At 34.6% G+C, this 57,671-nt stretch carries 61 protein-coding genes (2 of these 61 cut by a window edge); 15 read left to right on the top strand and 46 right to left on the bottom strand.

Annotated elements, in window-relative coordinates; all coding sequences use genetic code 11:
• The 17 genes from AVFI_RS15970 to AVFI_RS15890 all read right to left on the bottom strand — a co-directional run.
• Positions 1 to 1,416, bottom strand: partial view of a methyl-accepting chemotaxis protein gene (locus AVFI_RS15970; RefSeq protein ID WP_188863160.1) — the 5' portion only. It extends 441 nt beyond the left edge of the window; the window shows 1,416 of its 1,857 coding nt (coding positions 1-1,416); it begins with the start codon at positions 1,414 to 1,416; its stop codon lies beyond the left edge, outside the window.
• A 132-nt stretch (positions 1,417 to 1,548) separates the two neighbouring features.
• The gene (locus AVFI_RS15965) at positions 1,549 to 2,478 is read right to left on the bottom strand and encodes an EscU/YscU/HrcU family type III secretion system export apparatus switch protein (RefSeq protein ID WP_188863161.1); all 930 of its coding nucleotides are present in this window, start codon (positions 2,476 to 2,478) and stop codon (positions 1,549 to 1,551) included.
• Positions 2,478 to 3,134: a flagellar biosynthetic protein FliR gene (locus tag AVFI_RS15960; RefSeq protein ID WP_054776145.1), complete on the bottom strand. Its 657-nt coding sequence runs from the start codon at positions 3,132 to 3,134 to the stop codon at positions 2,478 to 2,480. Before AVFI_RS15960 ends, AVFI_RS15965 begins: the two co-directional genes overlap by 1 nt.
• Before the next feature lie 196 nt (positions 3,135 to 3,330).
• Positions 3,331 to 3,975, bottom strand: a complete 645-nt coding sequence (locus tag AVFI_RS15955; RefSeq protein WP_188863162.1) for an EscR/YscR/HrcR family type III secretion system export apparatus protein — start codon at positions 3,973 to 3,975, stop codon at positions 3,331 to 3,333.
• A 33-nt stretch (positions 3,976 to 4,008) separates the two neighbouring features.
• Positions 4,009 to 4,899 (bottom strand): hypothetical protein, encoded by an 891-nt coding sequence (locus AVFI_RS15950; RefSeq protein ID WP_188863163.1) that lies wholly within the window; start codon positions 4,897 to 4,899, stop codon positions 4,009 to 4,011.
• Positions 4,900 to 4,901: 2 nt separating this feature from the next.
• Positions 4,902 to 5,402 (bottom strand): type III secretion system translocon subunit SctE, encoded by a 501-nt coding sequence (gene sctE, locus AVFI_RS15945; RefSeq protein WP_054776150.1) that lies wholly within the window; start codon positions 5,400 to 5,402, stop codon positions 4,902 to 4,904.
• Between the two features lie 8 nt (positions 5,403 to 5,410).
• Positions 5,411 to 7,318, bottom strand: a complete 1,908-nt coding sequence (locus AVFI_RS15940) for a flagellar biosynthesis protein FlhA (protein ID WP_188863164.1) — start codon at positions 7,316 to 7,318, stop codon at positions 5,411 to 5,413.
• Positions 7,315 to 7,851 (bottom strand): hypothetical protein, encoded by a 537-nt coding sequence (locus AVFI_RS15935; protein ID WP_054776154.1) that lies wholly within the window; start codon positions 7,849 to 7,851, stop codon positions 7,315 to 7,317. Before AVFI_RS15935 ends, AVFI_RS15940 begins: the two co-directional genes overlap by 4 nt.
• A complete protein-coding gene (locus tag AVFI_RS15930; RefSeq protein ID WP_188863165.1) occupies positions 7,848 to 8,366 on the bottom strand; it encodes a hypothetical protein in 519 nt (172 codons plus the stop codon). Before AVFI_RS15930 ends, AVFI_RS15935 begins: the two co-directional genes overlap by 4 nt.
• Positions 8,323 to 9,675, bottom strand: coding sequence for a hypothetical protein (locus AVFI_RS15925; RefSeq protein ID WP_188863166.1), 1,353 nt, complete (start codon positions 9,673 to 9,675; stop codon positions 8,323 to 8,325). The genes AVFI_RS15930 and AVFI_RS15925 overlap by 44 nt, the downstream gene beginning before the upstream one ends.
• The gene (locus tag AVFI_RS15920; RefSeq protein ID WP_054776160.1) at positions 9,672 to 10,217 is read right to left on the bottom strand and encodes a hypothetical protein; all 546 of its coding nucleotides are present in this window, start codon (positions 10,215 to 10,217) and stop codon (positions 9,672 to 9,674) included. Before AVFI_RS15920 ends, AVFI_RS15925 begins: the two co-directional genes overlap by 4 nt.
• Before the next feature lie 54 nt (positions 10,218 to 10,271).
• A complete protein-coding gene (locus tag AVFI_RS15915; protein WP_252653965.1) occupies positions 10,272 to 11,336 on the bottom strand; it encodes a hypothetical protein in 1,065 nt (354 codons plus the stop codon).
• A gap of 1 nt (position 11,337) precedes the next feature.
• Positions 11,338 to 13,974, bottom strand: a complete 2,637-nt coding sequence (locus AVFI_RS15910) for an Ig-like domain-containing protein (RefSeq protein WP_188863168.1) — start codon at positions 13,972 to 13,974, stop codon at positions 11,338 to 11,340.
• On the bottom strand, positions 13,974 to 14,969 hold the full coding sequence (locus AVFI_RS15905) for an OmpA family protein (RefSeq protein ID WP_188863169.1): 996 nt from the start codon (positions 14,967 to 14,969) through the stop codon (positions 13,974 to 13,976). Before AVFI_RS15905 ends, AVFI_RS15910 begins: the two co-directional genes overlap by 1 nt.
• Position 14,970: 1 nt before the next feature.
• Positions 14,971 to 15,192 carry a hypothetical protein gene (locus AVFI_RS15900; protein WP_188863170.1) on the bottom strand — a complete coding sequence of 74 codons (222 nt, stop codon included), beginning with the start codon at positions 15,190 to 15,192 and terminating at the stop codon, positions 14,971 to 14,973.
• A 1-nt stretch (position 15,193) separates the two neighbouring features.
• Complete coding sequence (locus tag AVFI_RS15895; RefSeq protein WP_188863171.1) at positions 15,194 to 15,406, bottom strand: EscF/YscF/HrpA family type III secretion system needle major subunit; 213 nt, start codon at positions 15,404 to 15,406, stop codon at positions 15,194 to 15,196.
• 3 nt (positions 15,407 to 15,409) lie between these two features.
• Positions 15,410 to 15,961 (bottom strand): hypothetical protein, encoded by a 552-nt coding sequence (locus AVFI_RS15890; protein WP_054775202.1) that lies wholly within the window; start codon positions 15,959 to 15,961, stop codon positions 15,410 to 15,412.
• 454 nt (positions 15,962 to 16,415) lie between these two features.
• On the opposite strand from AVFI_RS15890, the gene AVFI_RS15885 reads away from it, so the two are divergent.
• Positions 16,416 to 17,954: a hypothetical protein gene (locus AVFI_RS15885; protein ID WP_188863172.1), complete on the top strand. Its 1,539-nt coding sequence runs from the start codon at positions 16,416 to 16,418 to the stop codon at positions 17,952 to 17,954.
• Positions 17,955 to 18,019: 65 nt separating this feature from the next.
• Here AVFI_RS15885 and AVFI_RS15880 read toward each other — a convergent pair whose 3' ends face one another.
• Positions 18,020 to 18,934: a helix-turn-helix domain-containing protein gene (locus AVFI_RS15880; protein ID WP_188863173.1), complete on the bottom strand. Its 915-nt coding sequence runs from the start codon at positions 18,932 to 18,934 to the stop codon at positions 18,020 to 18,022.
• A 272-nt stretch (positions 18,935 to 19,206) separates the two neighbouring features.
• Here AVFI_RS15880 and AVFI_RS15875 point away from each other — a divergent pair, with 272 nt between their 5' ends.
• Positions 19,207 to 19,494 (top strand): hypothetical protein, encoded by a 288-nt coding sequence (locus AVFI_RS15875; RefSeq protein WP_188863174.1) that lies wholly within the window; start codon positions 19,207 to 19,209, stop codon positions 19,492 to 19,494.
• Between the two features lie 107 nt (positions 19,495 to 19,601).
• On the opposite strand, the gene AVFI_RS15870 is transcribed toward AVFI_RS15875, so the two are convergent.
• A complete protein-coding gene (locus AVFI_RS15870; protein ID WP_188863175.1) occupies positions 19,602 to 20,399 on the bottom strand; it encodes a RecX family transcriptional regulator in 798 nt (265 codons plus the stop codon).
• 696 nt (positions 20,400 to 21,095) lie between these two features.
• Between AVFI_RS15870 and AVFI_RS15865 the strand changes: the two genes are divergently transcribed.
• Positions 21,096 to 21,812 (top strand): ABC transporter ATP-binding protein, encoded by a 717-nt coding sequence (locus AVFI_RS15865; RefSeq protein ID WP_054775195.1) that lies wholly within the window; start codon positions 21,096 to 21,098, stop codon positions 21,810 to 21,812.
• A complete protein-coding gene (locus AVFI_RS15860) occupies positions 21,812 to 22,684 on the top strand; it encodes a hypothetical protein (protein ID WP_188863176.1) in 873 nt (290 codons plus the stop codon). Before AVFI_RS15865 ends, AVFI_RS15860 begins: the two co-directional genes overlap by 1 nt.
• A gap of 52 nt (positions 22,685 to 22,736) precedes the next feature.
• Here AVFI_RS15860 and AVFI_RS15855 read toward each other — a convergent pair whose 3' ends face one another.
• The 3 genes from AVFI_RS15855 to AVFI_RS15845 form a co-directional block, all read right to left on the bottom strand.
• Positions 22,737 to 24,032, bottom strand: a complete 1,296-nt coding sequence (locus AVFI_RS15855; protein WP_005423431.1) for a hemolysin family protein — start codon at positions 24,030 to 24,032, stop codon at positions 22,737 to 22,739.
• A gap of 191 nt (positions 24,033 to 24,223) precedes the next feature.
• The gene (locus tag AVFI_RS15850; protein ID WP_155653796.1) at positions 24,224 to 24,775 is read right to left on the bottom strand and encodes a sugar O-acetyltransferase; all 552 of its coding nucleotides are present in this window, start codon (positions 24,773 to 24,775) and stop codon (positions 24,224 to 24,226) included.
• Between the two features lie 108 nt (positions 24,776 to 24,883).
• Entirely contained in the window at positions 24,884 to 26,254 is a 1,371-nt protein-coding gene (locus AVFI_RS15845; protein WP_005423441.1) for an MATE family efflux transporter, read from the bottom strand.
• Between the two features lie 203 nt (positions 26,255 to 26,457).
• Between AVFI_RS15845 and AVFI_RS15840 the strand changes: the two genes are divergently transcribed.
• A complete protein-coding gene (locus tag AVFI_RS15840; protein WP_054775193.1) occupies positions 26,458 to 26,901 on the top strand; it encodes a dCMP deaminase family protein in 444 nt (147 codons plus the stop codon).
• Positions 26,902 to 26,941: 40 nt separating this feature from the next.
• On the opposite strand, the gene luxG is transcribed toward AVFI_RS15840, so the two are convergent.
• From luxG to AVFI_RS15805, 7 genes are all read right to left on the bottom strand, one after another.
• Entirely contained in the window at positions 26,942 to 27,652 is a 711-nt protein-coding gene (luxG, locus tag AVFI_RS15835; RefSeq protein ID WP_188863177.1) for a flavin mononucleotide reductase LuxG, read from the bottom strand.
• A gap of 3 nt (positions 27,653 to 27,655) precedes the next feature.
• Positions 27,656 to 28,792, bottom strand: a complete 1,137-nt coding sequence (gene luxE / locus AVFI_RS15830) for a long-chain-fatty-acid--protein ligase LuxE (protein ID WP_199414874.1) — start codon at positions 28,790 to 28,792, stop codon at positions 27,656 to 27,658.
• A gap of 80 nt (positions 28,793 to 28,872) precedes the next feature.
• Complete coding sequence (gene luxB, locus AVFI_RS15825) at positions 28,873 to 29,853, bottom strand: luciferase subunit beta (RefSeq protein WP_188863178.1); 981 nt, start codon at positions 29,851 to 29,853, stop codon at positions 28,873 to 28,875.
• A gap of 38 nt (positions 29,854 to 29,891) precedes the next feature.
• Complete coding sequence (gene luxA / locus AVFI_RS15820) at positions 29,892 to 30,956, bottom strand: luciferase subunit alpha (RefSeq protein WP_188863179.1); 1,065 nt, start codon at positions 30,954 to 30,956, stop codon at positions 29,892 to 29,894.
• A 30-nt stretch (positions 30,957 to 30,986) separates the two neighbouring features.
• Entirely contained in the window at positions 30,987 to 31,910 is a 924-nt protein-coding gene (locus AVFI_RS15815; RefSeq protein WP_188863180.1) for an acyl transferase, read from the bottom strand.
• 15 nt (positions 31,911 to 31,925) lie between these two features.
• Positions 31,926 to 33,365: a long-chain-fatty-acyl-CoA reductase LuxC gene (gene luxC, locus AVFI_RS15810; protein ID WP_188863181.1), complete on the bottom strand. Its 1,440-nt coding sequence runs from the start codon at positions 33,363 to 33,365 to the stop codon at positions 31,926 to 31,928.
• 53 nt (positions 33,366 to 33,418) lie between these two features.
• Positions 33,419 to 34,000 carry an acyl-homoserine-lactone synthase gene (locus tag AVFI_RS15805; protein ID WP_005423459.1) on the bottom strand — a complete coding sequence of 194 codons (582 nt, stop codon included), beginning with the start codon at positions 33,998 to 34,000 and terminating at the stop codon, positions 33,419 to 33,421.
• 218 nt (positions 34,001 to 34,218) lie between these two features.
• On the opposite strand from AVFI_RS15805, the gene luxR reads away from it, so the two are divergent.
• Positions 34,219 to 34,971 carry an autoinducer binding domain-containing protein gene (gene luxR, locus AVFI_RS15800; protein ID WP_215727936.1) on the top strand — a complete coding sequence of 251 codons (753 nt, stop codon included), beginning with the start codon at positions 34,219 to 34,221 and terminating at the stop codon, positions 34,969 to 34,971.
• Positions 34,972 to 35,012: 41 nt separating this feature from the next.
• Here the strand turns inward: luxR and AVFI_RS15795 are convergent, their stop codons facing one another.
• The gene (locus AVFI_RS15795; RefSeq protein ID WP_054775211.1) at positions 35,013 to 35,813 is read right to left on the bottom strand and encodes a mechanosensitive ion channel family protein; all 801 of its coding nucleotides are present in this window, start codon (positions 35,811 to 35,813) and stop codon (positions 35,013 to 35,015) included.
• A 181-nt stretch (positions 35,814 to 35,994) separates the two neighbouring features.
• Complete coding sequence (locus tag AVFI_RS15790) at positions 35,995 to 36,189, bottom strand: hypothetical protein (RefSeq protein WP_105056308.1); 195 nt, start codon at positions 36,187 to 36,189, stop codon at positions 35,995 to 35,997.
• 288 nt (positions 36,190 to 36,477) lie between these two features.
• On the opposite strand from AVFI_RS15790, the gene AVFI_RS15785 reads away from it, so the two are divergent.
• The 5 genes from AVFI_RS15785 (at position 36,478) to AVFI_RS15765 (ending at position 42,624) form a co-directional block, all read left to right on the top strand.
• Positions 36,478 to 37,020 carry a hypothetical protein gene (locus AVFI_RS15785; protein WP_188863183.1) on the top strand — a complete coding sequence of 181 codons (543 nt, stop codon included), beginning with the start codon at positions 36,478 to 36,480 and terminating at the stop codon, positions 37,018 to 37,020.
• A 320-nt stretch (positions 37,021 to 37,340) separates the two neighbouring features.
• Positions 37,341 to 39,893 carry a dermonecrotic toxin domain-containing protein gene (locus tag AVFI_RS15780; RefSeq protein WP_188863184.1) on the top strand — a complete coding sequence of 851 codons (2,553 nt, stop codon included), beginning with the start codon at positions 37,341 to 37,343 and terminating at the stop codon, positions 39,891 to 39,893.
• A 392-nt stretch (positions 39,894 to 40,285) separates the two neighbouring features.
• Positions 40,286 to 41,023 carry a nucleoside recognition domain-containing protein gene (locus AVFI_RS15775; protein ID WP_005423467.1) on the top strand — a complete coding sequence of 246 codons (738 nt, stop codon included), beginning with the start codon at positions 40,286 to 40,288 and terminating at the stop codon, positions 41,021 to 41,023.
• Positions 41,023 to 41,490, top strand: coding sequence for a YjiG family protein (locus AVFI_RS15770; RefSeq protein ID WP_005423470.1), 468 nt, complete (start codon positions 41,023 to 41,025; stop codon positions 41,488 to 41,490). Before AVFI_RS15775 ends, AVFI_RS15770 begins: the two co-directional genes overlap by 1 nt.
• 9 nt (positions 41,491 to 41,499) lie before the next feature.
• On the top strand, positions 41,500 to 42,624 hold the full coding sequence (locus tag AVFI_RS15765; protein ID WP_188863185.1) for a M20 family metallopeptidase: 1,125 nt from the start codon (positions 41,500 to 41,502) through the stop codon (positions 42,622 to 42,624).
• 104 nt (positions 42,625 to 42,728) lie between these two features.
• Here the strand turns inward: AVFI_RS15765 and AVFI_RS15760 are convergent, their stop codons facing one another.
• The 3 genes from AVFI_RS15760 to AVFI_RS15750 form a co-directional block, all read right to left on the bottom strand.
• Entirely contained in the window at positions 42,729 to 43,514 is a 786-nt protein-coding gene (locus tag AVFI_RS15760) for a helix-turn-helix transcriptional regulator (protein ID WP_054775190.1), read from the bottom strand.
• Between the two features lie 23 nt (positions 43,515 to 43,537).
• On the bottom strand, positions 43,538 to 44,056 hold the full coding sequence (locus tag AVFI_RS15755; protein WP_054775189.1) for a YbhB/YbcL family Raf kinase inhibitor-like protein: 519 nt from the start codon (positions 44,054 to 44,056) through the stop codon (positions 43,538 to 43,540).
• A 137-nt stretch (positions 44,057 to 44,193) separates the two neighbouring features.
• Positions 44,194 to 44,649 carry a hypothetical protein gene (locus AVFI_RS15750; protein ID WP_054775188.1) on the bottom strand — a complete coding sequence of 152 codons (456 nt, stop codon included), beginning with the start codon at positions 44,647 to 44,649 and terminating at the stop codon, positions 44,194 to 44,196.
• 235 nt (positions 44,650 to 44,884) lie between these two features.
• On the opposite strand from AVFI_RS15750, the gene AVFI_RS15745 reads away from it, so the two are divergent.
• Both AVFI_RS15745 and AVFI_RS15740 read left to right on the top strand, forming a co-directional pair.
• The gene (locus AVFI_RS15745) at positions 44,885 to 45,274 is read left to right on the top strand and encodes a nitrous oxide-stimulated promoter family protein (protein ID WP_054775187.1); all 390 of its coding nucleotides are present in this window, start codon (positions 44,885 to 44,887) and stop codon (positions 45,272 to 45,274) included.
• Positions 45,271 to 46,152, top strand: a complete 882-nt coding sequence (locus AVFI_RS15740; RefSeq protein ID WP_188863186.1) for a LysR family transcriptional regulator — start codon at positions 45,271 to 45,273, stop codon at positions 46,150 to 46,152. The genes AVFI_RS15745 and AVFI_RS15740 overlap by 4 nt, the downstream gene beginning before the upstream one ends.
• A gap of 71 nt (positions 46,153 to 46,223) precedes the next feature.
• Here the strand turns inward: AVFI_RS15740 and AVFI_RS15735 are convergent, their stop codons facing one another.
• From AVFI_RS15735 to AVFI_RS15720, 4 genes are all read right to left on the bottom strand, one after another.
• On the bottom strand, positions 46,224 to 46,397 hold the full coding sequence (locus AVFI_RS15735) for a hypothetical protein (RefSeq protein WP_188863187.1): 174 nt from the start codon (positions 46,395 to 46,397) through the stop codon (positions 46,224 to 46,226).
• An 8-nt stretch (positions 46,398 to 46,405) separates the two neighbouring features.
• Entirely contained in the window at positions 46,406 to 46,693 is a 288-nt protein-coding gene (locus AVFI_RS15730) for a hypothetical protein (protein ID WP_188863188.1), read from the bottom strand.
• 292 nt (positions 46,694 to 46,985) lie between these two features.
• Complete coding sequence (locus AVFI_RS15725; RefSeq protein WP_188863189.1) at positions 46,986 to 47,639, bottom strand: HAD family hydrolase; 654 nt, start codon at positions 47,637 to 47,639, stop codon at positions 46,986 to 46,988.
• A 151-nt stretch (positions 47,640 to 47,790) separates the two neighbouring features.
• Positions 47,791 to 48,405, bottom strand: coding sequence for a LysE family translocator (locus AVFI_RS15720; protein WP_065595235.1), 615 nt, complete (start codon positions 48,403 to 48,405; stop codon positions 47,791 to 47,793).
• 77 nt (positions 48,406 to 48,482) lie between these two features.
• On the opposite strand from AVFI_RS15720, the gene AVFI_RS15715 reads away from it, so the two are divergent.
• Positions 48,483 to 49,007 (top strand): outer membrane beta-barrel protein, encoded by a 525-nt coding sequence (locus AVFI_RS15715; RefSeq protein WP_011263758.1) that lies wholly within the window; start codon positions 48,483 to 48,485, stop codon positions 49,005 to 49,007.
• A gap of 75 nt (positions 49,008 to 49,082) precedes the next feature.
• Here AVFI_RS15715 and fruA read toward each other — a convergent pair whose 3' ends face one another.
• The 3 genes from fruA to fruB are packed head-to-tail and all read right to left on the bottom strand — an operon-like array spanning position 49,083 to position 52,967.
• On the bottom strand, positions 49,083 to 50,816 hold the full coding sequence (gene fruA / locus AVFI_RS15710) for a PTS fructose transporter subunit IIBC (RefSeq protein ID WP_069581514.1): 1,734 nt from the start codon (positions 50,814 to 50,816) through the stop codon (positions 49,083 to 49,085).
• A gap of 30 nt (positions 50,817 to 50,846) precedes the next feature.
• Complete coding sequence (pfkB, locus tag AVFI_RS15705; RefSeq protein WP_188863190.1) at positions 50,847 to 51,827, bottom strand: 1-phosphofructokinase; 981 nt, start codon at positions 51,825 to 51,827, stop codon at positions 50,847 to 50,849.
• A gap of 3 nt (positions 51,828 to 51,830) precedes the next feature.
• The gene (fruB, locus tag AVFI_RS15700) at positions 51,831 to 52,967 is read right to left on the bottom strand and encodes a fused PTS fructose transporter subunit IIA/HPr protein (protein WP_188863191.1); all 1,137 of its coding nucleotides are present in this window, start codon (positions 52,965 to 52,967) and stop codon (positions 51,831 to 51,833) included.
• 285 nt (positions 52,968 to 53,252) lie between these two features.
• Here fruB and cra point away from each other — a divergent pair, with 285 nt between their 5' ends.
• The gene (gene cra / locus AVFI_RS15695) at positions 53,253 to 54,230 is read left to right on the top strand and encodes a catabolite repressor/activator (protein WP_054775184.1); all 978 of its coding nucleotides are present in this window, start codon (positions 53,253 to 53,255) and stop codon (positions 54,228 to 54,230) included.
• 62 nt (positions 54,231 to 54,292) lie between these two features.
• Here cra and AVFI_RS15690 read toward each other — a convergent pair whose 3' ends face one another.
• The 5 genes from AVFI_RS15690 to AVFI_RS15670 all read right to left on the bottom strand — a co-directional run.
• Positions 54,293 to 54,685 (bottom strand): hypothetical protein, encoded by a 393-nt coding sequence (locus AVFI_RS15690; protein WP_188863192.1) that lies wholly within the window; start codon positions 54,683 to 54,685, stop codon positions 54,293 to 54,295.
• Positions 54,686 to 54,823: 138 nt separating this feature from the next.
• A complete protein-coding gene (locus AVFI_RS15685) occupies positions 54,824 to 55,234 on the bottom strand; it encodes a hypothetical protein (RefSeq protein WP_188863193.1) in 411 nt (136 codons plus the stop codon).
• Entirely contained in the window at positions 55,227 to 56,390 is a 1,164-nt protein-coding gene (locus AVFI_RS15680) for a hypothetical protein (protein ID WP_188863194.1), read from the bottom strand. Before AVFI_RS15680 ends, AVFI_RS15685 begins: the two co-directional genes overlap by 8 nt.
• Positions 56,387 to 57,238 (bottom strand): DUF4123 domain-containing protein, encoded by an 852-nt coding sequence (locus AVFI_RS15675; RefSeq protein ID WP_054775180.1) that lies wholly within the window; start codon positions 57,236 to 57,238, stop codon positions 56,387 to 56,389. Before AVFI_RS15675 ends, AVFI_RS15680 begins: the two co-directional genes overlap by 4 nt.
• A protein-coding gene (locus AVFI_RS15670; protein ID WP_188863195.1) for a type VI secretion system Vgr family protein crosses the window boundary here: on the bottom strand, positions 57,217 to 57,671 show its 3' portion. The gene runs 1,642 nt beyond the window's last position; only the last 455 of its 2,097 coding nucleotides appear in the window; the start codon falls outside the window, past its right edge; it ends in the stop codon at positions 57,217 to 57,219. The genes AVFI_RS15675 and AVFI_RS15670 overlap by 22 nt, the downstream gene beginning before the upstream one ends.

Genomic DNA, 57,671 nt, shown 5'->3' with positions numbered 1-57,671 from the left:
AATAGCGGCATTTAGAGCAAGTAAATTAGTCTGTTCTGATATTGAATTAATCACATCAACTATCGAACTAATATCATTTGAGAAATCCCTTAACTCATTGACGATAATAACAGATTCATTAATTGATGTATTGACTTGATTAGAAATATCTTGCGAACGATTTAAAGTGTTTGACCCCTGATTAACTACATCAACCATAACCGTTGTTAACGATTCAGCACTATCTGCATTTTTAGCAACATCTAAAGCTGTCGCTGATAATTCGGTTGCTGCTGCTGCTATCTGCTCCACTTCTGTCAGTTCAATCTCTACCTTATCAGAAACATTTTTTATCATTATTTCGATATCTTTTTGATTACTATCTAGCTCATTCATACTAGTTTCGGCAGATTTTGTAATCTTAGATATAGTAGACTGCAGGTGAGATAGTGAATCAGATATATTATCAAATTCATTATTTGATTTCGTTAAAGAAAACTCACTAAAGTCGCCACCTGACATTTTATCAATGATTGAAACCACCTCTGGCATCACCTTTAGTTCTTTATCAATCAAGAACTTGATGAGGAAAAACATGGTAAATCCGATAAATAACAACAAACCAACAATAAGAATAATAATTAAATTATTTGCTTTAATGATCTCAGTCAAAGGAATAAATGAAAAAAGCTTATATCCGTTAAAAATCGTATTTTGAGTAACACTATAATACTCATTATTGGCATTTTGATATTTTAATGGCGTTTCATTTGCATCTGCAAACCAAGGTCTTAGTTCAAATAAGTCTTTAGAAACCCACGACTGATTAATTTTATCTGTTAATAACACTTTATTGTCATTATCTGTTATTGCAAACTCAACGCCTAAATCAGGCAGTAATGCGGAAAGCATAATATCACTTGCTAGTACGCCTACTATTTCACCATTATCTCGTACTGGTACAGAAAGAGAAATGATAAAATCTCCAGATAAATTGGTTGTTGCTGTCGATATATTAAAGTCTTTTTTATCATCAACAATACGTGTAAACCACTCTTTATTTAACTTTCTTGCATTATACCCTGTGTTGATATATCCGCCTTCTTGTGCACTAAACACATATCCCTGCATGTCAGAAAAATAAATATCTTTGGTTGATTCCTCTTGACTAATTATTGAGTTAAACCTTTCTAAAAAATCATCTTCTGATGCAGCCAACTTATCAATAAAAAATAAGCTAGATAGCTTTTTTAATGCTACGATATCTTTCTTTAGATCTTCCTCAAATAAAGATGATACGCTTGACACAACAACTTTATCTGCCTTAATTGTTTCATTTTTTTGAACGTTATTCATACTGTAAAAGATGGAAACTGTTGATATTGCTAACAAAACTAAAAAAGCAATTATATAAATTTTATATATTTTCTTTATCATAATAAAAACCGAATTAAGTTAGTAGTTCACCTGTAATTAGCTATAGGTAAAGAATGTACAAGTAAAAGTAACGGGGGGGACCTTAAAAAGACACAGCATAATAATAATTAATATTAAAAAAGTGCCTAAGTATCATTTGTTGTGATAATACTCAACAAAGTCACTGTAGTACTTGCTTGGAAGATTCTCTCCCGCTTTTAACCTTTTAACTCCTTGAGCAAACTTAATGTTTATATGATATAAATAACGGTTATCAAAAATAATTTTTCGTGCATATTCAGCTTTAAGCTCTTTTGCTATGAATGAAATATAAGGTACTGGTGACTTTTCAATATCATATTTTATCGCTACCACAATATGTATAGGATTCAAAATAATAGCATCGGCTTCTTTTAACTCTTGAATCTCATCATAACTTAATAAGGAATTTTGTACCCCTTGAATATGGCTTTTCACTATCGCCTTCCCTTCTTGGTCTTCATGTTCTTTCTTAATATCATGCTTTGACATTCTATTATTTTTTTCAAAAATTGCTCTTTGAATGAAATAATCAAAAAATAATGAGATCAAAGATATTATGATAAATCCTAAAATAATAAAAAATAGGTATTCTTTACTATTTCCTTTAACTAAAAAAGTCGATATACATATAACATACATACTAAAAAAAATAGTTATAAAAAAAACATTCATCCACGGAAACATTTTTTTAAATGAAAGGTACTTCATATTTTCTATAGGGTTAGGCATTCTAAATATCTTAAAGTTTAACACCACCCCTCGATTTAATAAGGCGTCAGTCACAATATTGATAAATAATCCTAAAAATAACAACACTAGAATAAACTTTATAATAAACATTAAGTTATCATAAAAATCAGGATTAGTGATACTTAAGAACTCTATTTTAAAGCTATCAATAAATAAAAAAAACACGTAACATAAAAAACAAATCAAACAAGCCGCTACAATATTTTGCAATCCAAAGTTAACGCTAATTTTCTGCCCTTCTGAACGTGATTTTTTCTTCTTTCTCGGTGTTGCGTCTTCTGTTTTTTCCATTACATTCCTTTTGATACAAGAAGGTATAAAACTAAAATACTTTTAATTGGCATAGAAAAAGTCAACATATTTATATTACTGTTAAGCTTGGATATAAAGGCAATCGATACATCAACAAGAATTAAAGGAATAATAAAGTATAATGCTTCTTTCATATATAAATGATATATCGATAAAAAATCCTCAAATAGGTACTCAATAGGGTCAATTTTTAACTCAATTAAAATATTTACAATAGATTCTATATGTATAAAAAATGCATCTTTAAACATAATATGTGCGAGGTAATACATAAAAAAAAGCTTAGCGAGCGTTGATTCACCTTCATCACTTAACGAAGATATAGAGTCTACATAACCTTCCCCTCTCATTGTATCCAAAAGGTCACCAATACCCAGTAGAATATGTACTGGTAAAACAAATAGATAACCAAGAAAAAGAGAATATCCAATAATAATGATACGTGTCTCTAAGTTTAGAGAAACGGCTTCACCAGAGGTTCCAAATGAAATAAAGCATGAGACGCCTAGAACAGCCGCTATTGATATTTTATAAAGAAATGCTTTGCTATTATCAAAAAAGGGAACAAAAAATATAGCTGCTAAGAACACCAATATATAAAAAATAATACTCTCTAAGATTAAGTCATACGCCATAAACTCATTAAACCTTGAATGACAGCAACATAATTCTTATTTATATAAAAGACAGTGACAATGATCTTGTATAACAGTGCCAATGATTGATCTTGCACTTGAAATATAGATAATATTAGAGATATTAATACTGAACCTATTGCTATTAATAAAACATAATAAGTTAAATGCATTAATATTTCATAGAGTACTTCCTTCATAAGTATCCTTCAATCAAAATGTTTGAGACCCAATTCCAACCGTCTGCATAAAAGAAGAAAAATAATTTAATTGGTAAAGAAAAAGACGATGGTGGCATCATCATCATGCCTAATGCCAAAAGAATAACAGAAACTAAAAAATCGATAATAATAAATGGTATAAATATTTTATATGCCAGTTGAAATGCAATTGTTAACTCACTTATCGTATAAGATGGTAATATTTCATGCATTTTGCACTTCTTCTCATCATTAATACACTCTTCTGATTTAAACTTATTCATAATTTTCGACTCATTTGTTCTATTTTTAATAAACTCCTTATACGGAGTAAAAGAACGGTCAATTACTTCATATTTACTTAATATATTTTCGGTTGAGTACAAAATTTGAGAGCTACTATTTAAATTAGCTATGGATTCAGATACTGGATCTTGAATTATTAGCACTGTTAACGCAGCACTCAACCCATATAAAACAAAGTTCGGAGGTGTTTGCGGCGCACCTATTGCTGTTCTTAATATTGAAAAGCAAATGCTTACCAATAAAAAAGGTGTTCCTATAACAAACAAAAACGAAAAAAACATTAGTAAAATAACACTAAAAATTAATCCGCCATATTGTGCATCTACTGAAAACAATATTTCCTCCTTACTTTGTATTATGATTTTATACTATGAACGAACAATTGTTTTTAATGATTCATTATATGAGTCATTAATTGATTTCATTGCTGACATATAGCTTGATTTGGTATCCGAGAATGACTGCTTAATGTCTGTTGCTTTATCTTTATGATGTTGCTCAACAGTCGCTTCTCGTTCAGATTGATTAATTGAAGGTTCAAAACAACCAGAAATAACCTGAGTTGAACTTTGAGAGACAGCCATGAAAGCTCCAGCTTCTGCAACGCCTTTTAATGATTCAGCCTTTTTTAGATTGCCGTCAATAATGGACTTTTGCATAGTCGTTAGGTCTTCTGAGTGTTTAATCTCATTCAAAAAGCCATTTTTTTCGATAGCGTTTTTACTTTGACTTTCTTCTATCTTTTTCAGTACTTGAATTTTCTCATTATCAGCAAGCTTACTCCATTCTAGCTTACTTTCCTTATCCATATTATGATAAATCCTTTCTTGACCTTTTGTGATATGAGTATCTTTCATATCATATGGTTTAAACTTCATGCCTTCAAAAGAAATTTTATCTCCAGAGATAGAGAACTGCTCTTTGAATCCATTATGTTTATTATTTGAAATGAACGAATCTTTGACTTTTGTCATAACAGAGCTGTCTGTGATTTTTTTAACACCTTTAGTTAATAGCCCACCAGTCATGCTACTCATCGCACCACCAATAACTAAACCACCAACAGAAGACCATATAGCTTGAGACATACGTTTATGCGCTGCTTCTTTTTGTGCATCAAGTTGTTTATACATAGCTTCAACTTCTTTTTCAGAAGATGAGTTTCTTTTTTCATCAGCTTGAATCATCAGCTTACTAATGCTAGATGTTAATTCGCCAACACTTTGATTACTTGATGAAATTGTAATTGAATTTTCCATAATTAACCTTTAATAATTTGAGATAAATTTTGATCAATGCCTTCAACAATTGAAGAGGTATGTCCATACATCGAATCAGACTGACCAATAGTGTTTGATACCGTTTCTATCTGCTTTTGCATTAAATTATTATTCAATTTCATATTAGCCTGTTCAATCTCAATAGATTTATCTTTTTTAGAACATCTGATCTCTTGAGTCGCTTTTGACGTAGCAACCGCAGCGGTCAAACCTAATGAAGCACCACCAGAAAAAGGAGCGGCAACCACAGCAGCAATGCCTGCAACCCATCCAAATATTCTAGCAAAAGGGCCTCTTCTAATATCATTTTTCTCCATCTGTTCTTGAAGTACCTTATTATTAGACTCAATCACTTGTTTATTATAGCTATCAATTTGAGCTTTAGAAACTTCTGACGATTTATATGACTGCTCTACATTATTCACAGCTAACTGAGAAACGAGCTGTTCAATGGATAGATTATTTGTATCTATAGTAACCATAACTTACCTTAATCTTTTAATTTAATTGTTCCCATATTTTCTACTTTTATCTCTTTTACCAGTTCATGGAAAGATATTACTGGTATTTGTTTATAACTCTCTCTGTCTTTATTAATTGTGCTCCATACAAACCTCCTTATATCTGTATCTGCTAATATAACAAAGTTATTAACTTCTTGAGAAAGTCGGTCAACCTCGCTCGTTAACCAATAATCAAAAGAAGGATCCAACTCTAAATAAGCACCAGTAGCTGAATGCTTAATCGCATTATCAATTGCTTTCGATGTATCACTACATAATTGCATGGCTTTAATTGTATTATTGATAGCAATTTTTTTACAAATGCGCTCTTTAATTTCAATTCTTACTAACTCAGCTAGTAATAACTCATCTTCTTCTTTAGAGGACCATGAATGTAATGCTGTAAATATTTCTTTAATATTAAGTAGTGCTATATCTTCATTTAATAGCCTTTTTAGAACCGATGTTATTTTTTGAATTGCTATTTGCTGTTGTAAACTATTAACTAAATCAAAATTACTAATCGAAACAAAGTCAAGTAAAAATTTTGTTTCTTGAATGCCAAAGTTATTCTTAATGTTTTTAAAAATTTTATCTTTATACCAATCTAATATAACTTGCATACTTTTAGTTTTGCTTGTATCAGAGCTAATCTTTATATTTTGCCCTAATACATTAGCTACTGTATTATCATCCCCTTCATTATTATCACTTGAATAATTGTAAAAATGCATTGCACTAAATGGGCACTCTACATTGTAGCCTTGAAACATAAGTTCAAATTCATTATGTTGAGTGTGAGCAATCACAGGCTGAGTTATAATAATTCCAAACTTTTCATAAACAGCTGTCTCGATATCTTTCGCTATTTGTTTTTTTTCAGCCTGACTATAATATTTAGTGGGTAACTTTATTACGATATCAGACTTTAATAAATCTAAATCAGAGTATCCTGTCACTTTAGGTGTATTTCTAAAAAACCAGCCAACAATTAAAGGAATAACAGCAAGAATTAAGAAAATTACTGATGGCATTCCAGGAATACAAGCTAAAACGACACAACACACAGCTGACATTATAAGAATGTTTAAATTACCAAATAATTGTAATGATATTTGTTCTTCCAAAGATTCTGTCGTCTCATCCATTACTCTTGATACAATAATTGCAGCACCAATAGAGATAATAAGAGCAGGGATCTGACCCACTAAGCCATCTCCAATGGTTAATAATGTAAATGTGCTTACCGCTTCAGAGAGTGCCATATCGTGGTATAAATTGCCAACAGCCAAGCCTCCAAATATATTAACAAAAATAATAATCAAGCCAGCAACAGCATCACCTTTTACGAATTTCATTGTTCCATCTAAAGAACCAAAAATTTGCGCTTCTTTATCTAATAGTGAACGTTTATTTTTTGCTTCAGCTTCAGAGATTAATCCCGACTTTAAATCGCTGTCTATTGAGATCTGTTTACCAGGCAATGCATCTAGAAAAAAACGAGAAGACACCTCACCAATACGTTCACTACCTTTAGTTATTACAACAAAATTAACAATCGTTACAATAGAGAAGACAACTCCCCCAATGACCATATTGCCTCGTGTTACAAACTCTCCAAACGTTTCAATAATATTACCAGCATTCGCTTCACTCAATATCAATCGAGTACTACTTACGGTTATCGCCAGCCTAAATAAGGTTGATATCAACAGTAAGGCAGGGAAAGACGAAAACTCAACCAATGATGATGTTGTTAAGGCCTTTAATAACAATAAAATAGCAAAAAATATGTTTATTCCGATTAATACATCTAATACGGTTGAATTTATTGGTATAATAAATAACATTATTATCATACAAATAAACCCAACAATTAATACCTGTTTTATCACATAGTCACCAATAAGTATTTAACTAGTTCTTTCTTTTTATTTATTACATTTGCATCTATCCTAATTATAAATTTAGCGACATCATTTTTTTCACTCAATTTCAACTTTGTGTAATCCTTACTTATTATTGTTTTCATTATCGCGAGATCACTTGCCTCTAATAGCTTATGAATAAGTGAGGTAACATTATGAGGTAGATCCACTTTATCTAACTCTCTCGTAATTCTATTTAAAGACGCTGACTTATGTCTATCAACTATCTGATTTCCATCATTTAAAGTATTGTTAATACCTGTTTTATGATTAGAGTTAGAAAATAAATTACGTATGCTTGTTATTTCTTTCTCTTTTTTTAAAAGTGAAATTAATCCTTCATTGTCTTTATGCTCATAATTTTTCTTTTTTTCACTTTCCCCCTTATTATTACTTGATATTTTTTTAACATGTGCTTGATTTTTTTTATTTTTATTTTCTATATCTTGTCGTGCTTCAATGTTTCTTTGAACATTGTTAACTCTATTATTAACTTTCAATATGTTAAAACCCTTGTCTTTCCATTTTTATATTTAATTTTAATCTTTCCTTTTATATAACCTAACTCATATTTAATCTTGTTTTTCTTTAAGCTTTCTTCAACATGTTTATTTTTTTCTAGCAGGATGATTTTTTCATTTAATATTTTATACTTAATATCTGGATTTAAAAAATCATAACAATTAAATTTAAAATTTATATTTGATTTATCATCAATAAAATCAACAACTTCCTTATTTGTTATAATACATATATTTTCTGAGTTTATTCTTGTGTTAGAAATAAATTCAACGATACCATGATTGTAAAGTATTGTTTTTATATAGTCATTTAAGTAAACAACATCTTTGACTTCTTGAAAAAAATCAATTGAATCTAAGGTATCTACCGCATTACCATCACTTATAATCAGCAACCCACTTTCTTTATTAAAAATGAAATCTGATTCGGCTTTAGCGATAAATGAAATATTAAATAGGAGAAATGTTAACATAATAGTAAATATATTGTTCATTATTTATCATCTCATATGAGTTAAATAACCCTCCAACCCAAGGTATATAACCTAAGATTGGAAATATCTTCTCTTGTTCGGTCTCTTTATTGGAGATGATAGAAAACAACTTCTTTTCTTCTTGATGTTTAACTATTGCATCTCCTGTATTCTTTATTCTATTTACAGCAATGACACCATCATTGAGTTGCTCGATATTCTGCTCACCATCTTGTAGTGAATAGCTCACTTTTGATCTATTTTTATTAAAGTAATTTATTTCCATATCTAATGAAAAACCACTTTCTATTGTATAAATATCTGATTGATAAACTGCCTCGTCATCACCTACATTGCTGCTATCTATGGTTCGGTTTATATTGTTTTCATTACCTTGCGCAATATTTAATATGTGTGATTCAATTAATTCAGCTTTAGTTTCTGCTATCGAGACATCTAACCCTTGCTTTCTTAAAGCAAATATTTTGTTTATATCTTTATGTGGGCTTAAGTTTTCTAGATAACTGATTACCTGTTCTTTCTCACATTGTTCTGCACATATATCTTTGAGCATTTTACTTTCTAAATTTGTGTTCGTATTATAAATAAACTTTGCAATTGAATCAGCATTTACAACAAGTTTAGTTAGCATCAATTTATAAAGTTTTTCCTCTTTATCCATGGCTAATAACTTTGAATTAATGTTTTTATTTAAGCTCCCCAATGAATAAAATAATGTTCTTTCTTTTTTATCATAAAATGCTGATTCTCCACCAGAATCTAAAATAAAGTTAATTAATGTATCTACATAAGCATCTGAAGGAGTTCGATTAACAAATTGAAAATGATGTAATTCAGAACTTTTACTTACCGTATTACTTTCAATTAGTTCTTTTTTATCTTTTGAACTGTTCTTATTAAACATATCCCACGCATCTTTTGGCATGGTTACATCTATATCACGGCTTAACAATGATCTCGAATGTAAAATTGGTGTTACTTTTCCTTCTAAAAAGTCTAGATTAGGTAGATTTTTAAATCGCTTCTGAATCAACTTTTCTTTACATGAAAATTTAATTTCTGATTGTGTTACTACGCTTGTTATCCCTTCGTTATAAAAAAGCTGCTGTAGAAAATCTTCATCAAAAAGCATCACTTGTTCATCGATTTCTTTCTCAATTAAACAACGGTCTAATTTTACATCTCGACCTCTATCTTTACCATATTGAGTTAATAATACTTGGATACCTGAATAATCTATTTTTTTATTTTCTTGTTTAGCAAAAGAAGATGTACTAAACATAAGCAGTAATAATATTAATACTTTCATTTCTCATCCTTCTTTTTGTTACTCAATATATATTCATAATTGTATTTAATAATACTTTTAACGGGATTATACTCCGATAATATAACTCTAAAGCTTTTTTTTGTTTTATCTCCAAGTAGTTTTTTTACTTCTTTTTCTAATTTGACTTTTTCTACTAATGGTGTGGTTATCACATTAACTAATATATCGTCTTCTAATTCAACAACTTTAGTTATATAGACTCCATTTATTGTAGACAAAAGATTAGATAACTCTGTGTACTTTTCACTCTCATGTTTATGTATCTTTTTTTTCTCTTCTTTATATTTGCTAAAAACGTAATTACTTCGAGCTAAATCTACCTTACTAACTCGAATTGTGTATACACTGTCATTATCTTCTAATTCATATTTTACATTTATATTATCGAGCAGAAAAATAGTTTCATTCACTTCATCAAATGTTATTCCTTTATTTAAAATAATACTTTGTTCTGTTTCACTTCCACATGCTATACAAATTGAACAAAGTAGAATCAAAATGATTTTTTTATAATAACTCATCTTATCCTACATATTGTTTAAATTTAGGGGCATTAATAATGCCCCATATTAATATTATGACTCTAAATCTTCTAAAAAATTATTAAGTTCATCAATATCTTCTTGTACTCCCGCTTTTTCCGGACTATCTGGTAATGCATCAAGCTCTGTTTGCATATCATCAAGCTCTGCTTGCATATCATCAATTTCACTTGGTGTTAACCCACCCTGAGAAATTTCTGATGCCATGTCATTCAAACTATCATTCATATCGTCAAGTATTGCACTTTCATCTGGCCCACTTGGACCTTCTGGACCCTGCGGACCTTCTGGACCCTGCGGACCTTCTGGACCCTGCGGACCTTCTGGACCCTGCGGACCTTCTGGACCCTGCGGACCTTCTGGACCCTGCGGACCTTCTGGACCCTGCGGACCTTCTGGACCCTGTGCTCCATCTTCTCCCTCTACACCATCCTGGCCGTCTACACCATCTTTAGTGGTTAATGCTACGCCTAAGGCACTCGCACCTAAAACTACAGCTGATGCAACTCCACCTCCCATAATAAGATTTTTTAACTTATTATTTTTTAAAGTATTATCTATCTTTTCATTTTGGCTATTAAGTGCATCCTGCTGTGCATCTTGTTTTTTAGTTAATCCATCTAACTTACTTTCATTAATATTAAGCTTATCTTTTTGCTTATTGAGTAAAGTATCTAAACTTTCTAATTTATTACCTTGCTGATTTATTGCACTTTTCAGTTCAGTATTTTTTGTATGTAGTTGAGTAATACTTTGATTAGAATCACCAATCTGCTTGCTAATTCTATTACTTTGTTTTTCAACCTGATTAACTAAATCACTAATTTTTTTTCCTTGCTCATTCTTTAAATTAGCGATTTCTTGTTTATCCGCTTTTTTAGCATCTAAATTTTTTATATCATTCTGGTTCTTCTCGATTTTATTTTTATTACATCTTTGAAGCCCCTCAGGAGAATGTTTTACACTATGGATACCATCATGTACTCCTCCTCTAGATTGCCTTTCTAATCTTGTGTTTTTCACCCCTCTAGGGGCTACATCACCATTATTTACGAATCGAGAGTTTCTATTCGCCGATGTTAAATTTATATTAGTCATTTTAATTTAAACCTTTTTTACAAATACTATAGTGATCATTTATATCACTACTTGTTGCATTACTATTATTACCCAGAATATCGATTAAATATGCACTATTACTTAAACCAGGACCTATTGTACCCTCCATAATCCAACCATATTCTAAAGGATCGTTAGGCCACATATTCTCATTAAAACCTATATTTAAACCTGCTAAATAAGCATTTAAGTCAACTAGAATATCATTATTATTTGTATATTCATCAATAGCACAGGACTCATCAGGATACATCAATTTATAAGTAATTTCTGAAACTTTTTTAAATTCAGTGTCTTTGTAAGCAATATAAACAACATCAAAACCATTATAGTAACCATTCGCTAATTTGGCTTTAAAACTTTGAGTTATTCCACCAAAGCTATAATTTAAAAATTCATTATAACTATCTCGCGCCCAAGGAGGGTTATCTGATGAGCTTGGCAATATAATCCTACTATGCTCGCTCTCACTATTTGTATATTTAATATCGGAACTACTATTAAATAATGGTTCAATATTTTTATACTCTTCAGAATAACTAGCACCATTAGTGGTATACTTAGCTTTTAAATCTACTTTGATATCTTTTGCTGCATATAAATCAATTTCATCGTTATCATTAATTTTAACATCATCTATATATATATTTAACTCCGTAAGCTTTCTTGAAGTAATATCTAAATCAATATCTTGACCTTGATAACTAGCTGTTAATGTTATTATCCCATATTTATCAGGAGTAACTGTCGCCCTGCTAGCATTTTGAGTTATGCTTGCAGGGCCACTACTTACTTCCCAGATCACATCTCTTAAAACTTCAACGCCATCATTTTTAAGCACATATACATATGAGTCATCAGTAGAATTTTCATAATAATCAATAGGATAAATTGTTTCATCTCCTGATTGTCTTTCAATAGTCAATGTACCAATCGCATCACTTACTTGAACGGTTACGGATTCTTCAATTTTATGTTGATCTACATCGTAATATGAAGTGGTTATGGTTCCTTGTGCACCTGATGTCCTTCCCGTAACTAGACCGTTATCACTCACCGCTATTTCTGGATTATTAGAGCTCCATGTATTTGTGATCATGATATTTTGTGAATCTGGATTATTCTTGTCTATCCTAACCAGCCTCAACTGATAGCCATCATCTTTAGTAATACTATAAGGTGTTGATGGCTCAAGTGGTCCTCCGTTATGCGATATAAAATAGTCATAATCTGGTTCACCATCTAAAACAGTGACTTGAGAGCTACTCTCAGTCAAATTCGCATAATTTGCATATACTTGTGTAGAGCTAGTTACATTAACGCCATAAATAACCCCCAAGTTTGAAACCATCACAGTGCTATTATCTTCTGAACTCCATTTGACTTCATCAGTAACATCAACAAGATTACTATTAAACATTACCTGTGCCTGCAACGAACCTGTGCCACCTTTATTTATACTGGTAGCGCCAGGAGTAACTGTTAAGTCGCCTTCTGGCTGTCCCGATAATACCTCTACAGGTATTAAGTTTGACCACTCTTGATAGTTAGCTTGGACCTCTGTGTTACCTTCTGCGATAGCTACAAATTCATTTGATTGAACTGGGCTTAATACTTCTAAATCATTCGATAGATATCGCGTAAACTTGGTTACATCTACGCTTTCTTTATCAAACTTTGCAATGGTATTTAGCTTAAGCTCTCTACCCACCCACATGCTTTTTTGGCTAGGTGTGGTTTCGATACTAACATCAATTTCATCTAATCCTTTCACATGCGCTGTTGATGATGAATTAACAGGACCAAACTCTGCAATTAGCTCTGCATCACCAATGGTCTTTGCCAGAAAGTGTGGCCCATACAAATACTCTACACTTCCAGAAGTGCTTCGCCATGAAGCAGAATCAGTCAAGTCGTACTCTAATCCATTAGAAAACAGGCCAGTAGCACTTAATGAGAACTGATAACTTAAAGGTACATTAAGCTCCTGAGGCTTCGTAACAATATTAAGGGGATAAGCATCAATTACATAAATGTCAGTTTGATCATTAATGCTCTTATAATTCGCCGTAATTGTCTCTGTACCTGCTTGAGTTGGCTTATATTCACCTTGCTCGCCGATAACCGTTCCCATATTTGAGCTAATATCACTTAATGCTGTAATATCAACAGCAACGTTGTTCTCTGTCGCTCCCATTACTTTTAAGTTTTGCTCTACATTAACTGGTACTGCAGGATACTCTACTTCTATCCATATAGAGGTTATTGCACCAGTAACATTTACAATAGCAACATATTTCTCACCTAGGTAAGAAGCCGTCACTCTTGCAAGCCCTTGTTCAATACCTGTCACTTCATTGTTATTTAAGGCAATGAAGGAGTCACCACTTGATACGCTCCAATCTGCATCTTTTGTAACATCTATTTCTTCTCCGTTTTCATATTTAATAAGAGATAGAACTAAACTATCCCCTACTGGAATATTTGAAAATTCAGGACTAATAAATGTGTACCCTTTGGTATTTCCGAATAAAGGTGCTCTATTACTGTCACAGCCGCTAATAAAAAAGATAGCCATAAAAAAAAATAGAGCATAACTTTTTATAAAATCACGCATTAGATATCATCCTTAAATAATACTTCTACACGACGATTTTTTGCTCGGCCTTCTTTCGTTGAATTAGATGCTACAGGCTTGCTTTCACCAAGTCCTTTACTAATTAAACGGTCTTTGCTTATCCCTCTTTTTGAAATATACGACGCTACTTCTTCTGCTCTTTGCTTTGATAACTTCTGATTAAAAGTATCAGAGCCTGTTGAGTCGGTATAACCTGAAATCACAGCTTTGCTACGAGGGTTTTTAGATAAATAATCGTAAACAAAATTAAATTTACTTGGGTTAGCTAATTTATATGAACCCGTAACAAACTGCCCATCAGATTCAACGACATAAATGTGATTTTGCTTTGTTATTACTTTTTCTTTTGTAACAACTGTTTCTATTTTTCTAATTTTATATGACTTATTAAAGTAATATGTAAATCCAAAAATAAACTCACTAATATCAGGACGTATCGTTACTTCTCCAGACATATTACTGTCGTTTCTGTTATAATACGTGTAGTCAAAATTCATATACCAAGCATTGCTAATTTTATAAGATAGCCCTGTACCTAAATAACTACTTAAGTGGCTATCTTTATTACTATTCACATCTTGATTAAAGACTCCAATCCCAAATGAACCAGTGAGTTTTAAATTCTCGTTTAAAGGTAATTTAACTTGTGTTCCAACTGTCCATGCATTTGTAACAACACTTTCATCGTTATACTTCCCTTGACCTAAATAGCGATAATCAGTAGTTAAAGCCATTCTATCCAATATATCATAACCAAGACCAATACGGCCCGACACAGATTTATTACTGCAATTCCCAGTAGTACCCACAGAGCACAAATTTTGATAATTACTAAAACCAAGCCCACTTGATAAATAAAATGGGCTTTTTTCATTTTTAACTTTTATCTCGTCTTTCTTTATCTCTTCGGCGCTTAAATTCATTGAAGCAATGATTAACAGGGAGACCCCACATACGTAAGTGTTATTTCTCATTCTATTGACCTTTCATTAATTGCTCGATCGAGCTAGCGCATTTAATTAGAGCTGAAGCCTGTAAAGACTTCTCTAATGTTGAATTCGTGATCATTTTTTGAAAATCTAAAACATCCGCTGTAGTTATTTTTTCAATATCAACTGTTTTATTAATGTCTGCTAAGTTATTTGTAAATGTGCTTTCACTTAACTTAGTGATAATTGATGAGACTTCTAGTGCCATATTACACCCTATCAATAATCTTACTTAAGGTATCTGATGCTTTTTTCGTTACCGTGCTTTCTAAGTTCACCATTAAAGCCCATTTTTCACTAAGAGCCTGAATCTCTAACATATCACCAGTATCAGACACATCTGCTGTGTTCAACTTTGTTCTTAACTGAGCTTCTACATTATCTATTTGTGTATTTAATGAGCTAATTGCATTATTAATCATGACTTACCTCATATTAGATACTACATTCGATAATGAGCTGTTATATTTAGAAGCAAAATTCGAAGCACTTGAGTATGCGTTATTGTATTTATCCATTGCAGATTGCAGATCAATCATCTTCATTTGAGATAATGAGTTCAATGATGATATTTCATTGTCTAATGCGGTATTAATCACACTTTTATTTTCATCAAAATTATCATCTTTAGCTCTAATTTCTACTGTAACAGTTCCGTTAACAGGATCCCTACTCGTAACTTCGCATACATCATCGTCATCAGGCCCAATTTTATCTTCACCGAGTGCTGTTTCTAATGCTAAATACTCTTCTTCAGTCAAAACAATCTCATCTCCTTTCTGAGCCCCTAAAAATTTTTCTTTTGTCTCGTTATATACATCTAGTTGCTGGTTTTGAGCATCAATTTCATTTGCAATAATTCGAACTGTTTCTTCACATTGTTCTGCTCTTTCAGACATAACTTGAAGCATTAATGTATCAAGAGGGACTAAGTGGCTTTCTTGTGAAGCCGAGCTAGTTATCGGTGCTACACTCATTTCATTACCTTCCTATATGTAAGTTATATGCTCATTAATCATCGACAAAATCACATAGAAATTCAATTGGCAGTTTTTTATTATTATTTGAAAATAAGCTAATTGCCATTCACTCAACAAATCTGCTATATTTGCAGGATGAATACTTCTTTAGTGATGCATCAATGCCAAAGAGCGAATATTTAACAACGCAGTTTTATAAGCGTCTAAAAAAGACATATATAAGATTTAATTATGTTTCATTAGACGCAATAATTAACAGTAATTTCATACATGAAAGGAAAATAAACGAAGAATTTATTCCTATTAAGCAAAAAAATATCGTAAAAAATAATAATATTCCTGACATCGATTAATTAAATTTATTAGCATTATAGTTAAAACTAACTTCGATATGCTCTTTAGCAAAATTAAATTATGCGTTGAAATCATATTTTTTTGATTGAGCATATTTATGAAATTAAATTACTTATTCACAATCACTTTGTTCGTGATGGTAGGTTGTGATACTAATTCTCCCTCTCCATCTTATATAGATAAAACACACATTAAAGAAAATAGACTAATTGAACTACCTTTAAATAGTGTTACCCCAATTGATATTACAACTAAAAACATTCAGTTATCTAATATAAATTCATTAATGATACCGAATATTGTTGACCTAAATAATATAAGCATCACTATGAATCAATTGACCAACAATACACCATATGAAATTAGTGAGTTATTAGTTCAATTGGACGATGATATAGTGAGACTACTACTTTCTGAGCCTCTTGATGCTTATTCTGAGGCCCAGCTATCAGAAGATTTCACTAATGTTAGCGTCATTAACTTGACAACGATATCTAACTCAATATGGGATTATAATGCTGATATCACTGAACCACCTGGCAATATTTATTCAAATTACGATCTTGTTTATGCCAGTAAAAGCGAAAGAAATAATAGTGACTTACTACAAATATACGACCGATTTATGATGAATTCACCTTCAACATTGCATGAAGTAACTCAACAATTAGGCATTATTTGCTCAGATAACCCCGAATGCTTTAACTACAATGAAACTGTAGATATTTACAGTTATGATACATATTTTTCTCGAGCGGTTTCAGGGAAAAATATAGACCTTTTTATTGATAGTACAGACTTTGACTTTGAAGGTAATGGCTCTGGATCTAATTTATGGGGCTTAGCCACAATGGGAAAACTTGAAGCCCATAATACATATAATCAAACCTATGGTACTATTTGGATGAACCACGAATTAATGGAATGGCTAAATAGCACAGATACCGAACAAGAATCTTGGCAAGGTTTCGTTCATGAATACTATCATACCTATGGTTTTACCCACGATTCCGGCTGGGCATCAACAGATGGTATTGATGACATTTTTGGAAATCATGTTGTAAATGAATATAAATACACTTTAAATAACCGTTATGTACTACCTGATACACTAATATCTCAACCTATTTTAAATGATGATGATAATTATACTATCAATATTTACAGAGACAAGAGTATAACAGGACCAGTATATATGCGCTTATTGTCTCCTCAAGAAATGGAGATAGAGATGTACGAAGAAAATAATAAAGTAAATATTAAATTCTTAAATAATGTGGAGGATGATATTTATTTATCAGTTTATTCAAAAAATTCAGAACAAATGTCTACTGTTAATCTTCATTTTGTAAAATGGATAAACAGCCAAAAAAGTTTGGAGCAATTCAATGAAAACATTGATGATTACTTAAACAAATACAAAAAGGTAAAAGTTATTACTGCTGATGGCCAGTTTATTGATGAGTTTGTATTACCCTATGAGAATGTAAAAAAAGGAAGAATGGTTACTTTTGACTCTACAGCAACTTTCTCTTCAAAGATATACTATGGGCCAAATACTAGTGACTATGAATGGTTATATAGCAACCAATCCTTAATTTTTACATTCAATGGTACAAAATGGGAATTTGAATAAATCAATTGTGATATAGCTATGCTAAAGCTATATCACATTTTCTATAAAATATATAGAATCTTGAATCAACTCTCATCTAATAACTCCTTAAGATGCTCATCGGTAAAAGGGACCATATTAGATACGACTTTTGCTGATAAAACGGTTTCTGGGTTCATAGAAAGTTGAATGTATCGATAATAACGGTTTAAATACTTAACACCGTAAAATAAAAGCTCTTTTCCTTTACCTATAACCTCTGGTTTAAAGTTTTTTTCATACATATCAAAACCTTCTTGCGCATGACAATTTATGTATACTTTTTTTATATTTGTTCTTTTTCGTAAAATATCAAGAACAGTTAACATTGTTATAGTTCTAGGAATAGATAGTGAACTATACCCTGAGACTACATATAGAGCAATATCAGCATCAATGCAGGAAATATCATCAATAAAAGGACAGTTTTCTAATTTATTTAAATCTAATGCATCAATTGAAGTATCTGCCGGAATATACCCATACAATAAATGCCCCAATAACTCTTCATCATTAGATAAATAAGCATCCATCTTAACTGCAATTTTAGAAAAAATGCTTGCTCTCAACTCAACATCAAGGTGTGATTGATGAAATATACTCAACAATTTACATAATTCATTATTATTTATTAATGAATCAAATTTAGTTAAGTTAAACTTATCTTCTTTGAACACATAAGGATTTACAGGCCTATGCAACACTTTTTTTAACAATAAGCTTTTATCTTTTGGTATTTCTACATAAGGATCGATAAGAGTCGCTACATCGTAGCTAAATAACCTAGCAATTATTAATCGCTTCTCCAGCTTAGGAATAGTAACTCCTCTTTCCCAACGGCTTAACGTTGTTAAATCTAACTTATCAAATGACGAATCAGATTGAGCCAAAAGTTCGAGCATCTCTTGTTGCGTAAGTTGATTACTCTCTCTGATTTTTTTTATATATTTTGAAAATTCCATTTTCTATCTCTCCCCGCTAAAAATGTTACCTAAATGTAAACCACCATAAAATAACCAATAAAAGTCAAGAGCAAAATTGACAAAAACATAATAAACCATCCTATCATTCACTAAAGCAATAAACAATAAACAATAAACAATAAACAGCAACTATAAATTATTTAATTTCATTTTGCCTTTTTATACTTAACATGGTTGTACTATATTTATAAACAAATTATTAGAGCTATCGATTAATCATATGGAATATGTTTACTATTGAAAGGTTAGATATGAAATCAAGTAAACTTACATTTTTAGATAAAAAAATCATTAAACTACTTCAAGATCAAGGTGTTATTAAAAGTGAAGCACTTAAAATACTTTCTTGTGAGGTATATGAGTTCGATCATAAAGAACGTTCTCAGATTTTAGAAGAAAGTAAACATTTTGGTAAAAACTATCAAGAAGCGGCAATATTAAAACATATAGAAATAAAGCGTGAAAATTATATTCTAAGCTTGTTAGATCAAGCTAATTACATAGTAGCAGGTAGAAACATAAATGATTTATTTAATTGATTCAATAAGTTAAAATGATTTTAGGGCATTAAGCATTTATTTTAGTGACTACTCAACGAGCCCAAGTTGGCCCTAAAAACTAAGCCCACACTTCGGTGTGGGCTTTTTCATTCTTGTAAGGTTTCTTTTATCTCATCAGAACTGAATCCATAAGAATACAAATAAGAATAAGCTTTACTCTTCTCTTTTGAATTGCTCAAATCAAAACGTTTTTTATCTAATCGTAGTTGACAGTTTTCATAGAAATCTATAGAGCCATCCTTTTCTAATTTTTCAATTTCTTCATCAAAATTTGAAATATCAATCAGCTTTTGTTTAAGCTCTCGTTTAATTGCGGTTTTTCCTTTTAGCTTACGAGCCAACTTTTCTATTTCTTTAACGATATCAGCTTTATCTGCTTTGATTTGCATTTTAGAAGGAAGCGTTGATGCAATAGGATGAGACTTAATGACTTCTCGCACATCAGAGGATTTAAAACCGTATTTCATTAAGGTTGAATATAGCTTATCGCTTGAATATGAATCTAACGCCATATGACTTAAACGATTGTTCAATATAGTAAATTCGCAAATTTCATCACGATTAATCAAATAATCAATCGCTTCATTTGCATCTAACTCGTGAATCCCTTTTTCTTTTAATTTAAATAAAATAAATTGGCTGCCTTTCGCTGAATTGAATGCCATTTCAGCAAAATTAATAGCAAAATCCTTATCTGATTTAAGGTAGCCTCGGCCAATAAGATCCGATAAAACCGTCTCAATCCATTCTTGATTATCCGTTTTTGCTTCTAGCTTTTTTCTCAATTCATCAATCGTGCGATCTTTTGCTTCGAGGTGATAAAACGCACTTCCATAGACGTTTTCAATCGTTTTTGCTTGCTTAATAGGACGTTGGGTAAACATAAAAACCTCAAAAACAATAAAGTATTTACTGACTCTAAAGCAGTTCGTCTTCGGTTACTATGACTAATTAACAATACTTTCGCGATCACGTCATTAATTAGAAAAAGAGTATTTTTATATTTAATAAAACAGTCTACTTCAACATTAAAGAACAACGCTCCCATATAGAGAGCGTTATTAATCAGATTATCTAACTATTAAATAAACTGTGCTTTTTTCACTGCATTAGCCTTTTCCAGTGAAGAGAGCACTTGATTTAATCGTTGTGGCGATAATTTCGTTTTCTCATAACTTACGGGCACAAAATCCCGTTGTTTATACGGAGTAAAATCCGAATATTCAGCACGGCATTCATAATAACTTTTTACAATCGAATCTAATGATACATAGCCAAATCGTTGATAGGTTTTTTGCAGTCTCTCTTCGAACCGTCTTATTTTGCAATCTTTACTTATCATAAAATTAAAAGATCATTGTGTGATCTGCTTACTCTCTTTTATTTATATGTGACACACAATTTGCCACATGAAAACAAAAGTCTCTTGAGCATTACTAATCATATATTTGAGAAGAATGCTAAGTATCTATTCTTTCTTATTGATAAGTTGCTAATTTGGGCGCATTTCTTTATTTATGGAACTTATCATGGTATTGCTACTCAATAACCATAATCAATTCAATCAGCTAAGGCATAGAATGAATCCTATTATTACAGTGAGTGGTGTATCTAAACACTACCCTGACTCGAATCAAGCTCAACAAGCTCTTGATAATATCAGCTTCACTTTATCTTCTGGTCAAGTATTAGGCCTACTTGGACACAATGGTGCAGGAAAATCGACGCTTATCAATGCGCTTTTAGGTGCACATCGTTATAGCGGCAATATTGAAATAAATGGTTTAGATCCAATCGAAAATCACGCAGAGCTAATGAAGCATTTAGCGTATATCTCAGATGTAAATGTGTTGCCTGAATGGATGACAATAAAACAAATCTTAACATACACATCAGGCGTTCATCCTTGTTTTGATATTAATAAAGCATTGTCGGTATTAGAAAAAACCAACATTAAATTGAGTAGTAAAATTGGTAGTTTATCTAAAGGGATGAAAGTCCAAGTTCATTTAGCTCTTGTTATCGCCACCAATGTAAAAGTGCTCATTCTGGATGAACCCACTCTCGGCTTAGATTTGTTATATCGAGATAGCTTTTATAGCAACTTAATGGAATGGTTTAATCAAGGTGATAGATGCTTAATCATCGCAAGCCATGAGGTCAGTGAAATTGAAAAACTACTCACTGATGTTCTGATTCTAAAACAAGGAAATTGTGTCAAATTCGACACGATGCAGAATATCCCTCAGGGAACGCTCGCTGATCTGTTTATCACTTTACAAAAGGAGACAGTGTAATGCGTCCTTCTTTCTATATGCTACAAAAAGAGTTGATTGAACATAAAACAGTAACCCGTGTACCACTGTTTATTCTGCTATGTGGTGTGTTGCTCTTTTTAAGTTTAATGATGAATGCCAACTTGCAAGATAATCTGTTTATTTCTGTTCAGACTCAGGGCGATTTTACGCCTTTTTCTACTGAATTCTCAAACGATGTGCAACTCATGTTAAGTTTTATGGCGGGGATCCTATCTCTTGCTTTAAGCACAACATATTTATCTAAAACCTTACGCAAAGAACGTAACGAAGGAAGTTCTGCTTTTTGGCGCAGTATGCCAGTTACAAGCCAACACACACATGCAGTTAAACTTACTTTTGGGCTTATTGTTATTCCACTAATTTTCTCTATTTTAGTGCTTATTGCCAATTTATGTTTATGGTTTATTAGCTTATCCAGTGATTCTGTTCTCGTTTTATTGCATGAACATTCATCGCTTCTTTACGTGATAACTAGCTGGTTTCAATTTTTAACTCGAATGCTATTAGTCAGCATTGTTATGTTACCAATAGCAGGGTTAATACTGGCCGTATCCCAAGTATCTAATTCACCATTAATTGTATTGTTCTTGGGAGGATATGCATTAAAGCTCTTATCCAATTGGGTGTTAGGTTGGGATGGGATTTCTCAATTTCTGTCTCATATATACCAAATACCAACGACCGTTTTATTATCACACAACCCATTAACCAGTTTTGAACATGCTGGCATAGGTTTTTTAAGTCTATACGCTTTGCTTGGAACTCTCGCTCTATTTGTTAGTATTTCTTTATACCGAACAACAGAAATCTCGTGGCAATCATTAAATCCAAGTTGGTTATTTAAAAAATAAAAACAAAAAAAGGAGATCATATGATCTCCTTTTATTTATTATTCTATGATTTCTATACCAATTCTGGCTGAACTTGAGTCACTCGAACTTTATTCGCTTTATTATTATCAATAGATAACACTTCAAAACTCCAGTCTTGGTATTCTAAGGTATCTCCAACAGCTGGTACATTGCTTGTTAACCACATAAACATACCTGTCAGCGTTTGATAATCCCCTTCTTTCTCTTCAGGCAAAGTAGCCAGATTTAAGGTGTCTTTTAGCACTGTTGTCGGAATTGAACCATCTAAAACCCACTCAGTTTCTGATACTTGATCAGCCCATGCATCGTTCGGGTTTTCAGATTTAAACTCACCCGCTAACGCTTCTAACAAGTTCTTTTGCGTGACAATACCTTGAGCATCACCATATTCATCAACGACTAGAGCAATCTCTTCACCCGTCGTTTTTAGTAACTCCAACAATTCGCTGCCGTATTTATTTTCTAGAATCGTTAAACAAGGTAATAAATTACGCATTAACCACTTAGTACGGTGCTCTTGATGTGCCGCTTTTAGTAAAAAGCGTGATGTAGTAAAACCAAGCACATTGTCCATACCACCACGTGTTACAGGGTAAATAGAATATTCTGAGCGCAATAATTTCGGCAAGTTCTCATCCCAAGATTGCTCTGTATCGAAATAAACCAATTCATTTCTTGGGATCATTAATGATGCAACTCGTCTATCATCTAATTGTAAGATGTTTCGCACCATACTGTGTTCATGTTTTTCAATAACACCTTGCTCAGAGCCCTCTGAAAGCAAAGCGTGAATATCATCTTCAGTAATCGATGCTTCATCGCTATTTGAGCGACCTAATAAACGTAAAATCGCATCTGTTGAGATAGATAATAAGAATACAAATGGTCGAGAGATAGAAGCTAGCATGCTGATCAATGGCGCTATCAGCGTTGCAATGCGTTCTGCGTGAAACTGAGCGATACGTTTTGGAACAAGCTCACCAACAACGATTGACACATAAGTGATGATCACAACAGTCGACATAGTCGAAACGGTAGACGCTAATCCTGCTGGAACACCAAATGAAATAAGGAAATTTGAGATCGGGCCCGAAAATGCCGCCTCACCCAAGATACCGTTTAATATACCAATTCCGGTAATACCTATCTGTACCGTAGATAAAAACTGAGTAGGCTCTTCGCCTAATTTAATCGCTTTAGCAGCTGACTTACTGCCTTCTGCTGCTAATTTCTGTAATCGACTCTTTTTTGCCGTCATGAGAGCAATCTCAGACATAGCAAACACACCATTAATCACAATTAGAAAAAGTAATATGGCAATATCCAATGTAAACCTCGAATTATTAAGTAATAAGAACAACGTACATACGTTATTATTTTCCTACTCTTATATGCTTGATTTACAATAAGGTCAATAACTATATTGACCTTATTTTAAGCACTTGTTAATGAATAAACATATAGTTACATTTCGTTATACTTATCCATCTCAAACACCTAATTTTTAACTAACTCTTTTTATTTTTGATCAAGTCGTTTAATTAATTTGGCAGGCGTTCCACCGTACAAACAATCAGATGGCACATCATGGTTCACCACTGAGTTTGCAGCAATTACCGAACGAGCACCAATAGTAACGCCTTGATTAATAACTACACTACCACCAACCCATACATCATCTTCAATGATAATAGGCTTACAATAAGTTTCCCAACAACGACGGCTTTTGTAATCCAATGAATGAGAAGCCGTATAAAACTGAGCATTAGGGCCAATTAGTACATTATTACCAATTGTAATTTCTGCACCATCGAGCATGGTCACGTTCATATTAATAAACGTTTCGTTTCCTATAGAGATTGTCTTTCCAAACTCACAAAAGAAAGGGGCTTGAATAAAACTCTGACCAAAAGCATTAAATACATTTGGTAAAATAGATAGCTTTTCTTTCGTTTCTGTACTTTGATTAAATTGTTGAAGGTACTTTTGTGTTTGATTACGAATAGCGTCTATTTCAGGATCACCACCATCAAATACCAAACCACTTTTCATTTTTTCAAATTCGGTCATGCTAACTCCCTACAAAGCAAAAATCGAATAAACCCATTAAAGTCTATTCGATTTCTATAAAATAAAAAGAGTAAATATTGGAATAAAAAATTTCCTATTTTAAATACTCTAATGACTCATGACCGATGTAGAGGTCAATGGTAATGGCTTGATAATCTTCTGAGTTTTCAAATGATTCCATACCATTGGTGCAATACAGATAATCAATGCAATGTTTGATACTGGCATCGCTAACCAAACTCCATCAATTCCAAACCACTTAGGCAATATAAGTAAGAAGGGTAATTGAATTACAATATTACTAATGGAAATTACCATGGCTTTTTTGCCTTCATTTACGGACAAAAAGTAAATCGTAATCAATACAATCATGCCATCCAAGAACATCGCAAATAAGTGATAACGAATACCGACAATAGTTTCAGCAATCAAAGCTTTATCACCATTAGTAAATAATGCTGTCGTTAGCTCTGGTGAAATATTTAAAATAGTTACCCAACCAATGCCTGTAATGACTACCCACTTCAATGCAATCTTGAAGATTTGATACACTTTTTTATTTTCTCTCGCACCAAAATAATAACTGATTGGTGGTTGAGCCCCTTCTGCAATACCTTGTGCAAGAAGGTAGTAAAGCATAAATAAGTAACCAACAATGGCATAGGCTCCCACTGTCGTTGCCGAGCCGTAATGCATCATTAACGCGTTATGCATTGCAACAACAAAGCTACCATATAAATACATCACTAATGCTGATGATCCCAAAGAGAGAGACTGCTTCGCTTTATTCCAAGAAAACAGCACTTCTTTTGATGTAATTTGAATACTTGAGCGTTGAGTAAAGAAATAACCAATACCTAAAACGGTGACACAAGCTTGAGCCAGTAACGTTGCTAATGCAGCTCCAGAAAGTCCTAATCCCATCACACCAATAAACACGTAATCTAAAACAATATTAATTAATGCGCCAATAACAAGCAGGAACGTAGCGACATTTGGCGACTCATCATTTCGCACAAGCATAGGTAACGCTGTCGCACATGCAGTAAAGAAGCCTCCAAACATAAGTACATTGATGTAATCCATGGCATAGGCAAAGTTTTGACCTTCCGCACCTTGAGCAAGCAAAATATCTTTTGCGAGTAATACAATGCAAGTGATCGCAATGATGCTTAATATCGCAAGTAACCAAAAGCCTGTTGTTAAGGCCACTTTTGTTTTTTCTAATTTATTTTCGCCACGGTATATGGACATAACACTGCCAGTGCCCATTCCAACCATGACACCAATAGCACCTAAAATACAAATTGCAGGCCATGCCATATTAATACCAGCAAGGCCTTCAAAACCAATATAGTGACCAACAAAGATCCCATCAATAATTTGATACAGTCCACTCACCACCATTGCAGCAATAGAAGGAATAGCATAACGCCAAAAAGTACGAGTGATGGATGAATCTGCATGAAATGTTGTCATTTTTACCTCGGTAACAACAAAGAATGGCGAGATTCTATGATACAATTAAAGATTGAAAAAGTTAGTATCCATCTCTTTTTCGGATGAGTGAGTATAAATTATACACTATTTCTATTTTCCTCTTATTGACACATAGAAACTGTGTTATAAGCTTATGAAATAGATAAAATACTTCTGTAAATACAGACACAAAAGGCAACGTTATGATTTCTAAATGGGCAAAGCGATTCTTCCAAATGGCTGAATTAGTCGGTTCTTGGAGTAAAGATCCGTCAACTCAAGTTGGTGCAGTAATCACTAAGCATAACCGTATTGTTTCTGTTGGATTTAATGGCTACCCGCATGGTGTATCTGACAGCGCAGATACTGATGAGCGCGAAATTAAATATTTAAAAACGCTTCATGCTGAAGAAAATGCCATTTTATTTGCTAAACGCGATTTAGAAGGGTGTGATATTTGGGTTACTCACTTCCCGTGCCCAAATTGTGCAGCAAAAATCATCCAAACAGGAATTTCAAAAGTATATTGCCCTGAACAGACTGAAGACTTCTTATCTCGTTGGGGTGAAAAAATCCAAGTTAGCCAAGATATGTTTTCTCAGGCGGGAGTTGAAGTCACTTGGTTACCCTTGGACATATTGAAATAATAAAAAAGCCGGATTAATAATCTGGCTTTTTATATTCTCTTTATACGTATGCAAAAGCATCGGCAAACATCTGTTCTGACTTTGCTTTTTTCTCTTCAATTAATTTTTCTTTTGCTGTTTTAGCCATCATGAAGGGCCCACAAACATAAATATCAAAATGGGCTAGATCCGTAAAATCTTCCATTACAGCATCAAGAACCGTACCTTTTTTTCCTATCCATTCTTCACTTTTATCTTCGATAACAGGAATATAATGAAGATTTTTGTTATTTAGTGATAATTCCAATAACTCTTCGTCTTCATACAAAAGAGAACTGTTTTTTACTCCCCAGTAAAGATAAATATCTTGAGGTATATTCCGATTTAAGCAATTGGTTAGAATGCTATTTATATATGATAAACCTGTACCTCCCGCAATTAATAGCAATGGGTTATTACTTTCAGACCGTAACCAAGCGTTTCCATGGGGAGCATCTAACTCAATTGCGACTTCCTCAACAAGAGCATCGACAAAATATTCGATAATATCCAATGAGCAGTCTTTATTCGAACTACCAATATGCAATTCTATTTCGTGATTTTTTGTCGGGCAATTCGCAATTGAAAAAGGACATTTTTTCCCATTAATCGTGACCATTACAAATTGTCCAGCGATGAACTTTATTGGTGAATTTACAGTAATAAATACCTTATATATATTATTTTTTATCGATGCTAAAACTATCTTTGAAACTCTGCCATCAACAATCATAACTTAATCCTTTATATTCTTTTGTATGACATTCGCCATAGAGAGCGCGCATCCTTTTTGCGCACGTGTATTTAAGCGCCGAACAATCTCAACGGTTACCCCTGGGTAAGGATCTGGTTCTCTAATTTCTTTTACAATACCGATATCATCAGTAACAATAAAAGCAGGATAAGCAGTTGATGAGGCGTCCATATAACTTAACAACCCGATCTCACCATCTGCTACGGGTTTCAATGTTTCAGGATCAAGAGCCCGAGCATATACCCACGGTGGAACATGTTTTCTTTGAAATTCATCTTCAAAAAAACAAGTATTAAGCTCAACTTGATTAAAGGTATCTCTAATTTGATTAATCTTGTCGAGTTGGAAAGTATCCATTAATAATTGATTAAAATCAGCACGATCTAAAGAGTCATTCTGATTAGATTTCCACCCTCCACCAGTTATAATATGTACTCTATCCCCTCCTTTAAATTCAATATTGTTTTCTTTCATATATTGGCACAGAAGATACACAAAAAATGGTGGCCCAATTAAGCAAATGTCTTTCTTACTATTCTTAATTCTAAATAGATGTTTTACTGTTTTTTCAAAATCTATTTTGTCATTATCAACTGTAAATTCAGTCGGATAAAGTAACTCGACCAAGCTCATGACATATTTGAACCAAATATTATTTGTATTGAACCTATCTGGTCCTAAATTTATCAATTCCATTTGATGCTCAAACCAATCTCCAACGTATTTCATTCCGAAGTTGACAGAACCAAGTAAGCGTTCAATGCTAAGACGATCACGTGCAATATGGCTTTTTACTCCACGAGTTCCACTACTTGTATACCAATTTTCAATGTCATCAGCTGTGACAGTATGTAATTTCTTATATTTAAAAACAGATGTTGGAAACACGGGTATTTCATCAATAGTGTGTAAATTATCACTCACATGCTGATTGATACAATAATTTCTATATTCTTCATTTCTATTGTAATGAAAATAAAAAGCCTCACGAACTAATTTATCTCGTATGTCTTTTTGCTCTTCAAATGACCACTCCTGTGGTGTACTCATAAAAATAAGATCATCAATTTCTGAACTGGCAATAATCTGATTTCTTTTATATTCAGTATGAACAGTCATACCATCCCCTCTCCAATAACACCTAATATCAACAGAAATGCAAAAAAGGCAATCTAATATATAAATTGCCCTTAATTTTATTAGGGTAGATTCTTTTCAATTTTTTGGTTCAACATATCAATAATTTCTTTTACCCCCTTAAAATCAGCCATTGACTCAAAGGATAATAAAATATTTTTAGACCCTGTTTTTTCCACCGCTAATTTTATCGATTCATAATAGTCATCATGAGACCCTACTGCATTCTCTTCAATAATACAGTTAATTTTTTCATCCCTGTCCATTTGAGGGTAAGTTTCAGTGATATAGTCTTTTAAGTATTCTCTCACTTCTTCTTGAGCCGTACTTCTATCAGAATTTAAGTTCGCAATTACAGTTAATTGATGATCAACATCCGAAATATCAACACCATATTGTTGTGCTGTTTTATTATATAGAATTGCATAACGCTCTTTGGTTTCTAAATTATCCTCCCACTTAAATGTTAAAGGCAGTGCCTTTTTCGCTGCCCACATGACGACTTCTTTTGATGTTGCGGATACATATTGCTTAGGCCCATTATCACTGTAACAGTGTGGATTAATTGAAACCTTTGGAAAATCATAAAAATCATTTTGGGGATGACAATAACCTGTAGTTAATGCGTCATTAATTATTTCATAGCATGCTTCAAATTGTTGTTGCCTTGATGGAATGTGACGTTTAAAAAACTCCATTTCGAAATCACTTTCGCAGTCACTAAAACCGAGAATAAAGCGCCCCTCTGACATTTGATCTAATAAACTGGCTTCTTCTGCTACACGTACAGGGTGATGGGTGGTAATTACTTGATTTAATGAACCAATATGTAATTTATTTGTTAACCCTAATAAAAAACCAGCTGCGGTAATAGGTGCTCCAACAATACCATTTTTTGAAAAATGATGCTCATTAACAAAGGCAGTATTAAAATGATATTTAGTTGAATCAATTAACGTGACAGTCTTTACCATATTATCCAACGTTTCTTCAGATGTTATTCCATCTTTCTGAAAGTTTAGAAAAAATAATCCAAATTTCATAACTTGTTCCTTATTATCTCTAGTATCAAATAAGTAATTTATTTAGGTTCTTTTAAGAAAGGAGCGACTTGTGTCATAAAGCGTCGCATGGAAGCTATTATTTCATCTTCAGTTCCATTAGCTTCAAATCCGCATGTAATGTTTGTAATACCCGTCGCATCAATATCACGTTGAATTATTTCAATACACTGCTCAGGAGTGCCTACAGGGTTAATACCATTGCTATAATCAACACGTCGATTAGTGTTTGTATGTCCTTGTAAAACAAAATCACGCCATTGGCCTTTATGATAATCATAACCACGAGTTTGATTGCTATCATTAAAGATATTGGTCGCATTTACATATGAATCATACCAATTTTTCAGAAACTCCCGACAAACATCTTGCGCCTTTTGTGCATCATCATCAACAGAGCAAATATAAGTCATACAATGATCTATTTTAGATATGTCATGGCCATATTCTGTCGCAATTTCATTATAGAGTTCCATCTGTGCTTTTTTTTCATTAGTACCAATAATCCAACTAAGAACCATTGGTAGCCCTTGTATTGCTAGCCATTCTGTCGTACTTGCGGACTCAGCAGTCATACACGTTGGAACATTTTTAGAATATACTTTAGGATACACATCTACATTAGGGAACTGGATATAATCACTATCAGAACTAACTGTTCCTGTTTGTAAGCTTTCCATTATCATCTGGTAGAAATTTTGAGTAATCGCTCGAGACTCTTCCATATCAACACCAAATACTCGAAAATCTTTATGGTATAGCCCTCGAACGGTTCCAAAATTAAAACGCCCTTTCGACATTTGATCTAATAATAAAACGTCTTCTAATTGTCGAACAGGATGAGCTGTTGGAATAACAACCCCCATAGTACCAACATTTAATGTTTTAGTTCTTCCTAACAGATTTGCCGCAGCAACAAATAAATTTCCCGTGAGACCAAACTCTGTAAAATGATGTTCTAAGGTCCAATATGTATCAAAGCCTACTTCCTCTGAGGCGATACCAAGTCGAACAAAGCGATCCATTACTTGCTTATGAGTTTCACCTGGTGGTTGATACGAAAAACAAATATTTCCAAACTTCATACTCTATTCCTTTTTGGTGATTTTATTTAATTAAGCTAATTCTAATAATTCATTTTCAATTTCATTTTTTAATCTACGCTCCTTAACAGTAATACTTGTAACGTCCTCAAATCGAGGTTCAATAATATCTATATCTAAATCCAATAAACCAACATCTAATGCTAAAGCTGCCTTCGTTACTGATTGATAAAAATTTCTTAATACAACCAAATTTTCCCCAAGATCATGTGAACTTCCAATTAGCGAATAGAGCTTACAATTATTAGATTCAATACTATCAATGAGCTCTATAACTTCACTTTGCTTTACCCAGCTATCATCGTTTGCAGTAAAAGCAATAAATGGAATCGTTAATCCTTTAACACCACTAAGTGTCGAGTCTAATGTGTCCCATTTATGTTTAAAGCAATCTGTAACAAAGACCTCAGCTCCTAAATTATGACCTTCAAAGTCAAGATCTTCTGGTAGATCTGAAATAGGTAATTGCAAATAGTCATACTCCAATGCTTTTTCTAATGTATCTCTAAGATTAACGACACCTACGGCCGTAATTAAAAATGATAATTTAATTTTATTTACTACCTCATAAGCGATTCTCGCTGACAAACTAGCAGCAATCAGCCCTATTCGTTCGACACCATGCTCTTTAAGCCAATCTACGACTGTAAGCAGGCTATTTTTTCCAATCGACATCGTAAATTCATTTATACATCCACTGCTTAATCCAACATGATGCAAAGAATCGTAGCGAATGACATGAAAACCGTTAGTAGATAAATACTCAGCAAGACCTGCAAAATGATCCATTCTTCTAGCAAAACCCGAAGCAATAAGTATTGTATGTTTTTTCTCTGGTACGTTTTTTTTAGGGAGTGTTTCCCAAACTCGGATAGACTGACCATTATCAAGCTTGATAATGTGATCAATCGTAAAAAAAGCACTTTCATCTTTCATATAATTTCCTTTTAACTATGGGACAAAAACTAAAAACTTATCTTCCTCTAAGTAACGTGTTTGTTCGATTTCAACCGCAACATCTTTGGTCGTATAATTAAATGGTCTCTCATGCGATACAAACCTAACTAGGTACTGGAGAGGAGATAATGAATCATGAGCCCCTCCAACTCTGAAAATATTATTCATGCCTGATTCAACAATTCTTTCAACACCACTTCTTGCTAATTTATCTCGATATTTTAATGACGCTTCCCAAGGATAAATAGAAACAGTTTGTGTTCTATTTTTATTAATAAAAGGAATTACCCCATTAATATCAGACACTTGATGCACATACACACTTCGTGATAGCGGTTGATTTCCAAAGCTATTTGTAGGTGATACGACTATTAACCAAGCTTGCTTATCTCCCTTTCTCACTTCATATCCAGCAAATAGACTTTCTTTTTCAGTAAGAGTAAACGCCGCTTTTTCATCAAAACCGTTTGAACCTTTTGGTAAAATTTTCGCGTATCGATCTAGCTGTTTTTCAAGTTCATTTAAAAATAAAGGTAAATTATCTCCGATATAATAAACGTCTTGAGTAGAGAAGCAGGCTTGCTGGTCATAGAAACAAATATCATGAGCAACCCCCATTGCTGCTGCTTCTATATCTTTAGGAGCTTCAATAATGCTTAAGCTTTTCTTTGGTCCAAATTTCAGAATATCAACATGCGGTGGTGAATATTTTACCGCCCATTTAATCGCCTCGTCTCCACCCCAAGCAATAACCACGTCGGCATGATTCATTATTCTTTGAGATAGAGTCATATCTTCATCATGCGGCCAATACATAACAGACATTGATTTGGTTATTGGATGGTCTGCATTAACATCAATAAAACTGGAAACTAAAGCGTTTGCAGTAAAAGGATCTGAAGACGAAGTTTTAATAATGCACTCATTTTTTGTTAAAATAGCACGCAAAATAGATGTCACTCCTGATAATGGAACATTACCAGCTAACAAGTGAACAGAAACACCTTTCGGTTGTGCTTTAACATAGCAATCACCACGTGGAAGCCATTCATCTAATACGTGTATAGAGCCCAAATCATAATTAACAATGTCATACAAAGCACTTTTAGAGCACAATAACATTGCAATCCAATTCGCTTCTAACCTTGCCATTTCATCAGAATAACCAAGATATGTTTTTAACTCACGGATATAGGTTCGTCGCCGATTATATTCTTCACTTTTCCATCGTTGACCAACGGTATATAAAAAATTCACAATCTGATTTAAATTAAGATTAATTCTATCTTTGATATTTAATGTTTTTGAAACTGAACTTTCAGTAATGACAGATAATTTTACTCTATTATCATTATTTAGTTTAACTTCTTTATATGCATAATTATCAAAATCTTGAATCATTCCATTAATTATCATTGGAATACATTTATTCATTATTTCCCCTATAATATACTTAGTATTTAAAATAAATTAATGATTTAACAATATTAATTTAAGACTGCTTTTTTAAACTGTTCATTAATAGGCATAGACAATACAACCGATTTAGTATCACCTAATACATGAATTTCTTTGTCTCCAATACGATGACAAGGAACTTTAATACGCTTTAAAAATCGCTCTATTGCTGTTGATGTTACTGTTACATATTCTGTAATACCTTGACTAACAGCGTGTTTATATATAGCTTCAAATAGTTTCATTGTAATTTCACTAGCAGAGTTATTTATCTTGGAGCTATTTTTACCTACAGCAAAACGACTTAATTCGACTATATTAGGATCTTTGGGAGCACTCTGTTGACCAAGCAATTCAGGAAAAACACTTTTCAGCATATAATCACCTGTTGTAGGTAATAAACGCCAGCATCCACTTACATTTTCAGTATCATCACAAGCATAAATATATTCTGCATTTGAGTTATCATACTCATCTGATTCAAGGTTATTTTCTACAACTAAGTCCCACTCAAGTCTTTGCTTAAACACTTGATAACGAAGACTTAGAATACCTTTATACTCCTCCGATGGAATTGCCAAAAAATCCGATTTTTTTATCATTATAGTCATACCAACCTCCCTTGCGTTTAATCGACTATAACAAACCATTTTCTTGCGTAAACCTGTACGATCCTACAGGTACTTATGTTAAACAATTGTATTTCAAGCGATATAATAGTGTGACAAAAATCCAATTTATTAGAATCAAATGTCAATCTATTACCGTTTTAATGATATATAACACGCAAAACTTGCGACAAACAATAGGTAAGGATAAAGAGATGGGTATGAAAGACATAAATGCCGACGACACTTACAGAATAATTAATAAAATTAAAGCTTGTAGAAGCAATAATGATATTAATCAATGCTTATCTGATATGACTAAAATGGTACATTGTGAATATTATTTACTCGCGATCATTTATCCTCATTCCATGGTTAAATCTGATATTTCAATTCTAGATAATTACCCTAAAAAATGGAGGCAATATTATGATGACGCTAATTTAATAAAATATGATCCTATAGTAGATTATTCTAACTCCAATCATTCACCAATTAATTGGAATATATTTGAAAACAATGCTGTAAATAAAAAATCTCCAAATGTAATTAAAGAAGCGAAATCATCAGGTCTTATCACTGGGTTTAGTTTCCCTATTCATACTGCTAATAATGGCTTCGGAATGCTTAGTTTTGCACATTCAGAGAAAGACAACTATATAGATAGTTTATTTTTACATGCATGTATGAACATACCATTAATTGTTCCTTCTCTAGTTGATAATTATCGAAAAATAAATATAGCAAATAATAAATCAAACAACGATTTAACCAAAAGAGAAAAAGAATGTTTAGCGTGGGCATGCGAAGGAAAGAGCTCTTGGGATATTTCAAAAATATTAGGCTGCAGTAAGCGTACGGTCACTTTCCATTTAACCAATGCGCAAATGAAACTCAATACAACAAACCGCTGCCAAAGTATTTCTAAAGCAATTTTAACAGGAGCAATTGATTGCCCATACTTTAAAAGTTAAGTACGTAAGTAAAGCTTTATACCTATAGGTTTTTCTCTTTGTTACTCTGTTTTTTGTGGAAAATTGCTCTCATACATTTCCATGAAATCTTGACGAATAAGCTGCTCTAAGTGAGAGGCTTTTTCTGTTGGACAAAAGATCATGTAATGTACTTTTTGATCGCCCATTGAAGTGGTCGTAATATGGATATGAGGCTCAGAACCTGGTAAATCGACCCCTGCATGTTTTTCTATCACGCTATTATAGCGTCTAGCGACATCAATAAAATCTTCACAATGTGTATCAATTTTATGTAATAAGTCGGGGATCATTGGGTATAGATTTACAAATTCTTTAACGCAAATAGAAAAGTTATGATAAACATAACGCTTCATGAAATTCAGGTTTTTCACTGGGTATGTAAAGAACATACTGTTTGGAAGCGTAGCTGTTTTTCCTGTGTAATCATATTGCCCATGGTGCAAATCAATCTCTTGGATAACCGTAGCCATCATGTTGTGCTCAATAACTTCTCCACACAAAGAGCCCACTTCAATCCAATCACCGATTCGAAATGAACGGGAACTGGCACGTTGAATCGACCCCGTAAAACACAAAATGATTTCTTTAGATGCCACCACAATTGCAACGGCAATAGCAGTAACGGATAAAGCAAATTCATTAATCTCTGATTGCCATAAAATAAATAACGTAATGACAATTACAGTAAACGAGCCGTTTTTGGTTCGAGAAATCCATTTACGCTGATCTTCAGTTAAGAAAGCAATATCCCCACGAATATGCTTTACTGCATAGTGGCGTATTAAGAAGATGAAGCTAATAATCAACACACTAAAAATCATCTTATGTGTTAATAAAAAATCTATTACTAGTAACAGTCTATCCACGCTTACCTCTTCTATTTACTGCTTTATTACTTAACATCTAGCAGTAAATATCCCATAGGTAAGCGATAATTTCACCCTTATCTCTCTATTTCCTCGAACTTGATTCACTAAAATACAACGAATTACCCCTAAGTGATTAATAGTTAGTCACATCAGAGTATTCACCTTCAATGATTCTAGCTTCTTTATCCATTGTTTGTTTTTCTTTTTTACCGTGCGTTTTCGACATAATAAAACCAACAAGACTTAATCCAATCGCAAAAAATAAACTCGAAACCAATACAAAAAAACCAACGAACAAAGCAACAGTAGTAGCTAATAGCTGTTTCATAATATGACTCTCTTTTATAAATGAATGTTCACTGTATCACTTCATTTCTGAATCGAATATGAACAACCTATAAATCTAAAAAAAGGAAATTAACACATTGTAACTAAAGGTTATTTACTTCCATTCCCTTTAGTTATTTTATAAAACACATCCTAAAACCCATTCACAAGGGCAATATCTCACGTAAAATTACGAGATTTGCCTATAGTAAAACACAAGTAAATGATATACATTCTTATTGGGATCATTCCCAAGCATATTGCTTTTGTACTAACTAAAAGGATATTCATGAAAAAATTACTACTATCTACCGTCTTACTCGCTTCTTCATTTTCTAGTTTTGCTACTGAGGGAATATTTGAATCCGAAAGATGGAAAGAAATAAAACTCGATTCAGGCTCTGATCCTTATTGGGCTCATTTAGATCTAATTTGTAATGAAAAGCTCACCGGCTCTCGACCTCCAAATATCTCTGACTTAATCGCTTTTAGTGACGCTTTTAAAAATGAATATGATCGTCCAAAACTTTATTCTTTTCTTAGAGAAACCTTTGGATTCGCTGATTCTAACGACCCTCAAATTCAAGCGGCTTTTGAGCTAAATGGAAAACATCGAACCATTTCCCTTCCTTTTTACTTCCATGATTCAATTTCGTTCTATAACCCAACAACACTAGTCTCAATCGCTAAAAATGAAGACGATAAGCTAGTTGCAAACTTAGCTTTAGTTGATGCGACAGGATCGCGCTCAAGTCTTATTACATTGGCCCCTTCTTTAGGGGAGGCAAAAGTGTTTTGTATTATAGGAGAAGAAAACGGCGAGTCTAACTAATCAAATAAAGGCTATAAATAACAATATATTAAAAATAAATAATAACCATATCTATAACATAAATCTTATGCTGCTCATTATATAAAAGGATAATACCTATGAATAAATTACTTCTTACTTTCCTTATTTTTACAGCGTCACTAGCTCCACATGTTTCAGCAAATGACGGAGATACTGACGATACAGATATCATTTACTACCAATGTTATCTAAATCCTGTTAGTTGTTTCTAAGGGTTTTAATCAACGTAAATTTATCTCGCCTTAAAATAGAAAGATCTATTTTAGGGCGAGATAATTAAAAATAAACAAGGTTAATCTATGAACAGAAAAATAATTAAAACATTAGTTTTAATCCTGATATTCACCTTTTTTTATATTTCTTTTCAGGCTAATGCAAATGTAGAACCAACAAGTAACAATAACGAAATTCCTTCCCACCGTTTTGATGCAGCATGGAAACTTCATTTTGTTCATGACTATGCAAAATTAATGAAAACGCTTCCGGACCCTCTTTCGGTAACATCACGAGAACTTAAAGCAGCGTTAATAAAGCATGGTCACACAGGTATCGATCCAGATGCCGTTTTTTATAATGAGTTCCAAAGTGCAATGAGTAGTTCGCGTAGCTATAATGGCTGGGCACACCATGAATCGCCCCATAAATCTTACACGCTCTCTCAAGCAGTTATGCTCAATACTTTTAATAAATTCAGAGATTCTTTTCCAGGAACCATTAACTTAGATACAGGTATTTACACTCAAGGGGCTGATGGTGATATTTTTGATGAACGAAATGAGGTTCGTCTTCTCTCATCGGATTTATGGGACATCGCTTATTACGATCTGGATATTCAAACCACTTACACAGCAGAATTAACCCAATTTTGGAATGAAAATAGTGAAAGTTACACTCAATTAATGCGAGACAGCTTTGCTTTTTCTGCTCACCAGCAATATCAATTAGGCTTGTTAACGCAAGGTGACTATCAACTCGCCATCTCTCTTCTTAAACCCATTCGTCCTAATAATATAAATGTTTATCGATTCGATATTTATGGGTATGACTCTACGGATATTCTCGTCATTGAACAAAAAGGAAGCACTGGTGGTTTATTATATATTCCAGGAAACGCACAACCATTTATTACCTATAGAACAGAACGACAATTAAGAAAAACCTTATATAAACGATTACAACATCCTGAAAGTAAAAATACATTATTAAGCCATTTTAGCCTGTATTTACGCCAAGATGGTGGCACATATTCGGGAGTCGAAAGCGCTCTTACTGAACTAATTAATGGCAATTGGGATAAACGCTATTTCATGATGAAGCACCACCCTATTCATGGCAATGTCTTTGCTAGAATGACAGAGCAAAGAAAAGCTCGAATGGCGAGTGATGCCGATACCTCTATAAAGTCCAATAGCGAATCTCAAAGGGATTACATACTCTCGATTGCCAATAGTTTAGTAGTCTTTTTTCCCATAGTTGACATTTTAGTCCCTGAGCTTGGGATCCCGTTGACAATATCTCTTAGCAGTACACAACTTGGCCTGAGCGTAAATAAAGCCGTTACTGGTGATTCATTATCAGAACGATTAGCCGGTACTCGAATGAGTGCAGTGAATGCCGCCATTCTTGGTACTGCAGCCGTACTTCCAGTGATGGTAAAATATGGCCAATCTCTCGCGATATCGGTTGAAAGAGAGGTGGATTTATTGCCCAACCGCATACTCTTAAACGAGGGAGTTTCAACTGAAACATTGGATCAATTCACATCAATGCCTAAGATCGTTAATCACCCTCAAACAGGTGAAGACTTATTAGGTGTTCGATTAACTGATTCAGGCAGAAATACACTATTAAGAGCTGATGGTTTTGGGTATTTTCGAGAGGTCGATCCTGCCAGTGGTCGCTTAATTTTAGACAGTCGAGTCGTTCGTACTATCAACATGGAAACCAGTGAACCCCAATGGCTTGAACGAGGTGGACTTAGAGGAGGAAATAACAGTGGTGATGGAATCTCTTCTACTGAAGTAAATTCAGACGGTTCAACAAATCACAGTCAAGCTTCTGAAATTCTATTACCTGAAGATCTTCCTGAGCATCCAGGCTTAGGCGGTTCAGGTTATGCAGATATGACTGGAGGTCGAGATATTGAAGCACTAAAAGATTTCTATGAATTAGAACAACAAGTTGATCCTTATGCTTATCTTACTGATACAAAAAAACTGCATCGTTTAGGTATTGAGGCTCAAAGAGAAATTCAAAATGTTCCTTTTTTAAGAGGCTATCAATCCGAAGTAAATGGCTCATTAGTTTTTAGAGGAGATACCCGACTTCCAGATGAGCTATTTCATTCTGGATTTACACGTAAAATTGAACCCGTTTCTTATGTTCAATTAGCCCATCATACAAAAGCAATTCGAGGTGTTATTTCGACAAGTACGGAAGAAGCCGTCGCAGTGAATTATGCATTAGACAGCCAACGTGGATACGTTTATGCCATTGAACTTAACCACGGAGGACAGGTTGTCGATACGCTTCTCCGAGATAAATCACTCAGCGAAATTGCGACATTAAATATCCCACCAGAAGACATTATGTTTGCTGTTGGCCCATTTAATAGTGCTAATTCTAGTTACAGAGATCTCGTTGAAAATGCGGCTTATCGTACCGCTGAACTTAGAATAAATCCTCACGCAACTGCATCACCAGAAGTTGCCCAACAAGCTTTTGACCGTATTAAAAATACGTTGAAATATGAGTTAAGCCCTAATATGTCATTTGCAGATCGTTACGCTAGCCGCACAGACCTGTTCTGGTATGAAGATGAGGCGGTATCAACACCTCTAAATAGTGACTAATTCAATAATTTTCACCGAATATAAGCACTCTTGATACATTCAAGGGTGTTTACCTTTTCATCTTGAAATATGCACAAGATATAAAAGTAACAACAATTTGCTTACATTTACCTTCAATTAATCATAACTATAACTTACAAAATAAATTAAATTATCCATCCCAAAAAAACAAGTCTTCATAACCTCCAGTCAAACGTACAATACTCTAATGAATTAACATAAAAATCTACATTTTCAGATAGATCACAAAATATAAAACTATTTATACATTCTTTTATTTATAGAAATACTTTTTGATAATTATCAAGCCACCCAAAATCGATTCACGCAAAATACCCCTAAATGGTTAATCCAATACAATTTCTAATCTTTAAATTTTAAACGAGGTATTTATGACTCAATCGGCTGATAAAGCGCGTAAAGTCGGTATTGGCAGCTATGTGGCTCTGGCCTTTGCTGTTGTGTTCTTCTCTGGCTTTATGCAATCAAATGAATGGTATGGTGTTTTTGACTTTACAACGCTAAACGGCTCATTTGGTAAAGTGGCGTATTCTGTTTCTGAAACAGCGGATGGCGTTCAAGCGGCAACCACTTCTCTACGTGGTAAAGGTGGTAGCGGTGCTCGTGACGGTTTCATTTTCGCATTAACTCTTATTCCTACCGTCATGTTTGCATTAGGTATGATTAACGTTCTTGAGCATTACGGTGCACTTGATGCAGCTCGTAAGCTTCTTACTCCTCTTCTACGTCCATTAATGGGTATTCCGGGTAACTCTGGTTTAGCATTAATAGCATCATTACAGAGTACCGATGCGGGGGCTGCGATGACTCGTCAACTAAAAGACGAGAAACATCTAACCAAACGTGAGACTGACATTTTCACAATGTTCCAATTCACGGCTGGTGCAGCAATTGTAAACTTCTTCTCCTCTGGTGCGGTGTTATTCACGCTAACTAACCCAGATGGCTCTTTAGCTGTTCCATCATCAATTGGTCTAGCTGTTGTTGTTATGTTTGCTTTCAAATTTGTTGGTGCAAACCTATTCCGTATTTACCTAAATATTACTGAAGGTAAAGAAGGACAAGATGACGACAAACAAGATAAAAAAATGACTGAGGAGACAGCATAATGAGCGACGTTAAAGCAAAAAAACCTATGGTTACAGACATCTTTGTTGAAGGCGCTAAAAAAGGCTGGGTTATTGCTACCACTTCAACGGTTCCTAACGTATTAATGGCATTTGTTATTATCAAAGCACTGCAAATTACAGGTGCACTTGATTTAATGGGTTCTATCTTCTCTCCTATTATGGCTATCTTTGGTCTTCCGGGTGAAGCTGCGGCAGTATTAATTGGTGCTTGGATGTCAATGGGCGGCGCAGTTGGTGTGGTTATTACTTTGTTTGACCAAGGCATCCTAAATGGTGCTCACATTGCGATTCTTGCACCTGCAATTTACCTAATGGGCTCACAAGTACAATACATGGGTCGTATCATGGGTCCTATTGGTACTGAAGGTCGCTACATTCCAGTAATGATTGCTATCTCAGTATTAAACGCATTCGGTGCAATGTTTGTTATGAACATGATTCTATAAGGATTTCAGATGAACTTTTCTCTAAACGATTATCTAGAAGAACTACGCCCTCTTATTGATGTGGACTGCGGTACTTACACTGTTGAAGGCATTGAAGTTATTGCTAACCAAATGGCAGCTAAATACGAAGCAATGAACGGCTGGTCTGTTAAGCGTATTGACTGTGGCAAAGCAGGTGTTGGCCTTGAAGTTCGCAACAAACCTGAAGCTGAACATATTGATGTGATGATGATTGGTCACATGGATACGGTTTTCCCTGTAGGTACAGCAGCTGAACGACCAATGTCTTTAGATGCTGAAAAAGCGTATGGCCCAGGTGTTTCTGATATGAAATCAGGCCTATTAAACGTGGTATATGCACTACGTAACTTAGACCAAACAGTATTAGATAAACTCTCTATCTGCTTGTGTATGAACCCAGATGAAGAGACAGGTTCTTTAGATTCAGTTGATTGGATCCAAGAAACAGCGAAAAAAGCGAAAAACGTATTGGTTGCAGAAGCAGCTCGTGCGGACGGTGGCTTAGTTAAAGCTCGTAAAGGCATGGCTCGCTACAAAATGACCTTCAATGGTAAAGCCGCTCACGCTGGTAACGAACCAGAGAATGGCCGCAGTGCAATCACTGAAATGGCTAACTGGATCTTAGCGACAAACGCGATGACTAACTTTGAATCAGGCACTACGTTAAACGTAGGCGTGGTTTCTGGTGGTGCTGGCGTAAACATCGTTCCTGATTTAGCGACGGCTATCGTTGATGTTCGTTTCTGGGATAACGCAGAATATGACCAAGTAGATACAACTTTAAATGGCATGATTGAGACGCCATTTGTTGATGGTGTATCAATTGAACTTGTTCGTGAAGCGTACAAGCCATCAATGGTACCATCTGAGCTAACTGAAGCATTAATGGCAATGATTGAAGAATCAGCTCAAGAGCTAAACATTGATATCAACTGGAAAGAAGTGGGCGGTGGCTCTGATGCTAACAACACTGCGATCTTAGGTGTTCCAACATTAGATGGTCTAGGCCCTATCGGTGCTGGCTTCCACAGCGCTGACGAGTACTTACTACTTGAGTCAATCGAACCACGCATTAAATTATTAATGAGCGTATTGACGAAATTAGCTAAATAGTATTTGTGATATAACGATAACAACGCTTTTAGCTAGGTAACAACATAAAACAGCGAGCACTTGGCTCGCTGTTTTTTTGTCTTTTTTAATCAATACGTCTTTAATTAATACGACACGGTTTTCATATATTGTTTGGGGGTAATACCAAACTGCTGATGAAAACGTTGACTAAAGCGTGTTTCAGATTGATATCCGCACTGTAATGCCAAATCTAGCTGACTTTGCTTTTTCTCTTGCATTAAAGAAAGAGCATGACTCATTCTTACGTTCGCTAATACCGTTCTAAAATTGGTTCCATCTTGATTCAATCGACGGATCAACGTAGCTCGACTCATAGAGAAAACATGTGACACTTCATCTAACTGATAATTGTCTGCGGGATCTTTTGAAAAATAAGCACTCAGTTTATTTTGCAAAGAATCATGTGATTTTGAAAATAAAATATGCAATGCCCCTACTTCTATTAATTGCTGATAAAAAGCCAATAAATGATATTTCTGCACATTAGAGCTTAAATTCTGAGAACTCATCTCGATTAGCAAAGAAAAACCATACGCTAATGTTGAAGAAACCTTAATAGCGTTAAGATGTTCATGTCTACGTCGATTCTCTTTACTCGCCTCTATCATTTCAGGCGTTGGCGGAAACAAAAAACAGATCTGAACAGAATAAAAATGATCTTTTGTTGGCTTATTAATAAAACTAAGATCTTGATTGGCAGCAGTTAGTAGCCATGATTGAGCATCAATATCATAATTTTCAGTGCCTTGAATTACTCTTTTTATACCAGATTTTACCCAAATAATACTTGGAGCATAAATATGAACATTACGTAAATGTTGATCATTAACGCCTGAATACGTTTGTATCTTAAGCAATGATTCGTTCATTTTATGCTCCTAGTTCTTATAAATTAACGCACATACGTTGCTGTTAATACCGCTTTGTCTAATGCCATGCTATTTAAAGTATAACCAACAACAGCAGGTGAAATGTCGGCTGGTAAATCGATCTTCTCTTGTGGTAATGCCCACACTGTATATTGGTATCTGTGCATGCCATCACCTTCTGGAGGGCAAGCACCACCGTAGCTCATTGTGCCGAAATCATTCTTAGTTTGTAAGATATTTTTCATTGCCGAGCCTTGCTCAATGCTGTGTACATTTGCAGGAATATTTAGAGCCAACCAATGCCACCAACCACTGCCTGTAGGTGCATCTGGATCAAACACAGTTATAGCAAAACTTTTTGTTCCCTCTGGTGCATCTTTCCAACTTAATTGTGGAGAGATATTATCACCAGTACAGCCCATACCTGAGAAAGTAAACTTGCTATTCATCAATTGACCTTCATGTACATCAGTACTTGATACTTCAAAAGCTTGGCTAGAGAATGATGCAAGAGTAAGTAACACTAATAATGCTTTGTTCATAATAATTTCCTTCACTGTTTATAGAGTGTTCTAAGTAAGTACAGGACCATTATTACGAATAAAACAAACCAAAAGCTGACACAAAGTATCAAATGATAATTAATTTAAACTCATTTTGATACTTTTAGCAAAAAATATTAATTACGAAGTTCTAAGGTATACATCATTGTAGACGCCATCTCATCACCACCTTCTGGAGGCGCTACTACCCCAAACTTTGTATTTTCAAAGAAAAGATAAAAAGTGGTATCTGCAGTTAATCCACTTCCAAGCGGTAACCAGCCTGATTGGTGTTTTCCAGAAAGAGGAGGGAATGCAAACTCAAAATTCAACGACGCATTTTCAAAATCACCGTTTTGAGTTTCATCTTGCCAGTCTTGATAAGAGGCTTGATCAATAATATAAGATTCAGACAACACATGATTTATGTCTTGTACTGATATATTCACTTCTTGATTTGGCTTCAATGTGAACTCTACAACTTTGTAATCATTTGGAGAGATTAAAATTGAATCTATATTATTTTCATCTTCTGTGTCACACCCAACCAACAGCCCTAGAAGTGCAACAGGTAACACTTTCTTTATATTCATAAAATCAATCCAGCACATAAAAACAAGTTATATTAAGTATGGTATGTTTTTTCATAAAAAAAAGCCACTTAGGACTAACTAAATGGCTTTTGGCGCATACACTTTAGGAGCAATATGCTTTTGGGGATACGGTTATACTAGGCTAAAAAGAGCACATGAAAAAGTGAACACTTCACCCAGTATCCTTTCCCCTTTATACTAAGAACAATAATAGTATTTTACGCATAGGCAAAACATGAAAAGTAGTGATATTTTACTTGGAAAACTCAATACAGAGTTCAAAACCGTCTCTGCAATGATTGAGATTTATTGTAAAAAAAACCACCACTCTGAAGCGCTTTGTAAAGAATGCCACCAATTAATGGACTATGCAGAAGTACGATTAGATCGTTGCCCCTATGGCGAGAACAAACCCACCTGCAATACTTGCCCTATTCATTGTTATAAACCAGAACCAAAAGAACAAATGCGTTTAGTAATGCGCTTTTCAGGCCCAAGAATGCTACTGCATCACCCAATACTAGCGATTCGTCATCTATTATCAGAAAAAAGAACCGTTGTAGATAAGCCACAACCTAATGCTTCAAACCGTCATATTCGACTTAAGAATGGAAATAAAAAATGAACTGGACATTAGATCAATTAAACGCTTTTGTAACCTCAGTAAAATGTGGTTCTTTTTCTGCTGCAGCACGTCAAATGGGGAAGGCGCAATCACGAATTAGTACCGCAATTTCCAATTTAGAGACAGATCTTGGATTTGAACTGTTTGATCGAAGTGCTCGTTTACCTGTTTTAACTCAAGATGGCAAAGATATGTTTGTAGAAGCTCAAGCTATTTTAGAGCAGTGTGAACGGCTACAAGCTCGAGCAGATACCGTCTCAACCGGTGAAGAAATAGCACTCACTGTCGCATTAGATGAAGCAGTACCTATTGACGTATTTGAAGACTTCTTTCAAAAAATCTCAGCTAAATTTCCATTATTAAAACTGACAATTATTAATGGCTCCCAAGCTGATATTGCACGATGGGTAGATGAGAAAAAAGCAGACCTTGGATTTTTATTTCGAGTTAATGTTCTATCAGATTCGTTAGAATATTTATCCCTTGGCTTTTTTAATCAGGCACTAATTGTCTCGCCAGAACACCCTTTAGCTCAATTTGAAAAGCCGACGTTGATCCAGCTAAATCAATATCGACAATTGGTTATTCGAGATCGCGTAGGCCACTCTCAAGAAAAACCGATTTCTGCTAATCACTGGTATATCGACAGTTATTATTATATTACCGCTCTAGTTATTCGCAGTGTTGGCTGGGCCTTAGTTCCTGAACACATATTAGAATCAGGCTGGTATAAAAATCAAACTCAAAAACTATCTACTGAGCATATCCTTGATACATTACAAATTGAGTGGGGAGTAGTAAAACGTAGAGACAGCGGTATGGGCAATGTTATGGAATGGATGATAGATGAAATCGAACACACATTTAAAAAACAATAACAATCACTCTTTACTACTCAAATTATTTTATATATATGTAGTAAAGAGCGATAACCTTTCATAGAAGTCTATTATCTCAGATAATTATGGTCTTTCTCTATCTCTTTTAATTTCAAATCATATTTTTTTTGCTCAATCCGTAACTTTGCTTCTGGATCCATCACATTAACTGTTTTTTTTATGTCTTTTCTCATCGCGGTTATCATAATAATTGCTTCTTGAAATTCTTTTTCGGTCATACTCATAATCTCACCTATAACGCAAATAAATAGTCATTTACAGTACAGTTACTTTTTGATTTTTTTCTTTCTAACTCTAAAAGGTATTTTTTTCTTTTTCCGGCATAAACATTTTCTGTTATCGTTTTTTCTTTTTTATTACCAAGAAACGCCATAGCTTGATTAATCTTTTCTTTATCTTTATATGTTAAATAGTATATTTCGCATATTATTATTTGAATGGTTTCTTCAACTGTCATGCCACGACTATTTAAATATTTAAAAATCTTTTTATCTAAATCTGTAAGGTTAGCTAATTGCATATTCTCTACCTATTTAATAGTAAGAACACGTCCCTGTGTGATGTCTAAGTCACAAATAATATCAGCTTAACGAATCAGATTAAGGGCATCCATAAATGCATTTAATGCAACTTGCCTATCAATATGAAAAAGAAAATAAAAATTTAATATATAACTCAAGTATAAACAGTAAACGCTCAAGCCTATTCAACTTGGATTAACTTACTCCAACCTAAAATAGAAACCTTATTATCATAAATAAAAACGGCTCATCTATTAAATGAGCCGTTTCTTTAAATAAGACTTGAAAATATTAGCGAGCTTTTAGTTCAGCTAAAACTTCAACCATAGAAGGTAAAATACGATGACCAAGTTCAATAACATCTTGGCTTGGTTGTACTAAATCAGGAATTTGGTAAGTGATCATAGTTGCGGCAACCGCCGCACGAGTTCCATTATTAGAATCTTCAAATGCTAAGCACGTTTCAGGAGCAATACCTAAACGTTCCGCTGCTAAAAAATAAATTTCTGGATGTGGCTTACTGTTCTCAACCTCACACCCCGTAGCAAGTACATCAAAATAACCGTCAAGACCTGCTAATGCTAATTTCTTAATAGCAATATCGTTTTGAGTTGAGGTAGCAACAGCCATTGGGATCTTATTGGCTTTTAACCACTCTAACAGCTCAATAACGCCTTCTTTAACAGGAATAGCTTGATTCTGAACTATAGAAAAATAACGGATACGCCACTCTTTATTTAAAGCAGGGTAATCGATATCAGGGCCATAACCTGCACGGAAAAGCTCTTCAATACGTTTAGCGTTACAACCAATCCCCGACAGATAAACATCTTCAAGAAATGGAACATTCTCAGCTTCACACGCTTGTTGAAACACGGACATACACACTCTTTCTGTATCGAGAAGTAGTCCATCCATATCGAAAATTGCAGCTTTAAATGTCATGAGAAACCTTATGTATTAATAGCAGAAAAACGTTACGTATATCTATAATTCACTATACGTTGAGAGTGGTCATAGTAAGCCAAAATGCGAGATGAAAAAAGTGAACTCTTAATTTAAAAGCACTTCCTCTTTAATTTCATACAACGATAAACTAACTATAAAAAACCACTCGCATCGCTAATAAAATCAATACGACACCAGATAACCTGTCTATCCATTTCGCTTTACTACGGAGTTTATCCACAATTCTAGGGGCAGATAGCAAACAACTAATAATCGTATACCACAACCCATCAACAACAATAGGTGTGATAACAATAATGGCTTTATCTAAAGGGTCATTGCCTACTGCGACAAATTGACTAAACAAAGCTAAGAAGAACAACGCGATTTTAGGGTTTAGAAGTGAGATAAGTAGCCCTTCTTTTGCTGACTCAACAATCGTAACTTGTTGTCCAGATTCAAGCTTTGCTGCAATTCCGCCAGTGGAACGCAAGGCACCGAGACCTAAATAAGCCAAATAAGCAGCACCTAAATAGCTAATCCCTTTAAATAGCATAGGTGATTGTTGTAACACTACCGCTAAGCCAATCACGGTAATAAAAGCATAAAACCCAATACCAATTGAATGAGCCCAAGCGGCTGCTATACCATTAATTCGCTTACCTGATAAAGTATGTTTCGCTACTGTCGCTAAACTTGGTCCTGGAGACATTGCTCCCAACAATGAAACCAAAAATAATGAAATCCAAATAGTTAATGTCATTTCGCCTTTAATTCCTCTTTACAACATTGTCTCATTCACAATAAAATCGCACATTCGGTTAAATAGACGAGTTTATAATGAAAAGGTTACTACCACTTTTGTTGCTAGGGGCAACTGCATCAGCGCAAGCAACAGACACTTTACACCAAATCTATATTCAGCCAAGTCTTGCAAACCTAAAAATTGATGGCTCTCATGGTAGCGCTTTAATGACTCAAGTGGGCTATAACTATCATTTCGCACCAATGATTGCGATGGATCTAAGCTATTACATGACAGCATCAATGAATGATATCGCAATGGATAATGATAAAGCATCGGCTACGGGTGCAACTATTGCTGCAAAAATGTATTTCCCAATGTCTTATTACGGTTCTTTCTATGGGAAATTCGGTTTAAACCGTACCAATGTTGAATATCAATATAAAGAAGGTAATCAAACATTAAAACAAGAAGCGGTATCAACTAAACCTTATGTTGCAGTAGGCACAGTAATGAAGCTATTCCCTTCCGTTACCTTCAACGTTGAATACCAATATATGCCATTAGCTTCTGATGATTACATCTCATCTATTGGTGCTGGTGTGAACTTTATGTTCTAGCTTTTAAAAAGCATAAAAAAGGGCGCTTCCAATCACCTTGGAAGCGCCCTTTTTATATCAATATAGCTTCATTTATTAAGCCACTGCAGCTTCTTTCGCATCCGCTTTATTTTTCAAGAAAGCGTAAGTGAAGCCTGTTACTGCTGTACCCGCAGCAATGGCTACCAAGTACATAAATACTGGTGTGATTGCGTTTGGAATAAGTAGAACAAACAGACCACCGTGTGGAGCAAGCAATTGAGCACCAAACAGCATAGATAGACCACCCGTTAGTGCACCACCCGCCATACAGCTTGGAATCACACGCATTGGATCTTTCGCTGCAAATGGAATCGCACCTTCAGAGATAAAGCATAAACCAAGCACAAATGATGCTTTGCCTGCTTCACGCTCACCCGCTTCAAACTTGTTCTTAGCAAGAAATGTCGCTAAACCCATACCTAGCGCAGGAACCATACCTGCTGCCATGATAGCCGCCATTGGGCCGTACGTTTGTGAAGCCAGAAGACCTACACCAAATGTATATGCAGCTTTGTTTACTGGACCACCTAAGTCGAAACACATCATACAACCAAGAATCACACCCAGTAATACAGCGTTAGTTGAGCCCATGTTGTTTAGGAATTCTGTTAACGCTGACATGATGCCAGATACAGGACCACCGACGATATAAATCATCACCAGACCAGTAAATAAACTCGCCACAAATGGAATGATTAGAATTGGTTTAAGCGCTTCCATTGATTGAGGAAGAGATACTTTATCCGCAATGAATTTAGCTGAGTAACCTGCAATGAAACCAGCAGCAATACCACCAAGGAAACCCGCACCTGTTGAGCTAGCCAACATACCACCGATTAGACCTGGCGCTAAACCAGGACGGTCAGCAATCGAGAACGCGATAAAACCAGCAAGAACAGGGATCATTAACGCAAATGCAGCGCCACCACCAATATCCATTAAGGTTGCAGCAATAGTGCCTGGCTCTTTAAACGCTTCGATACCAAATACAAAAGATAATGCAATCAACAAACCACCCGCGATAACAACAGGAAGCATGTGTGATACCCCTGTCATTAGGTGTTTGTACATGCCTTTTTTCTCTTCAGTTTGAGAAGATTGTGTATTACCAGACGCTTGGAAAACCGTCGCATCAGCGAAGGCTTTATTCATCTCTTGTTCTGTTTTCTTTAATGCTAAACCAGTGCTTGTTTTATATAGACGTTTACCATTAAAACGCTCAAGAGGAACCTCAATATCAGCTGCGATAATCACCAGATCCGCTTCTGCGATTTCTTGATCCGTTAATTGGTTTTTCGCACCCACAGAACCACGAGTTTCTACTTTAATAATGTGACCTTGGCGTTTACCTTCTTCTTCTAGCGCTTCAGCCGCCATGAAGGTATGTGCAACACCCGTTGGACACGCCGTAATCGCTACAATTTTTTTAGCGCCCGTATCTTCAGCAACCGCTGTTGATGTCACTTCAGAAGCGGTTAATTCTTTTGCGCTGTTCGCTGCGTTTTCTAACCACGCTTGCGTATCTGTAGTACATTCCGAAATAGTGCCTGTATATACTTTTTTACCCACAAAGCGAGCGGTATCTACTTCTGTATTTGCAGCGATGATAATAGCATCTGCACCATCAATCACTTCTTGGCTTAATACATCAACAGGTAACACGCTTGATTGACATTCAATCGACGCAGTCCAATTTAATTTTTTTGCAGCTTGTTCTAATAAACCCGCTGCAATAATGCTGTTTGCTACACCACTTGGGCATGCTGTTACGATAGCTATATTTTTCATATTTTGTCCTTAATCTATCACTAAGCGTTATTACACGTTGCTAGAAATAGGGTTGTGTAGGGTTACTTGTTGTTGTAATTCTTGTACGTTTTTAATATCTGGAACACCAACGCCAACCTGCGATACAGCTAAAGCAGAAAGAGCGGTAGCAAAAGATAAGATTTGTGAACGATCCCAATCTTGCTGCATGTGACCCCAACATAGGCCAGCAACTAACGTATCACCAGCACCAACCGTGCTGACTACGTTCATTTTAGGTGGTTGAGAATACATCCATTCAGCTTGCTCTTGATTATTTTGACCAAGCCACATCACGCCTTTTGAACCTAACGATACGACGATATTTTCAATGCCTTTTTCAGCAAGATCTTCAGCCGCTTGTTGACATGATTCTGGTGTATTTAATTCACGTCCTACAAATTCCGACAGCTCTTCATCATTTGGTTTAATTAACCAAGGGTGAGCATCTAAACCAGCAGCTAGTGCGGCACGACTACTATCAAATAACACTTTCTTGCCCATTTGATGCAGTTTTTCAATCCACTCTGCGCACTGCTCTGGAGAAATACCTTTTGGCAAGCTACCCGCTAAAACAAAAAAGTCATGATCTTTTGCTAATTCAAATAAGCGAACTTCAAACTCAGCAATCGCCTGTTGTGATACCTCAACTCCTGGGAAATTAATGTCACTCACTCGACCGTCTGATTCAACTAACTTCACATTGATGCGAGTTGCACCATCAACACGAATAAATTCATCTTTAGCCTTCATCTCTTCAAATAATTGACAGAAAAGCTCTTCATTATCACGGCCTAAAAACCCAGTAACCGTCACCTCTGCACCTAAGTCAGACAACACTTTTGCCACATTAACGCCTTTGCCTGCGGCATGAAGTGAGCCTTTACTTACTAAACTCACAGAGCCAACCGATAACGCATCTAAACTGCCCGTTAAATCTAAAGCAGGGTTTAGCGTGATAGTAACTACTTTGCTTTTTTGATTACTGCTCATCAATTAACCCTCACCTAAACCAGAAGCAATAGCAGCACCAATACCAGCAAGCGCTTCTTTTGCATCTGAGCCATCTGCAGTAAATTGCAGTTCATGACCGTGTTTAACGCCAAGCGCAATCACTTTCATTAAGCTTTTCGCATTCACCGCTTTTCCGTCACCATTTACGTTTAATACGGTGATTTTTGATTCGTATTTTTTCGCTTCAGCAACAAGCATTGCGCCCGGGCGAGCGTGTAAACCGTGTGCATTTTTAATTTTAAAGGTTGCGGTATTATCAGCATCAACACTTACTGCTGTTTCTTCAGTAGAAGTAGAGAACCTCGCAAGTAACTGCTCAGACGTTGCAGATAGAATCGACTCTTGCTGCTGCTCAGCAACCACCTTAGTGATCGTTGTTAAGAACGATTTATGAGAGGCGTTACAAGAAGCAATTGCAATCAAACCTTTAACAAGCAAGCCATTAAACTCGCACCCATTTGCTGTCGTTACGATAGACATACCAGAGCGTTTAACGCCTTTGTCAGTACTTACCAACCATAAACCTTTACCTAGATGCGTAGGCTCTTTAGTTACTAACTCTGCAACAAATTGGCTTTCTGCATTACCACTGTTTTTTAGTAAACCACCTGCAACCGCACTCATTTGGATCATATCGCTTGCAGGGAATAATAATTGGATAAGTGATGCATCGAAATCGGCTTCAAACTGCACTTCACCGTTAAGTAATGCAATGATGTCTGCTTCTGTTTTTGCTTGTTTTAGCTTCTCTTCTACACAATCTGCAGAAAGGACTTTAGTCAGTTGCTTTAAAATACCTAGGTGTTCATCTGATTTAGCCGCAATACCAATAGCCACATAAACCACGTTACCATCACCCCAGTTAACACCTTGAGGGAAATGATGCACAGCAACGCCGGTGTTATTAACTAAATCACGGGTGTCTGTTGTACCGTGTGGGATAGCAATACCATTACCTAAAAACGTTGAGTTCTGTTGCTCACGATTTAGCATTCCGTCTACGTACTTCTCTGCAACTAAGCCTTTTTCTGTTAGTTGTTTTGCAATCGCTTTAATTGCCGTTGTCTTATCCGCTGCTGACTGCAGCAGCGTAATGTCATTCTTTGTTAATGTCAGCATGGATCTTAGCCTCTCGCTATCTATGTTCACTGATAATTAATCATATTTATTGCCTTGCATAACAAACTGAATCGATTCAGCAAAGCATTAAAAAAAAGTTCAACAAATTTATTTCTACGCATTAAATTCGCATTTATGAGTAAAAATAGCGCAAATATCACGCTTTTCAAATTTGCTGAATCCTTTCAGCTTTTATACTGAATCGATTCAGCGTATAATTCAACACCTAAGCTGATTGGATCTATATTTCTATGATCCGAACCACAAAATTAAGGATCCTTACCCATGACATTAGATGAAATTGCCAAACTTGCTGGCGTCTCCAAAACCACTGCAAGCTATGTCATCAATGGTAAAGCACAGAAATATCGCATCAGCGAAAAGACACAATTAAAAGTCATGGCAGTGGTTGATGAGCACAATTACCGCCCTGATCATGCTGCATCTGCATTGCGTGCAGGCAGTAGCCGTTCGTTTGGATTAATCATTCCTGATCTTGAAAACACCAGTTACGCCAAACTTGCTAAACTTTTAGAGTTCAATTCAAGAAAAGCCGGTTATCAAATTTTAATTGGATGCTCTGATGATGATCCAGAAACAGAAATGAATGTCGCTCATGCACTTATTAGTCGTCGTATTGATGCACTATTCGTTGCAAGTTGCTTACCTAATGGCAGTGATTACTATTTAGGTATTCAAGAGAAAGGCACGCCAATTATTGCCATTGACCGTTCATTAGATGACGAGCATTTTGGTTGTGTGATCAGTGAAGATTTTGATGCGGCTTACGAGTTAACCAAATCAGTGGTTAATGAGAATGTAAAATCAATTGGCTTAATTGGTGCGTTACCAGAGCTGAATATTTCTCGTGAACGTCAATTAGGGTTTGAAGCAAAGGCCAAAGAGAAAGGTTTAGCAAGCATCACGGGATATGGCGAACACTTTAATAGTGAATCAGGCAAAGCTATTTTTGAACAATGGATAAAAGATGACGCCATTCCCGATGCGATTATCACCACCTCTTATATTTTGCTTGAAGGGATTTTAGATGTACTCATTGAAAAGCCTGAGTTAATGACCAAAATAAAATTAGGCACGTTTGGTGATAACCGTTTGCTTGATTTTTTACCTATCAAAGTAAACTCTCTACCACAACAATTTGAGTTAATCGCAGACAGTGCATTAGCATTGGGGTTGAATGCCTCAGCAAAACGCTATCAAACAGGGATTGAGTTAATTCCTAGGAAGATTATTATTCGCTAGTCGAAAAATTAGCTGTTGCGGCAGCCAATGTTGGCTTGTTTAGTATGATATACAATACTTAGTTAAATAATATCGAAAGTTTTAGCCATTAATAGACAAAAAATAAAAAGAATATAACTCCATACCCCTAACGCATTGACCCACATAAAAACCTTAAATTTTATAGAATCAGTTGTTACACGCTTACGAATGAATGGGTACTTAATCCAATAATCAAAGCATCGACTGCCAATTTCCCAAGACATTTGATATTGAGGGCGCATATACCCTTTTTTGTCATAATATTTATCAAGGCCTTTTGCTAATTGCTTATCAATAAAAATAATATGATTAAAACTTCCTAGTGAAACAGTTGCACTCATAATCACACCAGGAACAGACCAAGCTATAGCATATCCAGCAAAAATAGAACCAGGAACCATAATCAATAATTCCCACCATACTGCATCCGACATTTATCTCCTCCTATTATTCTTGCTTACAGTACGGCCAGCTGCCCCCCCTTTAAGCCCACTATAAATATCCCTTAAATGCGGTTGATATTGATGAGCATCTTAAATCTAAGATAATCTTACTAAATACCAGAAAATACATTAGTTATGAGAAAATAAGCTTTCATCGACAATAATCAACAATATTGAAGCCATTCCCAAATTAACACATGTAATTGTAATAAAATAAATAAGGAAAAACTTCCCAAAAATATTCTTTATATCTACTTTCCATTGGGTTATTTCATCTTTTTTTATTCCCCAAATAAATCGTAAAATAGGGTAAGAAAACCAGATAAAAACAATTGCACTACCTGCAACCCATGGCATTTGCTCAGTCATCACTAATGATGCACGATCTTTAAATTGTTTAGGTGCAGCATTTGATATAGATTTTATCAACTCAATTTTTTTAGATTTTAACTTAACAGATAAATAAACGTTACCCAAAATAAATACCAGCGGACATATCAACAATAATATTGCGGCTGTTTTATATAATATACTAATCAAATAATTTCTCCTCTACCCAATCTCCTGCATTATCTGAAAGATCTCCACCATAAATACCCCAAGTAAAAGCACCTACCCCAGCAAGTATAATTGATAACCCTCCAGTTACTGGAATCAATGCTAAACCATAACCAATCGCAGCTCCTCCTAATACATTTATACCAGCAGAACTAACATTTTTAGCCATCGTTCTACCACAAGCTTCACTAATAGCACCATTCATATTACATGTTTGATAAATATCTTTTCCATTTCCATAAAGGCCAAGTCCTGTTATTAACCAACCCCCTGTTTTTAAATCTTTACTAAATAACATTGACTGCTTATACAACGCAGTCATATCAATCCCAGAAACAGACTTAGCAAAATCTTTTGCTTTATAAAGCTGACGCTTATCAACATTAAGATAACGGTTAATATTTTTTGTTTGAATTGATCTTATATAACTTGGAGATCCGACTTCAGAAATAATACTCTTCATTTCTTTTTGAAAAGTTCGAGCCCTACCTCGCCATTCTTTATAATCAGAATTTGAGTATAAAGATGGGCCAGAAAGACCTTTTGTTTTTTCAGCAATAACTTTAGAGTACTCGGAAAAATTAGTCATCTTCTTGCTAATTTTATCTCCTTGAACCTGTGCTCCAGCAATAACAGCACCACTACCAGCAAGCATGTGGCTTAAGTTAAGATCAATAAATTCAGAATTGTCACTATTTCCTCTATTAATATCCAAATTTGAAGTGGCAACTATTAATAATGCATTAGTTGTCGTTTCATGATGCTCAGAAAACCACTTTTTCTCATCACTGGATAGTGTTAAGAACTCCGTCATCAACTCATCAGTTTGTTCTATTGCGTATGCTTCATCTTTGTGAGGAGCTTTCCAGGGAGATACAACCAATGGCATCCCTTCAATTATCTGGTGAAAGCTTCTTTTTAAGTGTGGGTTTGACTTAATAAAATGCTCAATAACTTCTGACTTATCTGACAAGTACGTTTCTTTTACAAAATCTTCAATAGTTATTTTTGAATCAGAAAAAACGATATAGGTATCATCAACATCAAAAATCTCTGTCTGACATACAGGTGTACCCTCTCCGCTTACCACACAATCATTACCATTTCCGTATTTTTCATCAGGTAAAGTAATCTTCATGATATTAGCTCCTGACTTTTCACTTGTTGATGAATTCCTTTTATTCGCTCAGTTAATGAGGTGTCACTTTGCTCTAATTTTATACTCATCCATTGAGGTTCTTTTTCAAAGCAACCAGCATCAATTCTCATGCGCAAATATCCTTCATATTCTTGTGCCATTGTTGGATTGTATTTATCCGCATCCAAAAGAATATCCATCGCTTGATGTGACGGTGGTAAAATTGGTTGATATTGATGAGCAATATCCTCTAACAACTGATATTTTCGAATCTCATCCATTAAAGCAAGTTGTGTATTATCAATAACAATTGGATTCTCATTAAAGCTATGTACATCTTCTAACAATTCACTTGATACAGAGCTTTGATATACGAACCAAGAGTTGTAGTGATGCCACTGAATTGCTAAAACACCGTTAAACATTTTATCAAGCTGCTCAGGTTTTAATGCCAACAGCACACTTGGTAATACTCTTGGATCAAAGAATCGTAATGTCGCTTTATTTCCAGACTCTTTAATAATTGTATAAGCGTAAAGAGCTTGATTTTGAAACGCTTTAAAACCGAGAGAGGATGAAAATACACTCCCTGATGGTTGTGCAATAAACCGATTCAAAAAATCATCATGACTTTCATTACCCGTTAATTTGATAATAATTGGGCTGCATTTCTTTAATTCGTGACCTAATAGATAATCCCATTCAAGAACTGGATTTTGTTGATAAACATACACTAACAGATCATCGAATAGACTAGGTTCAATAATGGCGTATCTATTACCAATCATTGGTTGATATTCAGCACGTTTAGTTATTGAATAATCATCTAGTTTGAATGTACGGAGCATGTTCCTTCTCCATCACAATGACACTCTTCGACAATTGCACTTCCTTGAGTGGCTTGCTGCTGATAATTAGCAACTTCTAATGCTTCAATATCATAAGATGTCGCATTCACAGCATTAGAAACCTCTCCCGCCTGCTCAACCTCTTTCCCCATTGGTAACACCGCAGCTTTTCCTGCATAACCACTGCCACTTCCTGCGCTTCCGCCAGAGTTCAGGTTAATTGCAGAACCAATAAGATGAACACCTGCTGGGTCAATTTTTACAACACTACCACCGGCTTTAATGGTGATTTCAGTACCTGCTTCTAACACTATTTTTTGACCTGATTTTAAATGCAATTCAGAGCCGATCTCCTCTAGCTGTTTTTTGCCTACTTTTTTATGTAAAGAGCCATTAACTTGATGATGAGCATCACCCTTAATCGTTTCAAACT

It is taken from the genome of Aliivibrio fischeri ATCC 7744 = JCM 18803 = DSM 507 (genome assembly GCF_023983475.1).
Lineage (GTDB): Bacteria > Pseudomonadota > Gammaproteobacteria > Enterobacterales > Vibrionaceae > Aliivibrio > Aliivibrio fischeri.
This window is presented reverse-complemented; position numbering and strand designations above follow the sequence as displayed.

Bases quoted from the DNA above. Each gene is read 5' to 3' on its own strand.
- AVFI_RS15965 (WP_188863161.1), bottom strand. From the start codon at position 2,478: ATGGAAAAAACAGAAGACGCAACACCGAGAAAGAAGAAAAAATCACGT.
- AVFI_RS15960 (WP_054776145.1), bottom strand. From the start codon at position 3,134: ATGGCGTATGACTTAATCTTAGAGAGTATTATTTTTTATATATTGGTG.
- AVFI_RS15950 (WP_188863163.1), bottom strand. From the start codon at position 4,899: ATGGAAAATTCAATTACAATTTCATCAAGTAATCAAAGTGTTGGCGAA.
- sctE (WP_054776150.1), bottom strand. From the start codon at position 5,402: ATGGTTACTATAGATACAAATAATCTATCCATTGAACAGCTCGTTTCT.
- AVFI_RS15930 (WP_188863165.1), bottom strand. From the start codon at position 8,366: ATGAACAATATATTTACTATTATGTTAACATTTCTCCTATTTAATATT.
- AVFI_RS15925 (WP_188863166.1), bottom strand. From the start codon at position 9,675: ATGAAAGTATTAATATTATTACTGCTTATGTTTAGTACATCTTCTTTT.
- AVFI_RS15920 (WP_054776160.1), bottom strand. From the start codon at position 10,217: ATGAGTTATTATAAAAAAATCATTTTGATTCTACTTTGTTCAATTTGT.
- AVFI_RS15915 (WP_252653965.1), bottom strand. From the start codon at position 11,336: ATGACTAATATAAATTTAACATCGGCGAATAGAAACTCTCGATTCGTA.
- AVFI_RS15910 (WP_188863168.1), bottom strand. From the start codon at position 13,974: ATGCGTGATTTTATAAAAAGTTATGCTCTATTTTTTTTTATGGCTATC.
- AVFI_RS15905 (WP_188863169.1), bottom strand. From the start codon at position 14,969: ATGAGAAATAACACTTACGTATGTGGGGTCTCCCTGTTAATCATTGCT.
- AVFI_RS15900 (WP_188863170.1), bottom strand. From the start codon at position 15,192: ATGGCACTAGAAGTCTCATCAATTATCACTAAGTTAAGTGAAAGCACA.
- AVFI_RS15895 (WP_188863171.1), bottom strand. From the start codon at position 15,406: ATGATTAATAATGCAATTAGCTCATTAAATACACAAATAGATAATGTA.
- AVFI_RS15890 (WP_054775202.1), bottom strand. From the start codon at position 15,961: ATGAGTGTAGCACCGATAACTAGCTCGGCTTCACAAGAAAGCCACTTA.
- AVFI_RS15885 (WP_188863172.1), top strand. From the start codon at position 16,416: ATGAAATTAAATTACTTATTCACAATCACTTTGTTCGTGATGGTAGGT.
- AVFI_RS15880 (WP_188863173.1), bottom strand. From the start codon at position 18,934: ATGGAATTTTCAAAATATATAAAAAAAATCAGAGAGAGTAATCAACTT.
- AVFI_RS15875 (WP_188863174.1), top strand. From the start codon at position 19,207: ATGAAATCAAGTAAACTTACATTTTTAGATAAAAAAATCATTAAACTA.
- AVFI_RS15870 (WP_188863175.1), bottom strand. From the start codon at position 20,399: ATGTTTACCCAACGTCCTATTAAGCAAGCAAAAACGATTGAAAACGTC.
- AVFI_RS15865 (WP_054775195.1), top strand. From the start codon at position 21,096: ATGAATCCTATTATTACAGTGAGTGGTGTATCTAAACACTACCCTGAC.
- AVFI_RS15860 (WP_188863176.1), top strand. From the start codon at position 21,812: ATGCGTCCTTCTTTCTATATGCTACAAAAAGAGTTGATTGAACATAAA.
- AVFI_RS15850 (WP_155653796.1), bottom strand. From the start codon at position 24,775: ATGACCGAATTTGAAAAAATGAAAAGTGGTTTGGTATTTGATGGTGGT.
- AVFI_RS15845 (WP_005423441.1), bottom strand. From the start codon at position 26,254: ATGACAACATTTCATGCAGATTCATCCATCACTCGTACTTTTTGGCGT.
- AVFI_RS15840 (WP_054775193.1), top strand. From the start codon at position 26,458: ATGATTTCTAAATGGGCAAAGCGATTCTTCCAAATGGCTGAATTAGTC.
- luxG (WP_188863177.1), bottom strand. From the start codon at position 27,652: ATGATTGTTGATGGCAGAGTTTCAAAGATAGTTTTAGCATCGATAAAA.
- luxE (WP_199414874.1), bottom strand. From the start codon at position 28,792: ATGACTGTTCATACTGAATATAAAAGAAATCAGATTATTGCCAGTTCA.
- luxB (WP_188863178.1), bottom strand. From the start codon at position 29,853: ATGAAATTTGGATTATTTTTTCTAAACTTTCAGAAAGATGGAATAACA.
- luxA (WP_188863179.1), bottom strand. From the start codon at position 30,956: ATGAAGTTTGGAAATATTTGTTTTTCGTATCAACCACCAGGTGAAACT.
- AVFI_RS15815 (WP_188863180.1), bottom strand. From the start codon at position 31,910: ATGAAAGATGAAAGTGCTTTTTTTACGATTGATCACATTATCAAGCTT.
- luxC (WP_188863181.1), bottom strand. From the start codon at position 33,365: ATGAATAAATGTATTCCAATGATAATTAATGGAATGATTCAAGATTTT.
- AVFI_RS15805 (WP_005423459.1), bottom strand. From the start codon at position 34,000: ATGACTATAATGATAAAAAAATCGGATTTTTTGGCAATTCCATCGGAG.
- luxR (WP_215727936.1), top strand. From the start codon at position 34,219: ATGAAAGACATAAATGCCGACGACACTTACAGAATAATTAATAAAATT.
- AVFI_RS15795 (WP_054775211.1), bottom strand. From the start codon at position 35,813: ATGATTTTTAGTGTGTTGATTATTAGCTTCATCTTCTTAATACGCCAC.
- AVFI_RS15790 (WP_105056308.1), bottom strand. From the start codon at position 36,189: ATGAAACAGCTATTAGCTACTACTGTTGCTTTGTTCGTTGGTTTTTTT.
- AVFI_RS15785 (WP_188863183.1), top strand. From the start codon at position 36,478: ATGAAAAAATTACTACTATCTACCGTCTTACTCGCTTCTTCATTTTCT.
- AVFI_RS15780 (WP_188863184.1), top strand. From the start codon at position 37,341: ATGAACAGAAAAATAATTAAAACATTAGTTTTAATCCTGATATTCACC.
- AVFI_RS15775 (WP_005423467.1), top strand. From the start codon at position 40,286: ATGACTCAATCGGCTGATAAAGCGCGTAAAGTCGGTATTGGCAGCTAT.
- AVFI_RS15770 (WP_005423470.1), top strand. From the start codon at position 41,023: ATGAGCGACGTTAAAGCAAAAAAACCTATGGTTACAGACATCTTTGTT.
- AVFI_RS15765 (WP_188863185.1), top strand. From the start codon at position 41,500: ATGAACTTTTCTCTAAACGATTATCTAGAAGAACTACGCCCTCTTATT.
- AVFI_RS15760 (WP_054775190.1), bottom strand. From the start codon at position 43,514: ATGAACGAATCATTGCTTAAGATACAAACGTATTCAGGCGTTAATGAT.
- AVFI_RS15755 (WP_054775189.1), bottom strand. From the start codon at position 44,056: ATGAACAAAGCATTATTAGTGTTACTTACTCTTGCATCATTCTCTAGC.
- AVFI_RS15750 (WP_054775188.1), bottom strand. From the start codon at position 44,649: ATGAATATAAAGAAAGTGTTACCTGTTGCACTTCTAGGGCTGTTGGTT.
- AVFI_RS15745 (WP_054775187.1), top strand. From the start codon at position 44,885: ATGAAAAGTAGTGATATTTTACTTGGAAAACTCAATACAGAGTTCAAA.
- AVFI_RS15740 (WP_188863186.1), top strand. From the start codon at position 45,271: ATGAACTGGACATTAGATCAATTAAACGCTTTTGTAACCTCAGTAAAA.
- AVFI_RS15735 (WP_188863187.1), bottom strand. From the start codon at position 46,397: ATGAGTATGACCGAAAAAGAATTTCAAGAAGCAATTATTATGATAACC.
- AVFI_RS15730 (WP_188863188.1), bottom strand. From the start codon at position 46,693: ATGCAATTAGCTAACCTTACAGATTTAGATAAAAAGATTTTTAAATAT.
- AVFI_RS15725 (WP_188863189.1), bottom strand. From the start codon at position 47,639: ATGACATTTAAAGCTGCAATTTTCGATATGGATGGACTACTTCTCGAT.
- AVFI_RS15720 (WP_065595235.1), bottom strand. From the start codon at position 48,405: ATGACATTAACTATTTGGATTTCATTATTTTTGGTTTCATTGTTGGGA.
- AVFI_RS15715 (WP_011263758.1), top strand. From the start codon at position 48,483: ATGAAAAGGTTACTACCACTTTTGTTGCTAGGGGCAACTGCATCAGCG.
- fruA (WP_069581514.1), bottom strand. From the start codon at position 50,816: ATGAAAAATATAGCTATCGTAACAGCATGCCCAAGTGGTGTAGCAAAC.
- pfkB (WP_188863190.1), bottom strand. From the start codon at position 51,827: ATGAGCAGTAATCAAAAAAGCAAAGTAGTTACTATCACGCTAAACCCT.
- fruB (WP_188863191.1), bottom strand. From the start codon at position 52,967: ATGCTGACATTAACAAAGAATGACATTACGCTGCTGCAGTCAGCAGCG.
- cra (WP_054775184.1), top strand. From the start codon at position 53,253: ATGACATTAGATGAAATTGCCAAACTTGCTGGCGTCTCCAAAACCACT.
- AVFI_RS15690 (WP_188863192.1), bottom strand. From the start codon at position 54,685: ATGTCGGATGCAGTATGGTGGGAATTATTGATTATGGTTCCTGGTTCT.
- AVFI_RS15680 (WP_188863194.1), bottom strand. From the start codon at position 56,390: ATGAAGATTACTTTACCTGATGAAAAATACGGAAATGGTAATGATTGT.
- AVFI_RS15675 (WP_054775180.1), bottom strand. From the start codon at position 57,238: ATGCTCCGTACATTCAAACTAGATGATTATTCAATAACTAAACGTGCT.